Here is a 55947-nt window from a genome sequence, read left to right on the forward strand (position 1 = left end):
CGCCGCTCGCCCTGGTAGTGATCGCCCCGCGCGACGGCCTGGCCGCCTACGCCCCGGATCCCGCCACGGCCGAGGAGCTGGTCCGGATCGGGCAGCCCCATCTGTACGCCGGTGTCGTCGAGGCCACCGGCTTCGTGGGGCCGCTGGTGCTGCCGGGCGCGGCGGCCTGCGCGGAGTGCCTGATGCTCGGGTGCACCGAGCGGGAGCCCACCTGGCCGCTGGTGGTGGCACAGTGGAGGTCGGCACGGCGGTCGGCGGTGCCCGCCTGCGACGTGGCGCTGTCGACGGTGGTCGCGGGGGCCACCGCCTCCTGTGCGCTGAGCTTCCTGGACGGGGACGAGAGCTGTGTCACGGACTCGCGGCAGCACTGGGTGCTGCCGCGGCTGCGCGCCGAGTGCGAGCCGGTGCCGCCTCATCCGGAGTGTCCGTGCGGTGCGGCTTCCGGGCACGGCGGCCGCCCGCTCTCGGCGGACGGGGCCCGGCGGTCCACAATGGCCACATGACCGCTGTCCTCGGCGCTGCCACCTGGTCGTGCTGTCGGGAAGTTGGAGGGGCACATGTCGGATCTTCCGCGTAAGGCCGTCACCCGTACCGCCAAGCTGGCCGCGCTGCCGCTGGGGATGGCGGGGCGCGCGACCTGGGGCCTGGGCAAGCGGATCGGCGGGTACTCCGCGGACCTGGTCGGGCAGGAGTTGCAGCAGCGCACCGCCGAACAGCTGTTCAAGGTCCTCGGGGAGCTGAAGGGGGGTGCCATGAAGTTCGGCCAGGCGCTGTCGGTCTTCGAGTCGGCGCTCCCGGAGGAGGTGGCCGGCCCCTACCGCGCGGCGCTCACCAAGCTCCAGGAGGCGGCGCCGCCGATGCCGGTGGCGTCGGTGCACGCCGCACTGGCCGAGCGCATGGGCGAGGACTGGCGGGAGCTGTTCGAGGAGTTCGAGGACAAGCCCTCGGCGGCGGCCTCGATCGGGCAGGTCCACCGCGGTGTCTGGCACGACGGCCGCCCGGTGGCCGTGAAGGTGCAGTACCCCGGCGCCGGTGAGGCGCTGCTGTCGGACCTGAACCAGCTGGGGCGCTTCGTCAGGCTGCTGGGCCCGCTCGTTCCCGGCGTGGACATCAAGCCGCTGGTGTCGGAGATGCGCGACCGGCTCAGCGAGGAGCTGGACTACGAGCTGGAGGCGCGGGCACAGCGGGCGTACGCGGAGGAGTTCGCCGACGACCCGGACGTGCGGGTGCCGGACGTGGTGTACCAGTGCGACCAGGTACTGGTCACCGAGTGGCTGGAGGGTGTGCCGCTGGCCGATGTGATCAGGGACGGCAGCCGTGAGGAACGGGACCGGGCCGGGCAGTTGCTGGCGCGTTTCCTGTTCTCCGGCACGGCCCGCACCGGACTGCTGCACGCCGACCCGCATCCGGGGAACTTCCGGCTGCTGACCGGCGACGCGCCCGACGGGCCGCCCGAGCAGTGGCGGCTGGGGGTGATGGACTTCGGCACGGTCGACCGGCTGCCGGAGGGACTGCCGCCGACGATCGGCGTCGCGCTGCGGATGGCGCTCGACGGCGATGCGGAGGCGGTCCACGAGCTGCTGTGCGACGAGGGGTTCATCAAGCCGTCCGTCGAGCTGGATCCGGACGCGGTGCTGGAGTACCTCCTGCCGATCATCGAGCCGGCACAGGAGGAGGAGTTCGTCTTCTCCCGGGACTGGATGCGGGAGCAGGCCGCGCGGGTCGCCGATCCGCGCTCCCCCGCCTACCAGCTGGGCAAGCAGCTCAACCTGCCGCCTTCCTACCTGCTGATCCACCGGGTGACGCTCAGCACGATCGGTGTGCTGTGCCAGCTCGGCGCACAGGTGCGCATGCACGAGGAGATGGAGGCGTGGGTGCCCGGTTTCCTTCCGGAGGACGAGGAGGAGTACTCCGACGATGCCGGGGAGGGTGCGGAGGTGACTGAGACCTCCGCCTGAGGGCCGCGGGCGGGGCCCGCCGCGCCCGCCCGGAAGGACGCGGAGGCCGTGGCGTCACCGCCCCGGCTCCCGTCCTCTGTCGTCCTCTGCCGTCGTCTGCCGCCGTCCGCCGCTCCGGCTGCCCCTCCGGCCTCCACCAGCCTCCACCGGTCTCTTCTGTCCGGTCCGTCCGGTCTCGGCTCCGGCCCGGCAGGGCGGTCGGGCAGGAACGGCCGCCGGTCCCGGCGTCGGCCGGGACCGGCGAGTCGTCACTGCATGATGGCCAGGGCCAGAGCACGGCGGGCCCGCAGGGAGGCCCGCTCGGCACGGCGCTGCATACGGCGGGCGGTGATCACCCGGTGGCCGAGTTGTTCTGACTCGGCCTCCCGCATGCGTTCACGCATATGGGCACGGGCCATGGCTTCTGGGATGAGTTGCATGTCGCGGGTCCTGTTCTGGAGCAAGGCGGTGGCGCCGGGCTGTGTGCTCGCGTGGTTGTCGGTGTTGAGGGTCATCGCGGATTCCGGCTTCGGGAAGGGACGCATCGCGGGACCGTGCGTCGCGGGGTGATCGATCGTGCCGACGGTGTTCATGCCGTGACCGGGTTCTTGCGGGGGCGGCCACGCGGCCGCTTGCGGGGGACGACCACCCCCTGAACGAACAGCTCGCCGCCCCAGACACCCCAGGGCTCGCGGCGGTCCTTCGCACCGGCGAGGCAGGCCTCGCGCAGCGGGCAGGTCTGGCAGAGGGACTTGGCGTACTCCACGTCGGCCGGCGACTCGGCGAAGAAGACCTCCGGGTCGTAGCTGCGGCAGGGCACGGCCACACCGAGACGCTCGATGGCGTCGTCGAGCTCGGTGAGCGTGGTGAGCGGGGTCAAGGAGTCCTCCGTGGAATCGGACGTTCGGATCGGGTCGGGCTGTACGGACGGGGCGTGCGTCTGGATGTGCACGGCGGTGGATTCCTCGTCTGTGTGTCGTCTCTTCGACCCGGCTGGTGGCCGGGCCACTTGGGGAAAACAAAAGGGCCGCGGATCCCGGTGTGGGTTCCGCGGCCCTGGAAGGTGCCGACCTGATCGTGCCGATCAGGCTGGATCTCTCCAGGGTTCGAGCCCACGGAAGGCCCACATCGTGTGGTGCTTGGCCTGCTTCTGTCCGTTGCCGGCACCGTTGGCCGCGTCGGTAAAGGCATAGGCATCAGCCTGTGCCTCCGCCACTACCGCGGGTGCCTGGGTCGGTCGCTCGCCGGCCCGCTCGCGAATCGACAGGACCGCGAGGGAGACCGGACGCGCGGCGGCGAAGCCGAAGGCACGGGTGCCGGACAGACGGGTGCCGGACAGGCAGGAGGCGAGGACCTCGCGACCAGTCGGTTCCGTCGTGATCGTGGTGATCGTGGTGGTCATCGAAACTCGCCTCCTCTCGGCGCTTGAGGGATCGATCGGGTGTGTCGATCCGGACGTTCAGGGTTCAGTACAGCATGGATCCGATGGAGCCAGTAGGCCCCGCTCGTCCATGTCCGGAAGGCTATGAGGGTTTGGACGGCCCGCGCAAACTATTTTCCCGGCGGATTCGTAACAGCCTCTGTGACAGATTCCGGAATCTCTTCGTCCACTTGTTCGTCCGCCCGTTCGTCCGCCTGTTGGTCCGTTCGTTCGCCGGCGGCTTCCCCGGTGTCCGCACCGATCTCCTCGCCCGCGCACAGGGCCAGCACATCGGCGCCGAACCTCTGGAGTTTGCGCCCGCCCACGCCGGGGATCCGCGACAGCTCCGTCTCGTTGTCGGGCAGGGCCTCGGCGATCGCCATGAGCGTCTTGTCGGTGAAGACGCAGTAGGCGGGCTGACCGAGCTGCCGCGCCTGGGCCGAACGCCACTCGCGCAGCCGCTCGTACAGCTCCTCGTCGAGGTCGGAGGGGCAGCCCTCGCAGCGCATCAGCTTGATCTCGCCCGCGTCGGTGAGGGTGCGCCCGCACACCCGGCACCGCACCGGACCGCGCCGCCTGCGCGACCGTCCGCCGCCGCGCTCCACCCCGCCGGCGCCGCCGGGGCGGCCGCCCGGCGAGGAGCCGGGCCGCAGCCCCGCCAGGAACCGGCTCGGACGGCGACCGCCCCGGCCGCCCGGCGAGCGTGACAGCGCCCAGGACAGGGAGAGGTGGCGCCGGGCCCGGGTGACGCCCACGTAGAGCAGCCGGCGCTCCTCCTCGATCTGCTCGTCGGTCTTCGCGTAGCTGATCGGCAGTGTCCCGTCCGTCAGCCCGACCAGGAAGACCGCGTCCCACTCCAGGCCCTTGGCGGAGTGCAGTGAGGCGAGGGTGACGCCCTCGACGGTGGGGGCGTGCTGGGCGTTCGCCCGCTCGTCCAGTTCGGCCACGAGGTCGGCGAGCGTCGCCTGCGGCCGGGCCCGTGCGAAGTCCTCGGCCAGCCGCACCAGGGCGGCCAGGGACTCCCAGCGGTCGCGCACCGCCCCCGATCCGGCCGGGGGCTGCGGCGTCCAGCCGGTGCCGCCGAGCACCGCACGCACCTGGGAGGGGAGGTCCACGGTCTCGGCCAGCAGCGGGTCGTTGTCCCCGGCGCGTGCCGCGCCGCGCAGGGCGACACCGGCCTCACGCACCTCGGGCCGCTCGAAGAACCGCTCGGCGCCGCGCAGTTGGTAGGGCACTCCCGCATCCGCCAGGGCCTGTTCGTAGACCTCGGACTGGGCGTTGACGCGGTAGAGCACCGCGACCTCGCTCGCGGGGACGCCGGCGTCCATCAGCTCCCGGATACGGCGGGCCACCCCCTCGGCCTCGGCGGGCTCGTCCGGGTACTCGGTGTAGACGGGCTCGGGCCCGGTCTCGCGCTGGGAGACCAGCTCCAGCCGGTGCTCGGCGGCCCGGCCCCGGGCCTGGGCCAGCAGCCCGTTGGCCAGATGCACCACCTGCGGTGTGGAGCGGTAGTCGCGCACCAGCTTGACCACCGTGGCGCCGGGGTGCCGGGTACGGAAGTCGAGCAGGTGGTCGGGGGTGGCCCCGGTGAAGGAGTAGATCGTCTGGCTGGCGTCGCCGACGACGCAGATGCTCTCCCGGTCCCCGAGCCACAGTTCCAGCAGCCGCTGCTGCAGGGGGCTGACGTCCTGGTACTCGTCCACCACGAAGTGCTGGTACTGCCGCCGCACGGTGTCGGCGATGTCCGGCCGCTCCTGGAGGATGCCGACCATGAGCAGCAGCACGTCCTCGAAGTCGATGACCGACCGCTCGCGCTTGAGCTGCTCGTAGAGCCCGTAGATCCGGCTGATCTCGGCCGGGTCGCGCGGGGCCTCGCGCGAGGACTTCGCCATCGCGGCCGGGTAGTCCTCCGGGACGCTCTGGGTGACCTTGGCCCACTCGATCTCGCCCGTCACATCGCGCAGCTCGTTGCGGTCGAGCCGGATGCGGCAGCGCGCCGCGGCCTCGGCGACGAGCTGGACCTTGCGCTCCAGCAGACGCGGCAGCTCGCCGCCGATCGCCTTCGGCCAGAAGAACTGCAGCTGGCGCAGGGCGGCGGAGTGGAAGGTGCGGGCCTGTACACCGCCCGCGCCGAGCTGGCGCAGCCGCCCGCGCATCTCGCCCGCCGCGCGGTTGGTGAAGGTGACGGCCAGCACGCTCGCCGGCGGGAGCACCCCCGCCTGCACCCCGTACGCGATCCGGTGCGTGATCGCGCGGGTCTTGCCCGTACCGGCCCCCGCCAGCACGCACACCGGGCCGTGCAGTGCCGTCGCCACCTCGCGCTGCTCGGGATCGAGCCCTTCGAGCACCGCGTCGGGTGAGTCGGGGACGTGCGGGAAGAGGGAGGAGGGCGTTGCTGCTGTCACCCCGCCATGCTGCCAGGTCGGCCGAGGGGCCCGTAACCGTCGCCCACAGGCGGCGGGAACTCGTAGTAGGAACGCCCCGCGCCGACCCCGGTCCGGGCTCGCCCCTGACCAGGTCCGGGCTCGCTCCGGACCCGGTCCGGGCCGCCCGGAATGGGTCCGGGCCGCCGGGAATGGGTCCGGCCGGTTGAACGTTCCACCGATGCCAGTACGCCGACACGCCGAGACGAGGAGCACGAGAACCCATGGCGGGAACGGTCACGATGTACAGCACCACCTGGTGCGGCTACTGCCGTCGGCTCAAGGGCCAGATGGACCGCGAGGGAATCGCGTACACCGAGGTCAACATCGAGCACGACCCGGAGGCCGCGGCCTTCGTCGAGAAGGTCAACAACGGCAACCAGCTGGTCCCGACCGTGCTCTTCCCCGACGGCTCGGCGCTGCCCAACCCCTCGATCGCGACGGTGAAGGCCGTTCTGGGCACCTGACGCGCCGTCGCGCACGCGTGAGGCGCGGCCTTCCGGCGGGGCGTCCCCGCCGGAAGGCCGCGCCTCTCAGCGCGCCGAACCGGCCGGACGCGCCGCACGGGACGCCAGATCCAGCAGTTCGTCGACGGACCACTGGTCGTACACGTGCTCCCCGTACTTGCGGGCGACGACGCGGCCGTCGGTCGCCAGCAGGAAGTCGGCGGGCAGGCCCAGCCGGCCGCCGTGCGGCCTGGAGGACGGGCCGCGCTCCCGTCCGCGGGCCCGCTCACGCGCGCTGCGCGCGAGAGCGCGTGCGACCGGCCACCAGGCGCGCGGCGAGAGCAGGGACCGCGGTGCGGACTCCACGCCGAACTCGGCGTAGAGCCGCTTGCCGGGATCGGCGACGACGGCGAACGGAAGGTCCGCGGCGTGCTCGGCGAGCTCCTCGGGATGGGAGTGGAAGACCACGACCTCGCGGATGCCCGCCGCCTCGATCTCCTCATGCCGCCGCACCACCGACCGCAGGTGCAGATTGCACACCGGGCAGCCCGCGAACCGCCGGAACTGCAGGTGGATCAGCCGGGTGCCGTCCGGGACGGCGACCGGCGGTCCCAGCACGGGATCGAGACTGCGGGCGGAGACGGTCGAGCCGGGCCGAACCGGCTTGCGTGGGACGCGCATCGGGCACCCTCCCTGGGCATCGGCCGTAGGTGTACGGCGTACACCCAACAGCGTAGGCGTATAGCGTACGCTGTCAACCGCCATGCCCCGCCCGCGTTCCCTCACACCGACCCAGCTGGCCACGGCCGCCCTCGCCGTCATCGACCGCGACGGGCTCGCCGGGCTGTCGATGCGCGCGGTCGCCAAGGAGCTGGGCGTCAGCACGATGGCGCTCTACCGCTACGTCGAGGACCGCGGGGAACTGGAGGAACTCGTCGTGGAGCTGGTGCTCTGCGACGCCGGCGGCGAACCGCCGCCGGCTGGCCCGCCGTGGCGGGAGCGGATCGGGGTCATGGCCCGGAGGCTGTACGACGCGGTGGGCGCCCACCCGGCGGTCGTCCCCCTGACCCTCACCCACCAGTACACCTCTCCCGGGGTGCAGCGCTGGTCGGAGACGGTGCTGGCGGTCCTCGCCGGGGCGGGCTTCGACGGCGGGCGGCGGACCGTGGCGCTGCGCGGCCTGCTCTCCTACGTCATCGGGGCGATCCAGCTCGCCCACCTCGGCCCCCTGCCGGGCGGGAGCGCGGACGCCCGGCCGCCTCTGCCGGAGGGTGAGTTCCCGTATCTGGCCGAGGCCGTCCGGCACACCGGGGGCGCCGGGGGCCCGGACGCCGGGCGGGAGTTCGACGAGGGGCTCGACGCGCTGCTGCGCGGCCTGGCCCCCCGGGGCGGTTCCCGGAACGGCTCCTGAGGCTCCGGGCGGTCCGCGGAGGGGGCGGCGGCGGTCACAGGGGGACGGCCGCGGTCACAGCGGGCCCGGCAGCGGCTGCCCGTACCACAGCTCGATCAGCCGGGCCGCGATCGAGATGCCCGACGGCGGCAGCACCTCGCCGGAGGCGAACGCGGCGCGCAGTTCCTCGCGGGAGAACCAGCGGGCCTCCTCGATCTCCTCGCCGTCCACCCGGATCTCGGTGGAGGTGGCGTGCGCCACGAACCCCAGCATCAGGCTGGACGGGAAGGGCCACGGCTGGCTGGCGACGTACTCGACCCTGCCGATCGTGACGCCCGCCTCCTCGCCCGCCTCGCGGACGACCGCCTGCTCGATGGACTCACCCGGCTCCACGAAGCCCGCGAGCGTGGAGAAGCGGCCCTTGGGCCAGTGCACCTGGCGGCCCAGCAGCGCACGGCCCTCCGGGTCCGTCACCAGCATGATCACGGCCGGGTCGGTGCGCGGGTAGTGCTCGCCGCCGCAGGCCGGGCAGCGGCGGATGTGGCCGGCGGCGGCGATGACCGTGCGCTCGCCGCAGCGCGAGCAGAAACGGTGCATGCGCTGCCAGTTCTCCAGGGCCACGGCGTGCACCATCAGCTGGGCGTCGCGCTCGGAGAGCAGCGTGCCCGCCTCCCGCAGCCCGGCCGGCCGGGCCGCGTCGTCCATCCGGCCCGGCAGCGCGTCCTTCTGCAGCGCGAAGTAGCGCACGCCGTCCTCGTCGATGCCGAGGAAGTAGCGGTGCGCCTCGGTCAGCGGGGCGTCGAAGGAGGGCATGGTCACCAGCTCGGCGCCCCCGTCACCGGTGTCCTCGATCAGCACCTGCCCGCCGGAGACCACGAAGCAGCGGGTCGTCGGGTGGCTCCAGGCCGCCCCGAGCCAGGCCTCGTCCAGCCGGTGGTGGGAGGCCCGGTCTATGCCGCCGGTGGCGGTGAGCGTGACCGGAGGACGGTCGGTGGTGTGGTCGGGCCAGGTGATCACGGCTGCTACCAACTTCCCCTGCTGCGTGAGCGGTGGTTCGGGTGCGTACGACGGCCGCCGGACCATCCCGTGCAGTCCGGGTGCGGTGGAAGACCCGTTCCTCTCCGTCCGCGGCGGCGCCCGCGCACAGCCGTCCCCGCCGCTCCCCCGTGCCGGGGGGAGGGGGGCGCCGACCGTCCGCGGGGACGGCGGGCCGGCCTGCGGTGCGCGCGCGGACGGCGGTGTCCACGAGCGGCCGGGGTGGTGCTCATGCCCCGAGCCTATCCGGCCGTTCCGCCCGCCCCGGAATCGGTCGCCGCGTCCCGCCGGACGCCCGGCACCCCCCGGCCGCCCGGGATGTCCGAAGCGTCCCGGTCCGGGACGGCCGTGTCCTCCGTGCCGTGCAGCAGCAGCCTCTCCAGGCCGGCGCGGCCCGGCAGCCGTGCGGGCCGGACCAGTTCCCCGCTGCGGACGTGGAGGAAGGCGGCGCTCACGGCCTCGGGCGGCAGCCCGTGCCGCTCGGCCCAGGCGAGGCGGTAGACGGCGAGCTGGAGCGGGTCGGCCCGGCCGGAGTGCCCGGTCTTCCAGTCGATGATCTCGAAGCGGCCCTCCCCGTCGCGGTACACCGCGTCGATCCGGCCCCGGATCACCCGGCCCGCGAGCACCAGCCGGAAGGGCGCCTCGACGCGGTACGGGATGCGGTGCGCGTAGGGGGTGCGGCCGAAGGCCTCCTTGAGCGCGGCGAGGTCCTTCTCGTCGGCGATCCCGTCGTCGCCGGGATATGCCTCGCCCTCCTCCCCGCCCCCCGGCAGCTCCTCGGGGTCGTGCAGGGGCAGCTCCAATTCCTCGAAGCGGGATTCCACCCAGGCGTGGAAGCGGGCGCCCCGGCGGGCGGCGGCGGGCCGCGGCGGCCGCGGCATGGGCCGGGCCAGATCCCGCGCGAAGCCCTCGGGGTCGGCGGCCAGGCGTACGAGCTGGGTCGCGGAGAGCGCCGGAGGCAGCGGCACCTCCCGCGCTCCCGACCGGGCCCGGCGCAGCTCGGCGGTGAGCGCCTCCATGTCGCGGTCCCAGGAGGCGACGGTCCGCGCCTCCTCCGGCTCCGGCACCGGCGCCTCCTCCGGGGCAGGCCCCGCCGGGGCCGGTGCGGGCTCCTCCGCCGGCGCGGGCTCCGGGGCCGTACGGGGGCGGGGCAGTCTCCGCCCGTCCGACCGCTCGCCCGTCCGACCGTCCGACCGTCCGCCCGTCCGACCGTCCAGGTGGGCCATGACGCGCGCGGCGGCGGCGCGGCGGCGTGCCCAGGCCTCCTCGTCCAGCGGCAGGGGCCAGGCGCGCTCCTCGGCCGGCTCCTCCAGCGCCGGGTTCTCCTCGCCCTCGGCGGGCTCCCCGGCCCAGTGCTCGACCTCGCCGTGCCGCGGGTCGGCCTCGCAGTGCGCGCGCAGCGCCTCCAGGAAGGAGGAGGGGCCGCGCGGCTTCCTCTGGCTGGGTCCCCACCAGTGGCCCGAGCCCAGCAGCAGGGAGCGGGGGCGGGTGAAGGCGACGTAGCCCAGCCGCAGCTCCTCGGTGTGCTGGTGGTCCCTGACCGCCTCGTCGTAGACCCTGCGGTCCTTCGCCGTCCAGCCGGACAGCTCCGGCAGGGTCGCCGCGTCGCCGCGCAGCGCGGGCGGCAGCACCTTCGGCTGGGAGAGCCAGGACTCGCGGGCCTGCCCGCTGGGGAAGTTGCCGGCCACCAGCCCGGGAACGGCTACCACGTCCCACTCCAGGCCCTTGGACTTGTGCGCGGTGAGGACCTTGACGGTGTTCTCCGCACCGGGCAGCGAGCTGTCCAGCCCTTTCTCGTACTCGGCCGCGGCGCGCAGGAAGCCCAGGAAGGCCAGCAGGGTGGACTGCCCGTCCAGCGAGGCGAATCCGGCGGCGATGTCCAGGAAGGTGCCGAGGGTCTCCCGGCGGCGGGCGGCCAGCGCGTGCGGGGAGGCGGAGAGCTCGACCTCCAGGCCGGTGACGGACAGCACCCGGTGCAGCACGTCCATCAGCGGGTCGGCCAGCGAGGCCCGCAGATCGCGTATCTCCTTGGCCAGCCGGGCGAAGCGCACCCGGGCCTCGGCCGAGAACGGCAGCGGGTCGTCGTGGCCGCTGGTGCCCAGGAAGGTGTCGAGCGCGTCGGCGAGCGAGACCACCTCGGCCGGGTCGGTTCCCTCCACGGCCGCCGCCAGCCGCTCCTGGACGCCGGCCTCCCCGTCGCCGGTGCGCGGGCCGCCGGGCACCAGCAGCCGGGCGCGGCGGCCCAGCAGGGCGAGGTCGCGCGGGCCGATGCGCCAGCGCGGGCCGGTGAGCAGGCGCACCAGGGAGGCGTTGGCGGTCGGGTCCTGGAGGACCTCGCACATGGCGACCAGGTCGGCGATCTCCGGCAGATGCAGCAGGCCCGACAGGCCGACGACCTCGACCGGGACCCCGCGCTCCACCAGCGCGCCCTGGATCTGCGCGAAGTCGCCGGCGGTGCGGCACAGCACGGCGATTCCGCCCGGCTCGGTACCGGTGTTCACCAGGTGGGCGACGGAGTCGGCCAGCCACGCGATCTCCTCGGCGTGGGTGCGCAGCAGCGCGCAGCGCACCAGGCCGTCCAGCTCGGCGCCGGGTGCGGGGCGCAGCGCCTCCACGCCCGCGTGGCGGGCGCGCAGCGGCGCGGCCAGGGTGTTGGCCAGGTCCAGCAGCCGTCCGCCACTGCGCCGGTTCTCGCTCAGGGACTGGCGGCGGGCGGGAGTGCCGTCGGCGAGGGGGAAGTGCTCGGGGAAGTCGTCGAGGTTGGCCACGGACGCGCCGCGCCAGCCGTAGATGGCCTGGCAGGGGTCGCCGACGGCGGTGACGGCGTGGCCGGTGCTCCCCCCTGTCCTCGACGGGGCCGTCCCTGCCCCGAACAGGCCCGCCAGCATGACGCGTTGGGCCACGGAGGTGTCCTGGTACTCGTCCAGCAGCACCACGGCGTACTCCTCGCGCAGAATCCGCCCGACCTCGGGCACATCGCGTGCCAGGGACGCCGACAGGGCCATCTGGTCGCCGAAGTCGAGCAGTTCGCGCTCCCGCTTGCGCCTGCGGTACTCCTCGACGAGCTCCAGCAGTTCCAGGCGGCCCCGCGCGGTCTCGGGCACCTTCCGCAGGGCGGCGTTGGTGAGCCTCACCTCGCCGCTCTCCAGCAGGTCGAGCAACTCGCGGTCGTACGCGCGCAGCCGCTCCGGCTCCACCAGGTGCTCGGACAGCTCGCCGTCGAGGGCGAGGAGGTCGCGCACCAGCTCGCTGACGGACTTGGTCAGCGCCGTGAAGGGGCCGGGCGCGGTACGCAGCACCGAGGCGGCGAGCTGATAGCGGGTGGCGTCGGCCAGCAACCGGGCGGACGGCTCGATGCCCAGCCGCAGTCCGTGGTCGCCCAGCAGCTGCCCCGCGAAGGCGTGGTACGTGGAGATCCGCGGCTCGCCGGGCGGCTGTTCGGGGGCGGAGGGGTCGGGGGAGCCGGCGGGGTCGGGGTCGAGCACTCCCGCCCTGTGCAGCGCCCCACGCACCCGTTCGGCCAGCTCGCCCGCCGCCTTGTTGGTGAAGGTCAGGCCCAGCACGCGCTCGGGCGCGACCTGCCCGGTGCCCACCAGCCAGACCACCCGGGCGGCCATCACCGTCGTCTTGCCAGACCCGGCTCCGGCCACGATGACCTGCGGCGCGGGCGGAGCGGTGATGCACTCCATCTGCTCGGCGGTGAAGGGAATGCCGAGGAGCCGCCGGAGGTCGTCGGGATCGTTGAGCTGTGCGGGCACCCACCAGACGCTAGCGCGCCGCGCCGACAGCCGCGGCGCGGCGGTGGCGGGCGGGGGCCGCCGGCCGTGCGGCGCCCCCGTTCCGACGGGGCGTCAACCGCCCTCAGACCGACTCGTGTCGACCGGAGTCCTCGCGCATCTCGCCCAGGTCGAGGACCTCGTCCGGATCCGGCGCCTCGACCACGACCTCCTCCCCGTGGCCGGTGAAGTCCATCACACCCGGCTCGTCGCTCCCCTCGTTCTCCATCCGCAGCAGATAGGGCCGGTCGTCGTCGTTGGCGACATAGGCGGTGGTGGTCCCCTCGCCGTCCTCCTCCTGGACCAGCGGGATGACCTCCCGGCCGTCGAGGTCGACGGGCTCGCGCTTCCCGGTCTCCCCGGATCCGCCGGACTCCATGTCCTCCAGCAGCCCGTCGAGGTCGCAGAAGCCGCCCGGGCCGGCGCCGGACTTCCCGGTGTCCGTCCTCACCCAGCGATCCGAGAGCATCTCGACGGCCATGTCCTCCCCGGGGCCGCCGTCGCTCTGGTTCTCCCAGAAACCCTCGTCGCCCTTCATGTACATCCGCCCGTCGGCGGAGAGGACCTCGGCGGTGCCTTCGCCGATCGTCATGGTGCCGGTGCAGTCGCCGCCCCCGGCGAGTGCCAGGTCGATCGTCATCCTGCCGTCGCCGTCGTCCCCGGCCACCCAGCCGGTGATGCGCAGCGACTCGGCCCGCCTCATCGCCTCGGCGGACCGCTCCATGATCTTCCCGGCGGAGCTCCGCTCCAGCCTCGTCCCGCCGAATCCCCCGGCGAAGGGGGCGTCCCCCTCCTGACCCGGCTCCCCGGGGGCCGCCGGATCCGCCCTGCCGATACCCGCCGACAGGCCGCCCCCGGGCCCGGAGTCCGGTCCGCCCGTACCGCCCGGCCCCCCGGAGCAGCCCGTCAGTCCCGCGGCCATGGCGCAGACCAGTGCCGCCGCCAGATTCCCCCGTTTGTCCCCCACCGCTGTGCCGCCTCCGTTTCCGCGATGCCCTACCGGAACATGGGACCACACCGCACCGACAGCCGGTTCCCGGGCCGGGCTCCTCCGTCCCGGGCAGTGCTCGCCCGCGCGCTCACTCCACGATGTGGCGCCCCTCGGGCCGGGCGCTGCACGCCCCCCTGAACGAGCAGGTGTCGCAGTGCCGTCCGGGAGAGGGAGTGAACCGCTCGTCCAGGACCCGCCCGGCGGCGTCGGCCAGCAGCTCGCCGACCCACTCCCCGTCCCCCTCGTAGGAGGACAGGGCGGGCTGCCGCTGCACGGCCGGGAGTTCGTCGCCGCCCTCCCGCTTGGGAGCGCCGATCCTGAGCTGGACCAGTTCCGCGCCGCCCGGCTCCGGACGCCCGGTGAAGCCCTCGACCCCGTCGAGAGCGCCCTCCCGCACCGCGATCTGGTAGACGGCCAGTTGGGGATGGCGCTCGACCTCGGCCGCGGTCGGCTTGTTCCTGCCGGTCTTGAAGTCGACGACGTACGCCCGGCCGTCGGGCCCGCGCTCGACCCGGTCCATGGAGCCGCGCACGCGGACCCGGTGGCCGCCCGCCTCCAGCGTCACGTCGAAGTCGTGCTCGGTGGCGGCCGTCTCGCGCCCGAGGTCGCGCTCCATCACATGCCAGCGCAGGAAGCGCTCCAGGGCCGCGCGGGCGTTCTCCCTCTCCTGGCGCGACTTCCAGGGTGCGTCGAAGGCGAGCGAGTCCCACACCGAGTCCAGCCGCTCCAGCAGGACGGACAGGTCGGCGGGGGTGCCGCCGGAGGCGACCTCGTCGGCCAGGACGTGCACCACGTTGCCGAAGCCCTGGGCCGCGGTCGCGGGCGGCTCCGCCCTCACCTCGCGCCCCAGGAACCACTGGAGCGAGCAGGTGGTGGCCAGTTGGTGCAGCGCGCTGCCGGAGAGGGCGACCGGCCGGTCCCTGTCCCGCAGCGGCACCTCGCTTCGGGTCGGCTCGTACAGCCCCCACCAGCGGTGCGGATGGGCGGCGGGGACCAGGGGGACGCCGTCGTCGTCGCGCAGCGCGGCCAGCGCGGCCAGCCGTTCGGCGGCGGCCTCGCGCAGCGCGGGGGTGGCGGCGGGGTCGACGGTGGTGGCGCGCAACTCGGCGACCAGCGCGGACACCGACAGCGGGCGGCGCGGGCGGACGGCGGTGTCCTTCGGCTCGACGCCGAGTTCGGTCAGGAAGCGGGAGGGCTGGTCGCCGTCCTCGGCCGCCGCCTTCACCGCGGTGACGACCAGGCGGTCGGCCGCGCGGGTGGCCGCCACGTAGAACAGCCGGCGCTCCTCGGCCAGCATCGCGCCGGGGGTGAGCGGCTCGGCCAGCCCGTCGCGGCCTATCCGGTCGGGCTCCAGCAGGGAGCCGCGCCGCCGCAGGTCGGGCCAGAGCCCCTCCTGCACCCCGGCGACGACCACCAGCCGCCACTGCAGGCCCTTGGCCCGGTGCGCGGTCATCAGCCGCACCGCGTCGGGACGCAGCGCGCGGGGGGCGATGGTGTCGCCGGCGATGTCCTGGGCGTCCAGCTCCTCCAGGAAGTTGAGCGCGCCGCGCCCGCCGGCCCGCTCCTCGGCGCGGGCGGCGGCGGCGAACAGCGCGCAGACGGCGTCCAGGTCCCGGTCGGCGTTGCGGCCGGCGGCTCCGCCGCGCGCGGCCGCGCGCCGCAGCCGGGCGGGCCACCGGCCGTCCCGGTCACCGCCCAGGCCGTCGTTCCACAGCAGCCACAGCGCCTCCTCGGCCGTGGCGCCGCCGGCCAGCGCCTCGCGCGCCCCGCGCAGCAGCAGCCCCAGCTCTCGTGCGCCGCGCGCGTACGACGGGTCGTGCGCGACCAGCCGTTCGGGCTCGGACAGCGCCTCGGCCAGCAGCTCGTCCGAGGGACGGGGTACGGCGCGGCCCGCGGCGCGCTCCTCCTCGCGCAGGGCCCGGCCCAGACGGCGCAGGTCGGCGCCGTCCATGCCGCCCAGCGGGGAGGTCAGCAGGGTGAGCGCGGTCTCCACCCCGATCCAGGGCCCGTCCGCTCCGCCGCCCGCGCCGCCGTCCTCCCCCGCGGGCCGCCCGGTCCCGGCGGCGTCCGCGACGGCGGCCCGCGCCGCCACCCGCAGCGCGGCCAGCAGGGGCACCACCGCCGGTTCCCGGCTCAGCGGCACATCGTCGCCGTCGGTCTCCACCGGGACGCCCGCGGCCGACAGCGCCCGCCGCACCGCGGGGATGGTGCGGTGGCCGGCACGCACCAGCACCGCCATCTCCCGCCACGGCACCCCCTCCTCCAGGCGGGCGCGGCGCAGCAGGTCGGCGATGTTGTCCAGCTCGGCCCCGGGGGTCGGATAGGTGTACACCTCCACCCGGCCGCCCTCCCGGGCCGCCGACAGCCCCCGGTGGGCGCGTACGGCCTCGGCCGGAAGCCGGGTGAGCGGCATGCGGTGGGTGATCCGCCGGGTGGCCTCCAGCACCACCGAGGCCGAGCGGCGGCCGGTGCGCAGCACCGCCACCGGGGCCGGGGCCCCGTCGCGCCGCCGGAAGACGCCGGGGAAGTCGAGGATGCCGTTGACGTCCGAGCCGCGGAAGGCGTAGATCGCCTGGTCGGGGTCGCCGAAGGCGACCAGGGTGCGGCCCTGGCCGGCCAGCGCGCGCAGCAGCCGCACCTGCGCCGGGTCGGTGTCCTGGTACTCGTCGACGTACACCGCGTCGTAGCGCGCGGCGAGATCCGCCCCCACCTCCTCCCGTTCGGCGAGCAGCACCGCGCGGTGGACCAGTTCGGCGTAGTCGAGCACGCCCTGGAGGTCCAGCACATCGAGGTACTCGGCCAGGAAGGCCGCGGCGGCCCGCCAGTCGGGGCGGCCGGCGCGGCGGGCGAAGGCGTCCAGCGCCTCCGGTCCCAGCCCCAGCTCGCGGCTGCGGGCGAGGACGGCCCGCAGTTCGTCGGCGAAACCGCGGGTGGTCAGGCAGGCGCGCAGCTCCTCGGGCCAGCGGGCCCGCTCCCGGCCGGTGTCCTCCAGCTCCGCCTGGCCGGCCAGCAGTTCACGGATGCGCAGGTCCTGCTCGGGGCCGGACAGCAGCCGCAGCGGTTCGGCGAACAGATCGGCGTCCTGGTGGGCGCGGACCAGGGCATAGCAGTAGGAGTGGAAGGTCGTGATCTGCGGGGTCCGCGGCGCCGGTCCGGGCAGGCGGGCCGCCATCCGGTCCCGCAGTTCGACCGCCGCCCTGCGGCCGAAGGTCAGTACGAGGATCCGCTCCGGATCGCCCCCGCGCCGCACGCGCTCGGCGACGGACTCCACCAGGGTGGTGGTCTTGCCGGTGCCGGGCCCGGCCAGGACGAGCAGCGGTCCGCCGCGGTGGTCAACCACCGAGCGCTGGGCTGCGTCCAAGGCAGGGAGGCTCGCCGGACCGGGCGGGGTACGCACCAACCGGTACGTATCGGACTTGGGGGAGGAACTCACGTGGATCGCCGGTCCTGGTCGCTGTGCTGGATGGTGCAGACGGTACGCCAGGGGACAGTCGCGGCGCACGGCGTCGCACCCCCGCCCGCACCCCGTTCGGACGGCTCACCGCGTGCACGGCGACGTGTACGGCGGGGCCATGGCGGAAGCTGGTACGTGTGAGGAGTCCCACAGCCGGGCGGTCAGGAACGCCGGGCGGACCGCTCGCCGGCGCCGTCCCCGTCCCCGCTTCCGCCCGCTTCCCCGTCCCACCGGGCCCGGCGCATGTCGACGCGCACCGCCGCGGCGGCATGGCCGGCCGTGCCGCCCCGGCCCCCGCGCAGCGGGGTGCCCTCCTGGCGGTAGTGGGCCAGCGCCCGGCCCTCGTGGCAGGGCGGCGGCGTCCCGTCGGCCCGCACCACGCGCCACCACGGCACCGTGCCGCCGTAGAGGGACATCACCCGGCCCACCTGCCGCGGGCCTCCCTCCTCCAGCCACTCGGCCACGTCGCCGTACGTCATCACCCGGCCGGGCGGGATGCGCTCCACCACGGCCAGCACCCTCTCCGCGTAGTCCGGCAGCTCGCCGGCGGGCCCGGTCATGGCGGCCATGGTGCCCCATACGGCCGCCGGACCGCACCGGCGGCGGCACGCGGGCCCGCACGACACGCGCAAACACGGCTTTCCGCGGAGAAAAGCGACCTCCCTGACCGGCCCGCCGCCTCCTCGTGCCACCATCGTCCCGGCGGTGACAGGTGATACGAGAGCGAAAAGGGACCGGAGAGCGGTCCGAGGACCAGGGCGGGCCCCCTCCGCGGGAGGAGCCCCGTTCCGCTCACTCCTCCCCGCACACCGGCCCGCACACCGGCGGCCCCGGCCCGAAGCCCGCGCGAGGGGACACCGGCGGAACCGGCAGGGCCGTCGGGGAGACGGGCCAGGAGCACGTCGAGGGCGACGAGCCGATCCTCCCCGCCCGGGTGCACCGCCCCTCCGACCTGATGCGGCTGCTGCTCGGAGTCCTCGGCATCGCCGTCGTCCTGATCGTCGCCGCCTTCGCGCACGGCACCACCGCGGGCCTGGAGCAGGACATCGGCAAGGGGGCGGGCCAGGCCCCTCCCCTGCTGATCAGCTTCGCCGGCTTCGCCTCCAGCGTCGCCGTGCTCATCGTGCCGGTGGCCTTCGCACTGGAGCGGCTGATCAAACGCGACGGGCTGCGGATCGCCGACGGCGTCCTCGCCGCCGTCCTGGCGCACGGGGCGTCGCTCGCCACCGACCTGTGGGTCGCCGAGCAGGCCCCCGGCTCCATCCGGAACGCGCTGACCAGCCCGGCCCCGGAGGGCGGGCTCACCGACCCGGTGCACGGCTATCTGGCCCCCGTCATCGCCTATATGACGGCCGTCGGCATGGCCCGCCGGCCGCGCTGGCGGGTGCTGCTGTGGGCGGTGCTGCTGCTGGACGCCTTCGCGGTGCTGGTCGGCGGATACACCACGCCGTTCTCGATCCTGGTCACCGTGCTGATCGGCTGGACCGTCGCCTACGGCACGCTCTACGCCGTCGGCTCCCCCAACGTCCGCCCCACCGGCCAGAACCTGCTGGCCGGACTGCGGCGGGTGGGCTTCAGGCCGGTGAGGGCGCTGCGGCTGGACCCCGCCGGCCCCGTGGATCCGGAGCGGACCGAGCAGAGCGACCGGGCCCGGCGCTATCTGGTCACCCTGGAGGAGGGCCCGCCGCTCGACGTCACCGTCGTGGACCGCGAGCAGCAGGCGCACGGCTACTTCTACCGCGCCTGGCGCCGCCTCGCGCTGCGCGGCATCACCCAGCGCCGCAGCCTCCAGTCGCTGCGCCAGGCGCTGGAGCAGGAGGCCCTGCTGGCGTACGCGGCCATAGCCGCCGGGGCCAACGCACCGAAGCTGATCGCCACCTCCGAGCTGGGCCCCGACGCCGTCATGCTCGTCTACGAGCACGTCGAGGGACACAGTCTGGGCTCCCTGCCCGACGAGGAGGTCACCGACGAGCTGATGCGCGCGGTCTGGCGGCAGGTGCGCGCGCTTCAGTCGCGGCGGATCGCCCACCGCAGGCTGGAGGACGACGCGCTGATGGTGGCCCCCTCCGGCGAGGTGTTCCTCACCGACCTCAGCGCCGGTGAGATCGCGGCCGGCGATCTGGTGCTGCGGATGGACGTGGCGCAGTTGCTGACCACCTTCGGCCTGCGCGTCGGCGCCGAGCGCTCGGTCGCGGCGGCGGTGGAGGTGCTCGGTCCGGACGCGGTGGCCGACAGCCTTCCGCTGCTCCAGCCGATCGCGCTCAGCCGCGGCACCCGCGCCACCCTGCGCAGACTGGCCAAGGAGCGGGCACAGCGCGAGCGGGAGGCGGCCATCGAGGCGTCCCGCCACAGCCGCGAGACGCGCCACGCCCAGGGGCACGCGCCCGCCGGCGACCGCAAGTCGCTCCGGGCGGAGAAGCACGCCGAGAAGCAGGCCGTCATGGAGGCCCTGGAGGAGGCGCGCGAGGAGGACCTGCTGGCGCAGATCCGCGGGCAGGTGCTGCTGGTCCGGCCGCAGGCCCCGATACAGCCGGCCCGGCTGGAGCGCGTCAGGCCGCGCACCCTGGTCAGCTTCATCGCCGGGGCCTTCGCCGCGTACTTCCTGCTCTCCCAGCTCACCCATGTGAGCTTCCGGCAGGTCGTCGTCGAGGCGAACTGGGGCTGGGTGGCCGCCTCGCTGCTGTTCTCCGCCCTGACGTACTTCGCGGCGGCGATGAGCCTGCTCGGTTTCGTGCCCGAGAAGGTCCCCTTCCTGCGCACGGTGGTCGCCCAGGTGGCGGGCTCCTTCGTCAAGCTGGTGGCGCCGGCGGCGGTCGGCGGCGTCGCGCTCAACACCCGCTTCCTGCAGCGCGCCGGGGTCCGGCCCGGCCACGCGGTCGCCAGCGTCGGCGCCTCCCAGCTGTTCGGCCTGGGCAGCCACGTCCTGCTGCTGCTGGTCTTCGGCTATCTGACGGGCACGGAGCGCACTCCGACCCTCTCCCCGTCCCGCACGGTGATCGCCGGGCTGCTGACGGTGGCGGTGCTGTCCCTGATCGTGACGGCGGTCCCGGCGCTGCGGAAGTTCGTGGTGGAGCGGGTGCGGGCGCTGTTCGCCGGCGTCGTCCCGCGGATGCTGGACGTCGTCCAGCGCCCGCAGAAGCTGCTCAGCGGCATCGGCGGCATGCTGCTGCTGACGGTGTCGTTCGTGCTGTGCCTGGACGCGTCGGTGCGCGCCTTCGGCGGTGAGCTGAGCTACGCGAGCATCGCGGTGGTCTTCCTGGCGGGCAACGCGCTGGGCTCGGCGGCGCCCACCCCGGGCGGTCTGGGCGCGGTGGAGGCGGCTCTGATCGCGGGTCTGATCGCGTTCGGGCTGCCGCAGGAGATCGCCACCCCGGCGGTCCTGCTCTTCCGCCTGATGACCTTCTGGCTGCCGGTCCTGCCCGGCTGGCTCTCCTTCACCCACCTCACGCGCCGGGAGTCCCTCTGACCGCCTGAGCCGGCGCGGGCGCACCGCCTCCCGTCTCCCGCCGGCCTCGCGGCTGCGAGGTCCGGAGCCCGGTCCGCCTTGCATGTGCGAGCCGATACGCCATAACGTCGTGCGCATGCGTTCCTACTCCATGGGCCGGGCGGCCCGGCTGCTCGGTGTCAGCCCCGACACGGTGCGCCGCTGGGCGGACGCCGGACGGCTGCCCACCAGCCGGGACGAGGGCGGCAGGCGGCTGGTGGCGGGCGAGGACCTGGCCGCCTTCGCCGTCGCCCTCGCGTCGGAGGGGCCCGGTGGCTCCGGGGGCTCCGGGGGCTCCGAGCGGGACGACGACGGGCCGCACACCAGCGTCCGCAACTCCTTCCCCGGAATCGTCACCGCCGTCCGCCTCGGCGACGTCGCGGCCCAGGTGGAGATCCAGGCGGGTCCCCACCGGCTGGTCTCCCTGCTGACCCGGGAGGCCGTGGAGGAACTGGGGCTGGCGGTCGGCATGGAGGCCGTGGCCCGGGTGAAGTCCACCAACGTGCACATCGACCGGGCGTGAGGCGGACCGGCATGCCCGACACGACCGGTACGCGCGCCCCCCGCGCGCCCCGGCGGCCCTCCCGCCGCCCGCGCGTGGTCGGCGGGGCGGCCGCCCTGCTGCCGGCCGCCCTGCTGGTGCTGGCCGCGCTGACGGCGGCCTGCGGGGGCGGGGCTCTCGGCCGCACCGGCGAGGGCGGCCGGACGGCCACCGTGACGGTCCTGGCCGCCTCCTCCCTCACCGAGGTCCTCACCGAGGCGGGCGCCGCCTACGAGGAGAAGCACCCCGGCGTACGGCTGCGCCTGTCCTTCGCCGGCTCCCAGGAGCTGGCCGCGCAGATCCGCCAGGGCGCGCCCGCCGATCTGGTCGTCACCGCCGACACCGCGACGATGGGGTCCCTGCGGGACTTCACCGGCCCGTCCACCGTGATCGCCCGCAACCGGCTGGTCATCGCCACCGCCCCCGGCAACCCCCTGGGCATCGGCGCCCCGGGCGACCTCGCCCGCGAGGGGGTGAAGACCGTGCTCGCCGCCCCCGAGGTACCCGCCGGGCGGTACGGGCAGCGGCTGCTGGAGCGGCACGGCGTCACCGTCCACCCGGTCTCCCGGGAGCCGAGCGTGCGGGCCGTGCTGAGCAAGGTGGAGCTGGGCGAGGCGGACGCCGGGCTGGTGTACGCCACCGACGCCGCCGCCTCCGCCGGCCGCGTCGAGGCCGTGCCCGTCCCCGGCGGCGGAGGCGGCGTGCGCTACCCCGCCGCGCCGCTGAAGGACGCCGCCCACCCCGGGCAGGCCTCGAACGTCATCGCCTGGCTGGGCTCCGGACCGGCCCGCGGCCTGCTGCGGGAGGCCGGTTTCCTGCTGCCGTGAACCACCGCACCGAACCCCGCGCCCGGCCGTCACGCGTACGCGGCCGCACACCCGCCGCGCGCACCCGCACACCCGCCGCGCTCGGCGGGCCTGCCGCGCTGGCGGCGGCCTTCCTGGCCGTACCCCTGGCCGGAGTGGTGGCCCACACGCCCTGGCGGGACCTGACCGGGCAGCTCACCTCACCCGGCGTGCTCCGGGCACTGGGGCTGTCCCTGCTGGTCTCCGTCCTCGCCCTGCTGCTCTCCCTCGTCCTGGGGGTGCCGCTGGCATGGCTGCTGGCCCGCGCCGACTTCCCGGGCAAGGCCCTGGTGCGCTCCCTGGTACTGCTGCCGATGGTGCTGCCGCCGACCGTGGCGGGCGTCGCCCTGCTGCGCGGCTTCGGCCGCGGCGGTCTGCTGGGCGGACCGCTGGAGGCGGTGGGGGTGACGCTGCCGTTCTCCACCGCGGGCGCGGTGGTCGCCGCGGCCTTCGTGGCGATGCCGTTCCTGGTCATCGGGCTGGAGGGAGCGCTGGCCGGGATCGACCCGCGCTACGAGGAGGCCGCCGCCACCATGGGCGCGACCCTTCCCCAGACCCTGCGGTACGTCACCCTGCCGATGGTGACGCCCTCCCTGGCGGCGGGCGCCGCGCTGTGCTGGGCGCGGGCGCTGGGCGAGTTCGGCGCGACGATCACCTTCGCGGGCAATCTGCCGGGGGTCACCCAGACCCTGCCGCTCCAGGTCTATCTGCTCCTCCAGCAGGACCCGGCCGCCGCGACCTCGGTCTCGCTGCTGCTGCTCGCCGTGGCGGCGGCCGTCCTGGTCGCGCTGCGCGGACGCTGGCTGGGCCACTCGCGCTGACGCGCGGAAGCGGCCCCGGGGACGGTGTCGTCCCCGGGGCCGCTCCGGTGCTCGCCTTCGCGCCCGCTCGCGGACGCGGATCGGGCGCGGATCAGCAGACCGTCAGTAGACCGGCTTCTCCGGCTCGATCTGGGTGACCCAGCCGACGACGCCGCCGCCGACGTGGACGGCGTCGGAGAAGCCCGCGTTCTTCAGGACCGCGAGGACTTCCGCACTGCGGACACCCGTCTTGCAGTGCAGGACGATCCGCTTGTCCTGCGACAGCTCGCCCAGCGCGTTGCCCATCAGGAACTCGTTCTTCGGGATCAGACGCGCGCCCGGGATGGAGACGATCTCGTACTCGTTGGGCTCGCGGACATCGATGATGTCGATGTTCTCGCCCTCGTCGATCCACTCCTTGAGCTGCTGCGGGGTGATGGTCGAGCCCATCGCGGCCTGCTGGGCCTCGTCGGAGACCACACCGCAGAACGCCTCGTAGTCGATCAGCTCGGTGACCGTCGGGTTCTTGCCGCACACCGCGCACTCGGGGTCCTTGCGGACCTTGACCTGGCGGTAGGTCATCTCCAGGGCGTCGTAGATCATCAGACGGCCGAGCAGCGGCTCGCCGATGCCCGCCAGGAGCTTGATCGCCTCGGTGGTCTGGACCGAGCCGACGGACGCGCACAGCACGCCCAGCACACCGCCCTCGGCGCAGCTGGGGACCATGCCCGGCGGCGGGGGCTCGGGGTACAGGCAGCGGTAGCACGGCCCGTGCTCGGCCCAGAAGACCGACGCCTGGCCGTCGAAGCGGTAGATCGAGCCCCACACGTACGGCTTCTTCAGCAGCACGCAGGCGTCGTTGACCAGGTAGCGGGTGGCGAAGTTGTCGGTGCCGTCCACGATCAGGTCGTAGTCGGCGAAGATCTCCATCACATTGGAGGAGTCCAGCCGCTCGGTGTGGAGGTTGACCTTCACGTACGGGTTGATCCCGAGCACCGTGTCCCGCGCGGACTCGGCCTTGGGACGGCCGATGTCCGCCTGGCTGTGGATGACCTGACGCTGGAGGTTGGACTCGTCGACCTCGTCGAACTCGATGATGCCGAGCGTGCCCACGCCCGCGGCGGCCAGGTACATCAGGGTGGGCGAGCCGAGGCCGCCCGCGCCCACGCAGAGCACCTTGGCGTTCTTCAGACGCTTCTGCCCGTCCATCCCGACATCCGGGATGATCAGGTGGCGGGAGTATCTGCGGACCTCGTCGACGGTGAGCTCGGAGGCCGGTTCGACCAGGGGTGGCAGCGACACGGAGACCTCAACAGGGTTGGTCGGTGGACGGTTGTTCCTTCCGTAACACTGCCACGCCCGATCTCATTCCGAGACACCCGGTCCGAGGCGCGAGACGATTTCGTCCCAGTAACCGGGCATGGCCTCCCAGGGGTCCACGGCCTCGCCCCGGCGCCCGCGGCGGGTGCGGTCGGTGAACCAGACGGTGCCCGCCCCCTGCCAGCGCGCGATGCGCACCGCCTCCTCCAGATGGGTGCGTGGCACCCCGTGCACCAGGTGGCAGAAGCGTTCCGGCGAGTGGTCCGCCGTCCACTCGGCCACCTGCGACCAGCGGTAGTCCGCCCACGGCCCGGAGAACGTCACGAGCTGGTCGCCCGCCTCCGCGTAGCCGGGGAAGGGGTGGGTGCCGTGCCCGAGGACGATGTGGGCGTCCCCGCCCAGGGCGCGCAGCGCGGCCGTCACCCGGCTCACCTCCGGCAGGGCGGCGCGGTCGCCCGGACAGCGGTCCAGGTAGAAGCCGTCCACCCCGTACCAGTCGAGGAAACGGTGCGCGTCGTGGACCAGCGGGCCGAAGTCGCGGGTGCCGTGCCGCAGGTCCAGATGGCCCAGCACCCGCACCCCGGCCTCGCGCAGCCCGGCGACGGCCGCCGCGCAGTACGGGTCGGAGCGCTCCCCCGGCCCGCGCGCCACGTTGAGCACCGCCCAGTGCACCGGTGCGCCCGGTCTGGTCAGCTCGGCCCACTCCACGGGCGCCACCATCGGGTGCGCGTAGCCGGGCACCCCGACGCCGAGGCGGCCGGGCACTCCGGCGGCCGGTCTGCGCCGGCCGGAACTGGTCAGATACGGCATGCCGCCTCCATCCAGATGTCCGCGAGCGACTCCTCCAGTCCGATCCGGGGCCGCCACCCGAGCCGGTCGCGCGCGCTGCGCACGTCCGCCTGCTGCCAGGGGCCGCAGCCGTCGGGGTACGGGGGCGCCTGCGGGCCGCCGCCGGCCGGGTGCTGCTCGTCCATCTCGTGCACCGCTCCGGTGTGGCCGGCCACCCGGCTCAGCACGGAGACCACCTCGCGCAGCCGCACCGCACGGCCGGAGCCGATGTTGACCACGCCCTGGGCGGCCGACAGGGCGGCGGCGTGCACCGCCCTGGCCACGTCCCGCACGTCCACGAAGTCGCGCTGGACGGACAGCCCGGCCAGTCTGAGCTCGCCCTCGCCCTGCTGCATCACCCGGCGCATCGCCTCGGCCAGCCGCCCCAGCGGCGAACCGGTGGGGGTACCGGGGCCGACCGGGGAGAAGACGCGCAGCACGATGGCGTCCAGCCCGGAGCCCAGCACCAGCTCGCTGGCGGCGAGCTTGCTGACGCCGTACGGGCTGCCGGGCCGCGGCACCGCGTCCTCCCCGGTGGAGGAACCGGCCGGAGAGGGCCCGTACTCGGCGGCACAGCCCAGATGGACCAGCCGGGCCCCGCAGCCGCTGCGGCGCAGCGACTCGCAGACGGTGGCGGTGGCCACGGTGTTGTGCCGGATCAGGTCCCGCGCGCCGCCGCGGGTGGCGCCGGCGCAGTTGACGACGACGCCGGGGTGGACGGCGTCCAGGAAGCGGGTGAGCGCTCCGGGGCTGCCGGTGGACAGGTCGAAGCGGACGTCGGCGTCGTCGCCCCGGCCCAGCGCGGTGAGCTGGACGGCGGGGTCGGCGAGCAGGCGCTCGGCCACATGGCGGCCGAGGTATCCGTTCGCACCGATCAACAGCACTCTCATCGGACGTCCTCCCGCGCTGCTGCGGTGACGCCGGTGGCGCGCGAAACGGTCATCGGGTGTGCTCCTTGGTCGATGGTGCGCGGCGCGCGAGGGTTGTGTGCGCCGGCGGAGACGGTCGAGGGGCGGGAGGGGCCGGACGCCGGGTCACGTCTCCTCCCGGTGGTGGGCGGACGCGCCGGTGAGGCGGGAGGCGGCGAACACCGACAGGACCAGGGCCGCGCCGGCGCAGGCCGCGGCGGGTACGGCCGCCGGCCCCCAGGCGGTGGCCAGCGCCTCCACGGGGCGGCCCGGGAGCGCCAGGCGCAGATACCCGGAGGCCGCCGCCGCGGCGAGCGCGGCGGCCTCCAGCGCACAGGCGGCGACGACGCCTCCCGCGGCGGCGGCCGGGAAGCCGTGGGCGGACAGCAGCAGGGCGACGAACAGCAGGGTGCCCAGCGCGGCCGCCTCGGCGATCCGCGCACCCTCCGGTCCGGTCGCGACGGCGGTCACGGCGCTGATCACACCGCCGGACGGGCCCCCGGACGGACTGCCGAAGGGGCCGCCGTCCGCCACCGCGTGCGCGACGGCCAGCACCGCGAGCAGGGCGACCACGAACAGTGCGACGGCCGCGGCGAGCAGCGGACGCGTCCGGGCCGCGAACTCCTCCAGGCCGCGGCTGGCGCCCAGCCGCCGCCTCGCCCGCGCGGCGAACCAGCGCGCGCACCACACGGCGGGCGCGACGGCCAGCGCCAGGCCCAGCGGCACGCACCACTCGCCCGGGAAGGCGTCCGCGAAGACGTCGGCCGCGGGCGGGTGTCCGTCCAGCGCCCAGGTCAGGGGGAGACCGCCGGCCAGCGCGTGTCCGGCCAGCAGGCAGCCGCTCAGCACGGTGGTCCGGTTCAGGGCCGTACCGCGCAGGCACAGCCGCACGGACAGCAGGACGAGCAGGACTCCGGCCGCGCCGGCGGCGGTACGGGCGGGCGCCGGGAGGCCCGCGGAGAGGGCGTACGCCCCCGGTGCCGCCGCGCACAGCCCGCCGGGCAGCAGGGGGAGCAGCGCGGCTCCCGCCGAGCGCGCCCGTCCGGCTCCCCGGCCGTGCCGGGGGGTCCGGGCGGCGGGCGCCCCGCACCCGGGGCCTCCGGCGCCGGGTCCGTCCGCCCCGTGAGCCGCGTCCGTTTCACGGGCTCCGCCGTCTTCGCGGACTCCGCCGGGCTCGTCGGCGCGGAGGGCGCGGGCGTACAGCTCCTCGGAGAGCGAGAACACGTCCCGGTGCCGGTAGCGCGCCGCGGTGCGGTCGGTGATCCCGTGCGCCTCCAGAGCCGCGGCGATCTCCAGCGGGTCCACGGCCCGTGCGCACAGCTCCCGGTGGCGGTGCAGCAGCGAGCGCACGGGGTCGGCGGGCCGGTGCGGGTACGGATACGGCGGGGCGCTCACCGGCCTCCCCTCCCCTGCCCGGCGGGCACGTCCGCCGCGGCCGTACGGGCCCAGCTCGGGGCGCGGACCGGGCGTCCGCCGAGGCGGGCGGCCGCCGCCGGGGAGGCGGGCGCGGCGGGCGCGGTCCAGTGGCCGGGGAGGCCGGCCTCGGGCGGCCGGGCGAACGGCAGCGCGGCGACGGCCGGTCCGGCGGGCAGCGGGCGCTGTGAGAGCAGTTCCAGATAGACGCCGCGGAACGCCGCTACGTTCTGCTCGGCGGTGAACAGCTCCTGTGCCCGGGCCCGTGCCGCGGCGCCCAGCCGGGCGCGGCGGGCCGGGTCGCGCAGCAGGGCCGTGCAGGCGTCCGCCAGGGCGCGGGGGTTGCGCGGCGGCACCACCAGCCCCGTGCCGCCGATGGCCTCGCACACCGCGCCGACGTCCGTGGAGACCGTGGCCCGGCCGGCGAACATCGCCTCGACCAGGGAGACCGGGAAGCCCTCCACCACGCTGGAGAGCACCGCGACGTCGGCGGCGGCGTAGGCGTCGGCGAGGCGGGGCAGCGCGGGGTCGCCGATCCGCGCGAAGCAGACCGGGTTCTCCCCGACGCTGAGGGGGCCGGCGGCCTCGTCGGGGAAGAGTTGCGCGGCCAGCGCCCGGCAGTGCGCCAGGTACCGGGCCGGCTCCGGATCCCCTTCCGGGGCCGGGCCGCCGGACCGCTCCGCGATCAGCAGCCGGGTGCCGGGCACGGCCCTGCGGACCTCGGCGAAGGCGTGCAGCAGGCCGACCAGGTCCCTGTCGGGACCGGTCCGTCCGACCCATACCAGCACCGGGTCCGGCCGCCTCCGCCCCGCGTCCTCCTCGATCCCGGTCAGCTCCGACGCGTCCATGCCCGGGTAGACCGTGCGCAGCCTCCCGCGGTCCGCCCCGCACCTCTCCTGCCAGCGCCGGGCGTGGGTGTTGCCGCAGGTGACGATCTCGGCGCGGCGGTACGCCTCGCGCGCCAGGTTCCCGTGGAGGGAGGCGAGCAGGGCGCGCACCGGTGCGCTCACGGCGTCCGGCGCGACGGCGTGCGCGGCGCTGGCGAGGTAGTGCTCGCGCAGCCGCACACCGTACTCGGTCACCAGCAGGGGGGTGCCGAAGAGACGCCGGGCCAGCAGACCGGGGAGTGCGGCGGGGCCGGCGCCCACCGCGTGGCAGACGTCCGCGGCCGCGAGCCCGGAAGTCTCCCCGGCCCCGTACCAGTCCAGCGACAGGGGCCGCAGCGCCCTCTCCACCTGCTCGGCGACCGTGAGCAGGTCGACCGGTGTCGCGGAGCGCGCGGCCCGCGGTGCGCCGGGGGTGCGGCAGGCCCCTTCCAGCAGCCGGACCGCCTGCTCGGAGCGGAGTGCCGCGGCGAGCCCGCCGTGCTCCCGGGCCAGGTCGGCCAGCCCGTGGAGGCCGTCGGCGAAACGGTCCGCCTCGGCGGCGGCCCCTCCGCCCCCGCCCGCCGTGTCCCGCGCTCCCGCGCCGCCCGCCCCGGCGCAGACCGCGCGGGCCAGGTCCGCGAAGTGCTCGCCGAAGCGGCGCCCGAGGCGCCGCCCGTATCCGCTCCCCCGTCCCCCGTCCCCGGGGACGGGGCCCCACAGCGGGGCGGTGCGCACCCTTCGGACGTTGTCCGGCAGCGCGGGCCAGGCGCCCTCCCCGTGCCGCTCGTCGCTGCCGAGCGCGTGGACCTCGAAGTCGTGGCCGTCCAGGCCGCGCACCAGCCGGTCGCACCACGCGTACGAGTCACCGCGCGGATGGGGATAACCACCCTCCGTGAGCAGTGCGATGCGCACCTGTCCACCCCCGTTCCTCCTCCAGGCCACCGGCCGTCGCCGTGGCGTCGCGGGAAGACGTTATGCGCGAGGTGGGGCGGTGCGGCGGACGGTTGTCCGTCACACCACCGGAAGGGGTGAACTACCGTGACTTTCGGCGCGATTGAACGTTCGGTCGCCTACCGCGGACCGAGGGGGCCGTCAGGCGTCGGGGAAAGGCCAGGCGTTGGGCCGGCAGGTCGCCCCGCCCACCGTCAGGTACTTCGTCTGCTGCATCATCACCGGCGCCAGGGCGCCTTCCCTCGGGCAGTTCACATGGCCCTTGCCGAGCCGGTGGCCCACCTCGTGGTTGATGAGCATCTCCCGGTACTCCCGGATCCGGTCCGGGCCGAAGGTCTCCGCGCCGCGCGCCCACCGGTAGGCGTTGATCATGATGCGCTCGGTCGAGGCCGAGTCGCACGAGACGTTGTCGACCGTGGTGTCCAGGCCCGATCTGGCGCACCACTGCGCGGTGGTGGAGGGGGAGGCGAGCGTGATCACGAAGACCGGGTCGCCGCCTCCGGGCTTCCCGGCCCCTCCGGACCTCTCGGACTTCCCCGAGACCCGCTCGAAGGTGCGGGCGCCCCCGTGGCTCCAGCTCCGCTCGTCGTTGAGGGTGCGGTGGACGGCCTCGGCGAACAGCTCCCCGTCCAGCGGCAGCCCGTCCTCGACGTCGACCCGGTAGCGGACGACCTCCCCCTTGCCGGGCGCCTCGTCCCGTCCGGCGACGGCGGCGAGCCGGCCCGAGCCCTCGAAGTCCGGGGCCAGGTCGAACAGTCGCCCCATCCGCTCGCCGTAGGAGGCCTGCTTCCCGGACGGGGCCTTCCCCTCGTCCGTTCCGCCCGAGGGGGTGGGGCGCATCTCGAACCGGGAGGCGTCCGGATCTCCCTCGCGCCGGGCCTCGCCGCCGGCCCGCAACTGCCGGTCCATGCCGCTTCGGTCGTCGGCGACCTGTCCGGCCACCACGACGGCCAGCACGGTGGTCACGGCCGCGGCCGCGACGCCGGTGAAGGCCCGGCCGCGCCCGCCGCGCCCGCCGTGTGCGGCACGCCCGCCCCGACCGCCACCGTCACCGCCGTCACCGTCCGGCTCGTCCGGCTCGTCCGTATCCGTATCCGTATCCGTACGGAGGACGCTTCCCGGCCGTTCGGCCTCCGCGGCGGGCTCCGGCCCGGACCCGTCCGCGCGTGGTACGCCCGGCGAGCCGTAGACGCCCTCTTCGAACGCCTCGACGTACTCGCGCCGCGGCATCCGCCCCGTCCCGTACACCGTCTCCCGCGGCGGTCCGGCGGGCCCGTGCCCGGGGCCCGGGGCGGGTGGCCGCCGCGGCGGCGCCCCCCGGCCACCGCCCGGCTCGCGCTGCTCGGGGTGGCCGCCGCGGACCGGGGGCATGCCGTGCGGGCCGGCGGGGCGTCCTTCGGACGGCGGGTGCGGCGGGGCCGGTGCCGGACGGGGAAGCGGGGTCTCCTCCGGGGCCGCCGGCCGGGCCGCGGGCCGCTGTCCGGTGGCCATGACCGTCGGCTTTCCGCTGCCCGGCCGGCCCCGGCGACTGTGACGTCCCACGACTCGTCAACCCCTGCCCGTATCGGTTTCTCCCAGCAGTTCCCTGAAGGCGCCCCCCACCGCCTCCGGGTATTCCATCATCGCGACGTGCCCGGCGTCGGGAAGCACCAGCAGCCGCGATTCGCGGAACGCGGCGGCGGCCCTGCGCGCCATGCGGAAGGAGACCAGCAGATCCCGCCCGCCGTACACCAGCAGCGTCGGCGCCAGCACCCGCTCGGCCTGGCGCCACAGCGCGTGCTGGCCGCCGAGGGTGTAGGCGTTCACCAGACCGCGCGCGGACCGGGAGAGCGAGTCCCAGAAGTACGGCAGCGCCAGGCGGCGCTCGTACTCCGCCACGGCCGCCTCGAACTCCTCCCGCGACACCGCCGCCGGATCTCCGTAGCACAGCGCCAGGAGTTCCCGGGTGCGCCGCTCGACCGTCCAGTGGCGGGTCATCCGCCCGAAGAGTCCGGTGGCCCCGGGAACCGCCAGCAGGGCGGTGGGCACCGCGGTGCGCTGCGGACGCAGCTCGGGCAGGGCGGGCGAGACGAGGGTGAGGGTGCGCACCAGGTCCGGCCGGACCGCCGCGACCCGGGTGGCGGCCGCGCCGCCCAGGGAGTTGCCGAACAGGTGCACCGGCCCTCGCCCGGAGGCGTCGAGGTAGCGGATGACGGCGCGCGCGTGCCCGGAGACCGAGTAGTCGCCGTCGTCGGGCGGCGGCGAGTGGCCGAAGCCCGGCAGGTCGACCGCCTCGCCGTCGACCTCGTCGGCCAGTTCCCGCATCAGCGCGGACCAGTTGAGGGAGGACCCGCCCAGACCGTGGACGTACAGCGCGGCGGGCAGTCCCGCGCGCCGGCCCGGCCGCCCGCGTACCGACAGGGTCAGACCGGGCAGTGACACGGATCTGTGCGTCTCGCCCTCCCCGGCGCGCGACCGGCCCGAAGGGGGGACCTCGAACGGGGCCGCCGCCCGCGGCTGCTCGGTCGATGACATGAGGCAATGTTACGAGACGATCACTGCCGCTCTCACGTGTTCGGAGTCACACCTTCCCGGTCTGCCGGAATTCTCCTCCGCTGGGCTCGTGTGGAACCCCTTCGGGCTGGAAAGAGGATCGTCATGTCTGTTGACCCCACCGATCCCGACACCTTCGACCGGTTCGACGACGAGGACGAGAGGCCCGCGGCCGACCGGTTCGGAGTCGAGGCTCCCGAGGCGGACGCGGCCGAACAGCACGCGGAGGTCCTGCCCCGCGAGGACGCCCGGCTGCCGGCCGCCGGCTCGCCGGAGGTGAACCCCGCGGACGCCGCCGAGCAGGCACGCGTCGTCGAACTGGACGAGGACGATTACCGCTAAACCGCGACATCGTGCGTTCGGGACACGGAATTCTGTGCCCGCCGGACGCACAGAAGGTTTACCCAAAAGTACGATGGCGGACGCAGCGCACCCCGCGCGCGGAAGTACCGACGACCTCTCTCCGGATTCCCCGGGCCCCCGGACCCCCGGGGCTCGGTCCGGGCCCTGCCCGGGAGGCGTTCCAGGGAGACCCCAGGAGGCGAGCGTGACAGCCATCGAGCAGACCGAGGCACGCCCGCGTGGCACACGGCTGCCACGCCGGGCCCGACGCAACCAGTTGCTCGGTGCGGCGCAGGAGGTGTTCGTCGCCCAGGGCTACCACGCCGCGGCCATGGACGACATCGCCGAGCGCGCGGGCGTCAGCAAGCCGGTGCTCTACCAGCACTTCCCCGGCAAGCTCGACCTGTACCTGGCCCTGCTCGACCAGCACTGCGAGGCGCTGGTCCAGTCGGTGCGCGCGGCCCTGGCCTCGACCTCGGACAACAAGCACCGGGTCGCGGCGACGATGGACGCCTACTTCGCGTACGTGGAGGACGAGGGCGGGGCCTTCCGTCTCGTCTTCGAGTCCGACCTGACCAACGAGCCCGCGGTGCGCGACCGGGTGGACAAGGTGAGCCTGGACTGCGCCGAGGCGGTCAGCGAGGTGATCTCCGAGGACACCGATCTGCCGCCGGACCAGGCGATGCTGCTGGCCGTCGGGCTGTGCGGCATGGCGCAGATCACCGCCCGGTACTGGCTCAGCGCCGGACAGAAGGTCCCGCGCGACACCGCCACCAGGCTCATCTCCTCGCTGTCCTGGCGGGGTATCGCGGGCTTCCCGATGCACGGCTGATCCACGGCCGCCCACGGCGCGCGGCCGCCCGGTGTTCGCTGTCGGCGTGCGTTCGCGAGCGGCCCACCGCCCCCGCGAGGACTAGTGTTGCTGGCATGACGGCGCGGCCTGCCCGCGCACCCCGCCCCGGCTCAGCCAGGGAGAATCACCAACCGTTCGGAAGGGACATAGCCGTGGAGGTCAAGATCGGCGTGCAGCACGCGCCCCGCGAGATCGTTCTGGAGAGCGGGCAGACGGCCGAGGAGATCGAGCGCACCGTCGCCGAGGCGCTGACCGGCAAGTCGCAGCTGCTCAGCCTGGTGGACGAGCACGGTCGCCGGGTGGTCGTCCCGGCCGACCGGCTGGCCTACGTGGACATCGGCGAGCCCAGCGGCCGCAAGGTGGGCTTCGGGGCTCTGTAGAGAGCGCGGGTCCCGCGGGGTTTCGGCAGGGCCTTGCGAGGCCTGCCGAAACCCCGCGGGACCGCGGAATCCGGGGAGGAGACCGGCCGTGAGGCCGGTGACAGCGGCTTGCGGAGAGCCGGGCGGGAATCCCGCCCGGCCCTTTCGGTGCTTTCCGTTTCGTCCTCGGCGCACCCTGGGTAGGACCGAGTAACCCGATGCGCACCCCACCGGCCCGCAGGAGGACCCAATGCTCTGGGAAGTGCTCGGCTCGGCGCTCGTCGGTCTCGCCGTCGCCCTCGTCGCAGGCCGCCGTTTCGCGGACCGGTTCCGCGACCGGTCCCTGGTTCTGGTCACCGGGCCCGCGGCCGCCTTCTGCGGCGGCGTGATCACGCGTGTGGTGCTGGGCCCCGGGTACGCGCTTCCCACCCTCGTGGTCGCCGCCCTGGTCGCGGCGGCTCTGCTGTCCCTGCTGGTCCGACCCCGCCGCGGCGGTCCGGCGGCCGGCCGGCCCCACGTGGGCGCGGCCTGAGGCGGTGCGGCCCGGGCGGGCCCCGCCGCGCCGGGCGGCGGGGCGCACTCGTCAGGCCGCCAGCCCCAGCGCGGCCATGCGCTTGGTGTGGGCCTCGGTGATCCGTGAGAACATCCGGCCCACCTCGGCCAGGTCGAATCCCGCGGTGACCCCGCCGACCAGCATCATCGACAGCGCGTCGCGCTCGGCGACCACCCGCTGGGCCTGCGACAGCGCCTCGCCCATCAGGCGGCGGGCCCACAGGGCGAGCCGGCCGCCGACCCGGGGATCGGCCTCGATGGCCCCGCGCACCTTCTCCACCGCGAAGCCCGAGTGCCCGGTGTCGTCCAGCACACCCAGCACCAGGGCCCGGGTGTCGGAGTCGAGGTGGGCGGCGACCTCCCGGTAGAAGTCGGAGGCGATCGAGTCGCCGACGTACGCCTTGATCAGGCCCTCCAGCCAGTCCGACGGCGCGGTCTGGCGGTGGAACTCGTCCAGCGCGGCGGCGAACGGCTCCATCGCCGCCGCGGGGTCCTCGCCGATCTCCGCGAGCCGGCCGCGCAACCGCTCGAAGTGCTGGAACTCCGCCGAAGCCATGGAGGCCAGCTCCGCCTTGTCCACAAGGGTCGGGGCCAGTTTGGCGTCCTCCGCGAGCCGTTCGAACGCGGCCAGCTCCCCGTAGGCCAGTGCGCCCAGCAGGTCCACGACCGCCGCCCGGTACTGGGGGTCGGCCGAGGCCGCGGCCCAGTCCTGGACGGCGGTCCCCTCGGTGTCCTCGGTTCCTGTGGCCCTCTCGGCGTTCCCGGTTCCCCCGGGGCTCCCGGTTCCCTCGGGGCCGGCGGGGGATGTGTCAGACGTCTCCATGCCGGGCACAATAGCCCGCCGCCAGGCCGTCCGACCTGCCCGGGAGGCATCCGGCGCGGTCCGGCGCCGCCTTGGCGGCGGCCCGTTCCCGGAGATCGGCCGGGCGCGGATGCGGGATCAGGGGGTACAGTGATATTGGGCCCGCTTCCTGACAGCGGGTTCTGCGCATACTGTGTTATCCGGGCTCCGGGGACGTCCTCCGGGCCCGCAACGGATGCCCGGTCGGTGGCCCGATCGGCTCCGACACGACCGCCCTCCACGTGGGCCGTATGCGGAGCGACGGCTGTGGACACACGCAGCCGGGCGTTCCGCGCGGGCCGCGGTGAGGGGCCCGCTCGCGCGGTACGAGCGCTTGAGCGAGAGCCCGTGGTCCCGCGCCGCGAGGCCGCCCGACAGGCAGCCGGCGTCCGGTGCGGTACGACCCACCCCGCTCCCCCGGGGTGCGCCCTCGCTCCCCCGTCCCGCGTCTCACGGAAGAGGCAAGCATCCTGACCACCACATTCCGAGAGCTCGGGATCCTTCCCGAGACCGCCGAGGCCCTGGAAGCCGTCGGCATCATGTCCCCGTTCCCCATCCAGGAGATGACCCTCCCGGTCGCACTGTCCGGCTCGGACGTCATCGGCCAGGCCAAGACCGGCACCGGCAAGACCCTCGGCTTCGGTCTGCCGCTCCTGGAGTCCGTCGTCGTCCCCGCCGACGTCGACGCCGGCCGGGCCGCACAGGACCAGCTGACCGACGCCCCGCAGGCGCTCGTGGTCGTCCCCACCCGCGAGCTGTGCCAGCAGGTCACCAACGACCTCCTGACCGCGGGCAAGGTCCGCAACGTCCGGGTGCTGGCGATCTACGGCGGCCGCGCCTACGAGCCCCAGGTCGAGGCGCTGAAGAAGGGCGTCGACGTGGTCGTCGGCACCCCGGGCCGTCTCCTCGACCTGGCCGGCCAGCGCAAGCTGAGCCTGGCGCACATCCGCACGCTGGTGCTGGACGAGGCCGACGAAATGCTCGACCTCGGCTTCCTGCCGGACGTCGAGAAGATCATCCAGCAGCTGCCCGTCAAGCGGCAGACGATGCTGTTCTCCGCGACCATGCCGGGGCAGGTCATCTCCCTGGCCCGGCGCTACATGTCGCAGCCCACCCACATCCGCGCCACCGCGCCGGACGACGAGGGCGCGACGGTGGCCAACACCGCGCAGTACGTCTTCCGGGCGCACTCGCTGGACAAGGTGGAGATGGTCTCCCGGATCCTGCAGGCCGACGGCCGCGGACTGGCGATGATCTTCTGCCGCACCAAGCGGACGGCGGCCGATGTGGCCGACCAGCTCTCCCGCCGCGGTTTCGCCGCGGGCGCGGTGCACGGCGACCTCGGCCAGGGGGCGCGCGAGCAGGCGCTGCGCGCCTTCCGCAACGGCAAGATCGACGTGCTCGTCTGCACCGACGTCGCCGCCCGCGGCATCGACGTCGAGGGTGTCACGCACGTGGTCAACTACCAGACGCCGGAGGACGAGAAGACCTATCTGCACCGCATCGGCCGCACCGGCCGCGCGGGCAACACGGGTACGGCCGTCACCCTCGTCGACTGGGACGACATCCCGCGCTGGCAGCTGATCAACAAGGCGCTGAACCTGGACTTCAACGATCCGCCGGAGACGTACTCCACCTCCTCGCACCTGTACGAGGCGCTGGGCATCCCCGAGGGCACCAAGGGGATACTGCCGCGCGCCGAGCGCACCCGTGCCGGGCTCGCGGCCGAGGAGGTCGAGGACCTGGGCGAGACCGGGGGACGCGGCAGGGGCCGCGGCCGCGGGGCCTCGGCCACCGCCACCGCCACCGACACCGCCACCGCCACCGCCACCGAGGAGCGCGCGCCGCGCACCCGTACCCCGCGCCGGCGCCGCCGCACCCGCGGCGGCCAGACCGTGGAGCACCCCGGTGCCGGCACCGCCCCGGAGCCGGCGGGTCCGGCCGGTGGGGCGGAGGACTCCGGGACGTCGGCCGACGCCTCCGGTGAGGCGCGCAGGCCGCGCCGCCGCCGTACCCGCGCCGGAGCCGGCACCGCCTCCCAGACGGGCCGGGCCGAGCACTCCGCGCACGCCGAGGCCCCGGCCGCGCAGGCCGGCGAGGGCGCGTCCGCGGACGGGCCGGGAGACGCCTCGGGCGAGGCACGCAGGCCGCGCCGCCGCCGTCGCACCCGCGGCGGAGTCGGCACCCGCCCGGCGGCCACGGAGACCGCCCCGGAGAGCTGACGGCACGCGGCCGACGCACACCGCCGCCGCACACCCGTGATCACGAAGACGCCCGCCCCCGGCCGCACCCGCGGCCGGGGGCGGGCGCCGTCATGGGGGCGGGCGTACTCATGGGCGCGGGCGTACTCATGGGCGCGGGCGGAGGGCCGCTAGCCTCGCCCTCATGAGCAAGCCGCCGACCCTGACCCTGCCGCCCGGCGCCCGGGCGTACCGCCTTCGGACCGCGCGCGGCGGCTTCGCCGTGCACGACGCGGGTGAGCCGCGCGCCGGTACGGCCCTGCTGGTGCCCGGGTTCACCGGCAGCAAGGAGGACTTCATCGCCCTGCTCGCCCCGCTGGCCCGCGCGGGCTTCCGCGTGGTGGCCGTGGACGGCCGCGGGCAGTACGAGACCGAGGGGCCGCGCGAGCTCGACGCGTACGCCCAGGACGAGCTGGCCCTGGACGTACTGGCCCAGGCGGAGGCGCTCGGCGGGGGCGGCGGGGGCGTCCATCTGCTGGGACACTCCCTGGGCGGGCTGATCGCCCGCGCCGCCGTGCTGCGGGACGCGGCCCCCTTCCGCTCACTGACGATCATGAGTTCCGGGCCCGCCGCCATCACGCGTCTCCAGCAGGAGCGCACCAGGATGCTGATCGAGGCGCTGGCGGTGCTGGACATGGAGTCGGTGTGGCGGGCCATGCGCGACCTGGACCCGCCGGAGGCCGCGGACGAGTCCACCGGCACGGCCGTGGCCGAGTTCCTGCACCGCCGCTGGCTGGCCACCGTCCCCGAACAGCTCGTCGCCACCGGCCGCCAGCTGCTGACCGAGCCGGACCGGGTCGGGGAGCTGGCGGCCGTGCCACTGCCCAAGCACGTGCTGTCGGGCGAGGTGGACTACGCCTGGCCGGTTCCGCTGATGGACGAGATGGCGCGGCGGCTGGACGCCCGGCGCACGGTGGTGGCGGGCGCCGAGCACTCGCCGGGGGCCGAGCGTCCGGGGGAGACGGCCGAGGCGCTGGCCGCCTTCTGGCACGACTGCGGGGACGGTGCGGGGGACGGGGCCGGGACCGGTTCCGTCTAGCCGCCGCCCTGGATGAACCGCGTGACACCGTTGGCGATCTGCTGGACCGCGATCGCCGACAGCAGCATGCCCGACAGCCGGGTCACCAGGACCACGCCGCCGTCCTTGATGACGCGGATGATCAGCAGCGAGTACCGCATCACCAGCCACAGCACGATGTGCAGCGCGGCGATGGCCGTCCACACCGCGGCGTGGTCGGCCGGCCCGTCCGCCCGCTGCACGGCCAGGATGACGGAGACGATCGCGCCGGGCCCGGCCAGCAGGGGCATGCCCAGCGGCACCAGCGCGGCGTTGACGTCCTTGGTCTGCGTGGGCTCCTCCGCCCTGCCGGTGAGCAGGTCCAGGGCGACCAGCAGCAGCAGGAGACCGCCCGCGACCATCAGCGCGGGGATCGACACGTGCAGGTAGTCCAGGATCTGCTGCCCCAGCAGGCCGAAGACGGCGATCACCCCGAAGGCGACGGCGGTGGCCTGCAGCGCCATCCTGCGCTGGACCTTGACCGGGCGTCCGGAGGAGAGGGCGAGGAAGATCGGGATGATGCCGGGCGGGTCCATGATCACGAAAAGTGTGACAAAGACGGATCCGAAGAGGGCGACGTCGAACACGGTGCTGCCTTGCGTGATGTGCGCGGTGCGCGCGGTGGGGATCTGAGGGCGGTTCAGGCGGAGACGGGCGCCGCGCCTGATCCGCGGGCGGCGATCTCGGCGTAGACGTCGGGGGCGGTGGTGTACTCCCCGAGCCGGCAGGTCTTGCGGCTGCCGTGGTAGTCGCTGGACCCGGTGGCCAGCAGGCCGAGGTCGCGGGCCATGCCGCGCAGCCGCTCGCGGGCCGCGGCGTCGTGGTCCATGTGGTCCGCCTCGATGCCGTCGAGTCCGGCGGCGGCCAGTTCCGCGACGGCGCTCTCCGGCACGCACTGCCCGCGTTTGACGGCCAGGGGGTGCGCGAAGACCGCGACTCCTCCGGCGCCCTTGATCAGCCGGATCGCCTCGAAGGGGTCCAGTTCGTGCTTGCCGACGTAGGCGCGGCCGTCGTCGGCGATCCACTCGGCCGTGAAGGCGTCGGAGACGGTCTCGACGACGCCCAGCTCCACCATCGCGCTCGCGATGTGCGGGCGGCCCACCGAGCCGTCCCCGGCGATCTCGGCGACCCGCTCCCAGGTGATCGGCACGCCCAGCTCGCGGAGTGCGGCCACCATGCCCTTCGCCCTCGGCACCCGGTCGTCGCGGACGAGTTCGCGCTCGCGGGCCAGCTCGGGCTCGGCCGGGTCGAACAGGTAGGCCAGCATGTGCAGGCTCACACCGTCCAGGCGGCAGGAGAGCTCCGCGCCGGGGACGAGGGTGAGGCCCGCGGGGAGGGCGGCGATCGCCTCGCCGTACCCGGCGACCGTGTCGTGATCGGTCAGCGCCACCACGTCCAGTCCGGCGGCCGCGGCGTTCCGCACCAGCTCGGCGGGGGTGTCGGTGCCGTCCGAAGCGGTGGAGTGGGTGTGCAGGTCTATGCGCACGGTACGTAGCTCCCACGGCGGACGGCTGAGGCGGACACTCCAGAGTAGAACAGACGCGTGCCCGGTCCGTCCCGCGCCCGGCCGGCCGCCGGAGCACGGGCTCCCGGAGCACGACCGCCGGTCAGCCCCCGGGACGTGTGAGCAACTGGGGGGAGAGCGCCCCGCACGGCACCAGCTCCACCTCGGCCCCCGCCTCCCGCAGATCCGTGAGCACCAGCTCGTCGTACATCAGCATCCCGGACTGCTCGGGCCAGACGATCGCCCACAGCCACAGGCCGCGCGCCTCCCCCGCGAACACCGCGCGGTCCTCGGGGGCTTCGTCCACCAGCCACAGCGGGGTGGGCCGTCCGGCCGCCAGGACCTTCGCGTGCGGGGGCCGGTCCACGTCGATCAGCGGGCCGGGGTCGGGGCCGGGGACTCCGGCGTAGCGCGCCCCGAGCCCGACGCCCAGCTCCTCGGCGATCAGCAGCAGTTCGCCGGGGCCGCCGAGCGGGCCGGGGCCGGAGCAGGCCACTGCCGTGGCGCGGCCGCCGCCGCGGTCGTCGCCCGCGTAGGCGATCCCGGTGAACAGCCAGCCGACCGGCAGCGGCCAGGGCATCCACACCGGGACCTGGGCTCTGTGGAGGACCACGCCGAGCGCCTCGACGCTCGGTGGGAGGACCGGCTGCAGCGGGTGGACCGCGCCGTGCACGTCGCACTGCCAGGAGTCGGTGAAGAGACCGGGCGCCCTGACACGGCCGCCGCACTTCGGGCAACTGGGTTCGCCCCTCATGGGCCCCACGGTCCTCCCCGGGAAGCCACGCGTCAAGGACGGTCACCCGTACGGATCGGCCGCGTCCCTCCGGCCGGACTCAGTCCGTCAGGGGCACGGACGCCCGCCGTGGATCGCGCAGGTCCGTGCCGCGGGCCAGCCAGCGCTCCTGGAGCTCCGCCGCGCCGTGCACCCGCTTCCAGGCCGCCTCGTTGGGCGTCATCGGCAGCAGGGGGAGGAAGCGCACCGGGTCCATCGGCGGATCGAGCTCCAGGTCCTCCACCAGCCCTCCGGGCTCGGCGACCAGCACGGAGGTGAAGGAGGCGCCCGGCCACAGCGGCTCGCCCACGTCCAGCGAGGCGCCGGGGGCCACGACCACGCCCTCGACCTGGGGGGAGGCGGCGAGCACGGCGAGCGGGCGCAGCACCTTGTCGGTGTCGGCCGCCCCGGCGCGCACCGTCAGCACCAGCTCGGCGCGGGGCCCCCGTTCGGGGTCGGCGAGTACGTCGGAGGGGTCGGCCATGGGGGCCGCCGACATCCCCAGGGTGGCGTAGCGCACCAGGCCGTTCCCGCCGCCGGGGCCCTCCCCGGCGTCCGGGAAGCGCAGCACCTCGATCCGGTCGGCGCCCAGGAAGGTCACCGCCGCCCGTGCGTCGGGCTCCCCCAGGGCGCTGCGCAGCCGGGCCTCGACCAGTTCCAGAACGTGTGCCATACGGCGAGCATAGATCGTGTATTGATCAGGCAAAGAGGGTACGCGTCGGCCCCGGAACGGGATGGACGGACGTCCATGAGTGCTACCGTTGACCGCTGGTCAAGGCGTGTACACAGATTTCCCCCAGCGGGGACCGGCCGGAGGAGGTGGGGCTGCGATGGATCCGAGTCGACCGTGCAGTACCAGCCGCTCTTCCGTACGGCAGCCACGTCCCCTTGCCTGAGGGCCTTCCTCCCCCACCGCCGGGCGGTGAAACCTTGGAAGTCCCCTCCTTTTCCTCCTGCGGACCGGCTTCGCGGAAGAGCGCGTGAGTCCCCCTGCTCGACCGACGTTCTCAGCGAACGCCGCCTGTGCGTACGGTCCCGCGTGGTGCCCGCTTTGCAGACCTCCGGCCCGTGGACTTCTTGTCCCTCGGCCCCGTAGGCCCCCATTCCGGGCAGCGCTGCGCCCGTTCACCGGCGGCTCGGCACGCGAAGGAGCCCAGCATGTCGATGATCCGTGACCTGCGCGCCGCGGTCCGCCCCGCCCTGCGCCGGGGCGGCCGCTCCCCCTACCCCTACGCCCACGACGGCTCCGCCGTCGACACCACCGCGACCAGCGCGGTGGTGGACTGCGCCGTCTACCGGGACGGCCGCCGCGAGTCGCGGCACATGACCCCGGCCGAGGCCCTGCGCTCCCTGCGCCACCGCGAGCCGGGGGAAGCTCAGGGACAGCAGGGGCGGCAGGACGGTCCGGGCGGCGGGGCGTTCGTGTGGATCGGCCTGCACGAGCCCACCGAGCGGGAGTTCTCCGGCATCGCCCGCGAGTTCGGCCTGCACCCGCTCGCCGTGGAGGACGCGGTGCACGCGCACCAGCGGCCGAAGCTGGAGCGGTACGACGACTCCCTGTTCACCGTCTTCAAGACGATCCACTACGTCGAGCACGCCGAACTCACCGACTCCAGCGAGGTGGTGGAGACCGGCGAGGTGATGTGCTTCACCGGCCGGGACTACATCATCACCGTCCGGCACGGCGGCCAGGGCTCGCTGCGCACCCTTCGCCACCGGCTGGAGGACGACCCCGGGCTGCTGGCCAGGGGCCCCTCGGCCGTACTGCACTCCATCGCCGACCAGGTGGTGGACGGCTATCTGGCGGTCGCCGACGCGGTGCAGGACGACATCGACGAGGTGGAGATCCAGGTCTTCTCCGAGAGCGCGGGCAAGGGCCGCCGGGGCCGCGACGCGGGGCGGATCTACCAGCTCAAGCGGGAGGTGCTGGAGTTCAAGCGGGCGGTCTCGCCGCTGCTGCGGCCGATGCAGCTGCTGAGCGAGCGGCCGATGCGGCTGGTCGACCCCGACATCCAGAAGTACTTCCGCGATGTGGCGGACCATCTGACCCGGGTCAACGAGCAGGTGCTCTCCTTCGACGACCTGCTCAACTCCATCCTCCAGGCGAACCTGGCCCAGGCGACGGTCGCGCAGAACGAGGACATGCGGAAGATCACCTCGTGGGCGGCGATCTTCGCCGTCCCGACGATGATCGCCGGGATCTACGGCATGAACTTCGACTACATGCCGGAACTCCAGTGGCGTTACGGCTACCCGGCCGTCATGACCGTGATCGTCGGGATCTGCTACGCCATCCACCGCGGCTTCAAGCGCAACGGCTGGCTGTAGGGCCCGCCGGGCCCGCCGGGCCCGCCGGTCGTGGAAGGCCGAAAACGGGAGGACGGGAGGACGGGAGGACGGGAGGACGGGAGGGCGGGAGCGGACGGCGCGTCAGGTCCGCGCGGCGCGCGCGGATCCGGCGTTGCCCCGGACCACCAGGGCCAGACCGAGCAGGATCACCGCCAGCGCCCCGTAGACGGCCGCCGGCGGGTTCTGTCCCAGCCAGAGCGCCGCGATCAGCGCCGCGCCCGGTGTCTCCAGCAGGATCGCGGTGGAGGTGACCGACGGCCCGAGCCCGCGCACCACCCGGTTGAGCAGCGAGTGGCCCAGCAGCTGCGCGGTGGCGGTGAGGACGGCGAGCTTGATCCAGGTCTCGCCGCTGTAGCCGTCGAGGTCGGCACCGAAGACCAGGCAGGCGGCCAGCAGCAGTACGGAGGTGGTGGTGTAGCAGACGTAGGTGTACGCGGTCGTGGAGACCGTGCGGCGCACCTCCGCCCCCAGCAGGACGTACCCGGCCGCCGCCATGCCGCCGCCCAGTGCCAGGGCGTCGCCCGCCAGCGCCCGCGGCGAGAGCGACAGGTCGACCCCTGTGAGGATCACCACTCCGGCGAAGGCGACCGCGGTGCCCGCCCAGACCAGGGCGGGCGAGCTGCGGCCGCGCAGCCGCAGCAGCAGGGTGGTCCAGATCGGGGTGGTGGTGACCAGCGCGGTCGAGGAGGCGACCGAGGTCATGTGGAGGCTGGGCAGCCACAGCGCGAAGTGCAGCGCGAGCAGCGCCCCGGCGGCGGCGGCCAGCAGCACGTTGCGGCGTCCCATGGCGCGCAGCCCGGCCCGGTGGCGGACGAGGGCCAGCGGGGTGAGGACGCCGACCGCCATGGCGTTGCGCCAGAAGGCGATGGCCAGGGCCGGGGCGGCGGTGGCCGCGATCAGGGGCGCGGACAGGGAGATGCCGGACACGGCGACCGCCAGCAGGAACAGGTCCAGGCCGGTGCCCGGGCCTCCCGCCACGGCTCCGGCCGCCTGTAGGGGCGCGGCGGTACGGGTCCTGACGGCGCGCACGGGGCTCCTCTCCGGGGCTGCTGGGATCCGAACCGGGCTCTGGAGCCCGGGCTCGGGGGGTGAGAACGGGTCGGGGCGCTCGGTGGGCCGCGCCGCCGGCCACCAGCGTAAGGCGCGTGAACATGCCGCGGTACTGACCGTCCGGCTGCCGGAATCCCGCCCCGGGCCCACGGCGCGCACGGTGCGGGTGCCGGGCGCGGCGGTAGGGTCGTCCCATGGCCGATCCGTCCGTTCCCGCCGGCTCCCGGACGCCCCGGGCGCCCCTGTCCATGTCCGACCGGGCGCTGATCGAGGAGTCGGCGAAGAAGTCCGCGCTGGTGTGGGTGCGCGGCCCCCGGGGGCCGCGGCGCGCGCTGTGGCACGTCTGGCACGACGGTGCCGTGCATCTGGTGGGCGACGGCCCCGCGGAGCAGCCGCTGGAGCCCCTGGGGCTCGCCGACGGCGCCACCGCCACGGTCTCGGTGCGCAGCAAGGACAAGGGCGGGCTGCTGGCCGTCTGGCCGGCCCGGGTGGTGGAGCTGCCGCCGGGCGGCGAACAGTGGCGGGAGGCGGTGGCCGGGCTGGCGGGCAAGCGGCTCAACGCACCGGACGCCACGACGATCGCCGAGCGCTGGGCCCGCGAGTGCCGGGTGCTGCGGCTGGAACCGGCGGGGCCGCTCGTGGAAGGGCCCGGCTCGATGCCGGAGGATCTGCGGGCCGCCGTCCCGCCGCCGACGCCGGCGACCACGCGCCGCCCGGCCCCGGCCGGGCTGCCGAAGCTGCTGCGCCGCGGCCGGCCGGGGAGGAAGGGCCGGTAGGACACCGGGGAAGAACGCCGGGGGAAGGAGCCGGGCGGGAGGAGCCGGGACGTCACTCGGCCGCCGAGATCTTCTTGCCGTAGTCGACGATCTGGTCCTTCTCCGGGGCGCGCAGGGTGAACTCCTTGTCCCACTCCAGCATCTGGACCACGCCCGCGTCGCCGCCGCGCTCCAGCCGCAGCGGGTAGGGCGTGCCGATCAGCGAGACGCTGAGTATCCCGCCGTCGCCCTCGGCGGCCCGCACCTCGACCGTCCGTACGCCGTCGACCTCGCCGTGGTCCCCGACCCCGCGCTCGCCGTTCAGGGTGAGCAGCCCGTCGAGCAGCACGTCCTTGTCCGTGAATCCGCTGAGCTGCTTGTAGGCGGGGTCGCCGGGGGGCACCTTGACGTACTTGCCCTCCAGCTTGCGGGCCGCCGCGAGATCGGCCTCGTCCGGCTTCTCGCCGTCCTTGCCCTGGTCCGCCCAGAAGTCGGCGTTCGCCTTGAGGTAGAGGTCCTCGCCGGCCCGCAGCAGCTCGAAGCGGGGGCCGCCCCTGGCCGAGACCTCGCCCAGGCCGCCGTCGTCCTTCAGCCGCATGTCCAGCCGGTAGGTGCGGCCCTTGCTGACCACATTGCCCGACAGCCGTACGGACTGCGCCGCCCGGGCGGCCTTGCCCGCCCTCTGTTCGATCTCGGCGGCCGGGAGCCTGCCGACCCCGTTGGTCCCCTCGTTCGGGTCCTTCGAACCGCACCCCGTGAGCAGGGTCAGCAGGACCGCGCAGACCGCCCCCACCGACACGGCCGTACTCCGGGCGCGAACACCGTGGACCCACGCAGTCACGTCAGCTCTTCCTCCTGATGCCGGGGCAGGACGACGGCACCCTACCGGGGGCCCCGGACCGGGTCGCGGGCGACCGTGCGACCGGTGCCCTCGCACGGGGCCGACGACGGGGCGCGTTAGCCTTGAAGCCGCATTCGGATCACGTCCCACATGCGGACACTCGGCCACACGCGGGTACACGGGCACACACGGCAGGAACGGCGTGCGCGGCGGACGGGGCGACCCGCCGCGCGCGGCGGACACGAGTGGGAAGCGGAGGATGGACCATGGTGCTGGGTGCCCAGCGGGTCTTCGTCTCGCACCTCTCCGGCGTGGCCGTCTTCGACCCCGTCGGGGACCAGGTCGGCCGGGTGCGGGACGTGGTGGCGATGCTGCGCGTCGGCGGGCGTCCGCCGCGCGTGCTCGGACTGGTCGTCGAGGTCGTCAGCCGGCGGCGCGTCTTCCTTCCCATGACCCGGGTGACCGGCGTCGCGTCGGGACAGGTGATCACCACCGGCGTGGTCAACATGCGGCGCTTCGAGCAGCGGCCCACCGAGACGCTGGTCCTGGGCGAACTGCTGGACCGCCAGGTGACGCTGGTCGAGACGGGCGAGAAGGTCACCGTGCTCGACGTCGGCCTCACCCAGGTCCCCGGGCGCCGCGACTGGCTGATCGACAAGGTCTTCGTGCGCCGCGGCGGCGGTGGCGGGCTGCGCCGGCGGCGGTCGGGCGAGACGCTGACCGTGGAGTGGTCGGCGGTGACCGGCCTGTCGCTGGAGGAGGAGGGCCAGGGCGCGGCCAACCTGCTGGCCACCTTCGAGCAGCTGCGCCCGGCCGACCTGGCCAACGTCCTGCACCATCTGTCGCCCAAGCGCCGGGCGGAGGTCGCCGCCGCGCTGGACGACGACCGGCTGGCGGACGTGCTGGAGGAGCTGCCCGACGACGACCAGGTGGAGATCCTCGGCAAGCTCAAGGAGGAGCGCGCCGCGGACGTGCTGGAGGCGATGGACCCCGACGACGCCGCCGACCTGCTGTCCGAGCTGCCGGAAGGCGACATGAACCGGCTGCTGGAGCTGATGGAGCCGCAGGACGCGGCCCCGGTGAGGCGGTTGCTGACGTACGAGGAGCGCACCGCGGGCGGCATGATGACCACCGAGCCGATCGTGCTGCGGCCCGACGCCACGGTCGCCGACGCGCTGGCCCGGGTACGCGTGCAGGACCTCTCGGCGCCGCTGGCCGCCCAGGTGTACGTGTGCCGGCCGCCGGAGGAGACCCCGACGGGCAAGTACCTGGGGCTGGTGCACTTCCAGCGGCTGCTGCGCGAGCCGCCCGGCACCCTGGTCGGCTCGGTCGTGGACACCGATCTGCGGCCGCTGCCGCCGGACACCCCGCTGCCCACGCTGACCAGCTATCTGGCCGCGTACAACATCGTGTCGGTGCCGGTGGTGGACGAGAGCGGATCGCTGCTGGGCGCCGTCACCGTCGACGACGTACTGGACCACCTGCTGCCCGACGACTGGCGGGAGGCCGCCGCCCGGGAGATGTTCGCAGTGCACGAGCCGACGGAGAGCCGACAGGACGGCCGGGGGACCGCCGATGGGTGACAGGGAACGGGACGAGCGCATGGCGCGCAGGGAACGCGAGCGGAGCCTTCCGCCGGCCACCGGGCGCGCGGCCCGCGCCAGGCTGGACCAGCCGATGGTGCCGCGCCGCAGCCCGCTGCCGGAGTACGACCCGGAGGCGTTCGGGCGGCTGTCGGAGCGGATCGCCCGCTTCCTGGGGACCGGGCGGTTCATCGTCTGGATGACGTTCACCATCGTGGTGTGGGTCATCTGGAACATCGTGGCCCCGCCGGATCTGCGCTTCGACGAGTACCCGTTCATCTTCCTGACCCTGGCCCTGTCCCTCCAGGCCTCCTACGCGGCACCGCTGATCCTGCTGGCGCAGAACCGGCAGGACGACCGGGACCGGGTGAACCTGGAGCAGGACCGCAAGCGCACCGAGCGCTCGATGGCCGACACCGAGTACCTCACCCGGGAGATCGCCGCGCTGCGGATGGGCATGGGCGAGGTCGCCACCCGGGACTGGATCCGCTCCGAGCTCCAGGACCTGCTCAAGGAGCTGGAGCAGCGCGGCGCCCTGGAGCCGCCGCCCGACCGCGATCGGTGATCCGGCCCCGGGCGGGCGCCCTTGGCGGTGACCCGCGTCTCATCCGCCGTCTTCGGCGCCGGCGTCGGCGCGCCGTACCATCGGGGCATGGCTACTGACACGTCCGCGGCATCCAGCCCCGCCCCCACCGAGGACGCGGTCCGCGCCGCGCTCGCGACCGTCGACGACCCCGAGATCCACCGTCCGATCACCGACCTGGGCATGGTGAAGTCGGTGGAGATCGGCGACGACGGCTCGGTCGCGGTCACGGTCTATCTGACGGTGTCCGGCTGCCCGATGCGCGAGACGATCACCGAGAACGTGACCCGGGCGGTCCGCGGTGTGGCGGGCGTCACGGACGTGACGGTCTCCCTGGACGTGATGAGCGACGAGCAGCGCCGCGAGCTGGCGGCCACGCTCCGCGGCGGGCAGGCCGAGCGGGAGATCCCGTTCGCCAGGCCCGGCTCCCTGACCCGCGTCTACGCGATCGCCTCCGGCAAGGGCGGTGTCGGCAAGTCCTCGGTGACGGTCAACCTGGCGGCGGCGATGGCGGCCGACGGTCTGAAGGTGGGCGTCGTGGACGCCGACATCTACGGCCACTCGGTGCCGCGCATGCTGGGCGCCGACGGCCGCCCCACCCAGGTCGAGAACATGATCATGCCGCCCTCCGCCAACGGCGTGAAGGTGATCTCGATCGGCATGTTCACCCCGGGCAACGCCCCGGTGGTGTGGCGCGGACCGATGCTGCACCGCGCGCTCCAGCAGTTCCTGGCCGACGTCTACTGGGGCGACCTGGACGTGCTGCTGCTGGACCTGCCGCCGGGCACGGGCGACATCGCCATCTCGGTGGCGCAGCTCGTCCCCAACGCCGAGATCCTGGTGGTGACCACCCCGCAGCAGGCGGCCGCCGAGGTGGCCGAACGCGCCGGGTCCATCGCGGTGCAGACCCACCAGAAGATCGTGGGCGTGGTCGAGAACATGTCCGGGCTGCCCTGCCCGCACTGCGACGAGATGGTGGACGTCTTCGGCACCGGCGGCGGCCAGCGCGTCGCCGACGGGCTGAGCCGGACCACCGGCACCACCGTGCCCGTGCTCGGCTCCATCCCGATCGACGTACGGCTGCGCGAGGGCGGCGACGAGGGCAGGCCGGTGGTGCTGACCGACCCGGACTCCCCCGCGGGCTCCGCGATCCGCTCGGTCGCGGGCAAGCTGGGCGGGCGCCAGCGCGGGCTGGCGGGCATGTCGCTGGGGATCACCCCGCGCAACAAGTTCTGAGGCCCTCCCGCGCGCTTCCCCCGTACGCCCGCGCGGCCGGGCGTACGGGCGGCCGGGCGTACGGGCGGCCGGGCGTACGGGCGGCCGGGCGTTCAGCGCTCGTACTCGCCGAGGTCCTTGATCACCGAGAAGCCCAGCCCGTAGGCGCTCATCCCCCGCCCGTAGGCTCCGATGTGCACGCCCTCGTGCGCGGGGCCGGCCAGCACCCAGCCGTACTCCGACTCCCGGTAGCGGAAGTCGGTGGGGACACCGTCGACCGGCAGCGAGAGGGTGGACCAGGCGGAGCCGTCCAGGTCGTCGGCCAGTTCCCAGGCGATCGCCGTCTGCTGGTCCAGCCAGCTCTGTCTGAGTCCGCGCTCCATCCGGGCGGGCCAGGTGCATGACAGCAGTCCCGACCCGGCCAGCCAGGCGGCCGACGAGACCGAGGTGGCCTCCAGAACCCCCGTGCCGTCCGGGCTGCTGCGCACCGGGCGGTCGGCGACCGTCACGACGACGGCGAAGCGCAGGCCCTCCGGACCCGGCTCGGCCCGGAAGGAGGGCTCGTCCCCGTGACCGGTCGAGCCGTGCTCGACCGTGCCGTCGGCGGCGGCTCCCACCCGCATCAGCCAGCGCGGGCCGGTGAAGGCCTCGTCGAGGCCGTACCAGGGGAAGCCGGCCATCAGATAGCCGTCGATCACCCGGTCCGCCCCGGACGCGGGTACGTCTCTCGGCCCTACCCGGCCCGTCGTCTCCATCTGTGCGACGCCTCCTCGTGTGCCCCGTGTCGTGGGAGGCCCGCCCCCCTCGGGCGGCCCGACCCCGGACACAGGGAGGATAGCCACCCCCGTGCGCCGAACCGGGCAGGACCGGCTGCGGAGTACGGGAGGTGGCCCTCCCGGTTCACCGGCGGGATGGCCTCAGGTGGCGTCGGCGTCGTACGGCGGAGGGTCGTTCCTGGGTGCCGTGCCGTCCTTGCGCAGGTCGACCGCGGAACCGCCCGGAGCGGGCGCGGCCGGGTCGCCCGGGGCGGGCGCGGACGAGCCGCCCGAGGTGACCTCCCTGCCGTTGACCGCGTCCGTGACCTCGGCGAGCTCCTGGCGCAGGTCGAAACCGTTGCGGATCTCCTTCAGCCCCAGGTCCTCGTTCTCCAGCAGGTGCTTGCGCGCGAAGTTCCTGGGATTGAGGTCCTCGAAGTCGAAGTCCTTGAACTCCGGTCCCAGTTCCCTGCGGATGTCGTCCCGGGCACTGTCGGAGAACTCCCGGACCTTGCGGATGAACCGCGCGGTGTCCTGGATCACCTTCGGCAGCTTCTCCGGACCGAAGACGAGGATCGCGAGGATGACGAGAGCGATCAGCTCGAGGGGTCCTATGTCGAAGAACACCGTTCAGCTCCCTCATGTGCGTCCACGACCCGTGCGGCCACAGTCACGGTACCCGGCGCGGGGGCGGGGCGGGAGTCGGCGGGGCGAACAACGGCCGTCGTGGCGGCAGGCGTGACGGGTCTCACGGGCCGCCCGCCGAACCGAGGACCACCTCCACCGAGCGCCGGCCGCCACCGCGCTCGACCGTGAGTTCCAGCCGGTCGCCGGGGCGCCGGGCGCGGATCCTGACGATCAGTTCCTCACCGCTGCGCACCCGGACGCCGTCCACCTCGGTGATCACGTCGCCCTCCTCGATGCCGGCCGCGTCGGCGGGCCCTCCCGGCACGACCGCCGTGCCCTCGCGCCCGGCGGGCAGGCCGACCCGGGCGCCCTCCGCGGAATGTCCCATGTCGATGGTGACGCCGATCACGGGATGGGTGGCGCGGCCGGTGTTGATCAGTTCCTCGGCCACCCGCCTGGCCTGGTTGACGGGGATGGCGAAGCCCAGGCCGATGCTGCCGCCGGTGTCCGTCCGGGGCAGGTCGCCGCCCGCGGAGCGGATCGCGCTGTTGACGCCGATCACCCGGCCCCCGGCGTCCATCAGCGGGCCGCCGGAGTTGCCGGGGTTGATCGGGGCGTCGGTCTGCAGCGCCTCCACGTAGCTGATGTCGCTGCCCCCGCCCTCCTCCTCGCCGCCCGCGGTGACGGGGCGCTCCGTGGCGCTGACGATCCCGGTGGTGACCGTGCCCGCCAGGCCGTACGGCGCTCCGATCGCCACGACCGGGTCGCCCACCCGCACGGAGTCGGAGTTGCCCAGCGGCAGCGGGCTGAGGCCGCTGACCCCCTCCACCTTCAGCACGGCGAGGTCGTAGCCGCTGTCGGTGCCGATGATCTCGGCGGTGGTGGTCTCGCCGCCGTGGAAGACCACCCTGATGCCGCCGCCGTCCCCGTCCCCGTTCCCGTTCCCGTTCCCGGCGGACTCCACCACATGGTGGTTGGTGAGGAGGTGGCCGCGGCCGTCCAGGACGAAGCCGGTTCCGGTGCCCAGCTCTCCGGGCTCCCCGGCGCCGCGCACCTGGATGGTCACCACACCCGGCAAGGCCCGCCCGGCGATGCCGGCCACGCTGTCCGGGGCGCGGCCGGTGTCCTGTGCCGGGGTCTGGGAGAGTTGGATGGTGCCGATGTCGCCTTGGCGCTGCGCGTACGCCCCGATGCCGCCGCCCACCGTCCCGGCGACCAGTGCCAGCAGGACGGCCCCGGCGACGGCGGTGGCCGGCCGGCCCCGGTGCCGCGGGGAGGCTTCCGGGTGCGGCGGGTGAGCGGTGTGCGGGGCTGCCGGGTGCGGCGCCGCGGCGGACGGCGGCGCCCAGGGGTCGTAGCGCGCGAAGACCCCCGGCGAAGCGGCGTGCTCGGGGACGGCCTCGGGGGCGGGCCCGGGGGCCTGCGCCTGGGGCGGCAGCGTGGTGCCCCGGGCCGGTGTCGCCGTGGGCCGCTGGACGGGCGGGGCCGGCGCCCAGGGGCCGGGGCCGCCGTAGGGCGGGGTGCCGTACGGGTCCTCCCCGTGCAGTGGCGCCGGCGCGCCCTGGACCGTACGGGCGTCTTTCGCCACCGGACGCGGGGCCCGGGCCCCGCGTGGACGGCTCCACCACGTCGGCCGCTGTCCGGCGGCCTTCCCCTCGTCCATGTTCTCCCCAGCATCGGCCCGCGTCGCGCTCCGCGCGGACTCGCACCACATCCCCACGATTCAACCAGTTCCGCCTGCGTCGGCGAAGCCGGACCGGCCGGGGCCCACGGGGTTTCCCCCGCAAGGGCCGCCGGGGCGCGGCGGCACTCCGGCGGCCCGGCGGGCGGCGGACTCACGAGAACTTGTCAGGAGCATGGACAGGCCGTACACGGGCCCGCGCGGACGGGCGGTCCGCGCGGGCCCGGAGCCGGTCAGCGGCCCGGCGGGAGCGTGGGCGCCGGGGTGGCGCCCACCGGAGCGGTGGCCGTGGCCGTGGGAGCCGCGGCCGTGGGAGCGGCTCCCATGGGCGTCGCCGCTATGAGCGGCTGCCTGACGGACTCGTACTGCTCCGGCGGCTCCTCGCCGGACGGCGCCTGGTACTGCGTGGGATGTATCAGCGGCGGGTGCAGGGTGGGCAGCACATCGATCACCGGCACCGCCGTCAGCCCGTGGGGCCGGGGGGCGTAGGCGGCCTCCAGCGGTGACACCGACAGCACGGGCGGCCGCGTCGGCGCCACGGCCGGTCCGCTCGGTGTACCGGCCGGTCCCTTCCCCGCTCGCTGTCCCGGTCTGCCGCCGCTCCGCTCGCTGCCGCGCTCCGGCCCGACGGCCGCCGTGCGCGGCGAGCGGGCGCTCGTACCGCCTTCCCCGCCCGCGGCGACCGTGGAGCCGCCGGTGGCCGCGGAGGTGAGCGCGCCGCCGATGGCGAAGGCCGCCAGCGAGACCGCGCCCGCCGCCGCGAAGGCGAAGCGGCGGCCGCGCGAGGACGGCCGGTCCGTCTCATGGACCCGGTGGATGCGGAATCCGCGGTCGGAGGTGAGCACGCCGCCGGCCGGCAGGTACTCGAAGTCCCAGGGGGACGAGGAGGAGTCCGGCGGCCCGCCCCGGCCCCGCCCGGGGTCGTCGCCCAGGCCTCCGGGCAGCCCCTGGAGCCTGGCGAGCAGCCCCTCCGAGGGCGGCGGGGGCGCGGCGTCCGCGAAGACGCTCTTCAGCCTGCGCTGTGCGTCGGCCTCCGCCTTGCAGGTGTGGCAGGTGGCCAGGTGCGCCAGGACGCGCTCGCGCGTCTCGTGCCCCAGCTCGCCGTCCACCAGGGCCGCCAGCCGGTCGCCCAGGTGCTGCTCGGCCGGGGTCGGCTCCGGATCGGGTACGCCGTCGTGTGTGCCGCTCACGCGGTGCCGCCCTCCCCTCCCACGGCACCGGGGAGCGCCCCGGCCAGGGCGCGCTGCTCGGCGCGTGCCCGGGGGGACCGGTGCTTGAGGGCCTTGCGCAGGTGGGAGCGACCGCGGTGGATGCGGCTGCGGACCGTGCCGAGCTTCACATCGAGCGTCGCGGCGATCTCCTCGTACGACAGCCCCTCGATGTCGCAGAGCACCACCGCCGCCCGGAACTCCGGGGCGAGGGTGTCCAGCGCCTGCTGGACGTCGGCGTCGAAGTGGGTGTCGTTGAAGTGCTGCTGCGGCGAGGGCTCACGGCTGGGCAGCCGCTCGGCCGCGTCGTCGCCGAGGGCGTCGAAGCGGATGCGCTGCTTGCGCCGCACCATGTCCAGGAAGAGGTTCGTGGTGATGCGGTGCAGCCAGCCCTCGAAGGTGCCGGGAGTGTAGGTGGACAGCGAGCGGAAGACCCGGACGAAGACCTCCTGGGTCAGGTCCTCGGCGTCGTGCTGGTTCCCGGTGAGGCGGTAGGCGAGGCGGTAGACCCGTGCGCTGTGGGTGCTGACGATCTCCTCCCAGGTGGGAGGCGTCCACGCCGGAGCGTCCGCGTCGGTTGCGAAGGTCGCGGTGGTCACGGAGTCGGCGGCGCGGCGGTGGTCAGCGGTGTCGTTCACGGATTTCGGCTCGCCGGACGACCTGAGGAAGCGCCTGAGCACTTTCCGGTCACCGGCCGCAGCCGCACCTCCCCTGTCGGCTCTGGTGGTGTCCAGTGGAGTCCCTACCATAGCCACCTCGCCCGTTAGCTCCGGATAAGTTTCTTTGACCCTCTTGCGGCCGTGTGCCATGTACGTTCCCCGCCGCTCGCCGCACGGTCTCTGCCCAACCAACGCGCGGTCCCATCTGCGGGTTCCCGGCGCCAACGGATACAGTCACGGATGCGGGCACCACGGGGACAGGAGAGGGCGATTACCGGCAACCGGCAGACGAGCTGGGCGTTCGCCGACGCGTACGGCGCGGAGAACGTCCAGCACGCCGAGCGCTCCGAGCACTCGGCGGCGCTGCGCTGGGCCCGCGACCGGGCCCGGGAGGCGGGCCTGCGCACGGTGTCGGACGGCACGGGCGCCGCGCTGCGGCTGCTGGCCGCGGCCGTGGACGCCAAGGCGGTGGCCGAGATCGGCACCGGCACCGGGGTGTCGGGCATCCACCTGCTGCACGGCATGCGGCCCGACGGCGTGCTGACGACCGTGGACACCGAGCCGGAGTGCCAGCAGATCGCCCGCCAGGCGTTCCGCGCCGCGGGCTTCGCGGCCAACCGCGCCCGCTTCATCCCCGGCCGCGCCCTGGACGTCCTGCCCCGGCTCGCCGACGGCGGTTACGACCTGGTCTTCTGCGACGGCGACCGGATGGAGTGCCTGGAGTACCTGGGCGAATCGTTGCGCCTGCTGCGCCCGGGCGGGCTGGTCTGCTTCGAGGGCGTCTTCGCCGACGGCCGCACCGTCGACTCCTCGTCACAGCCCGCGGAGGTCCTCAGACTGCGCGAGCTGCTGCGCACCGTCCGGGACAGCACCTCGCTGCTGCCCTCGCTGCTGCCGGTGGGCGACGGCCTGCTGTGCGCGGTCAAGCGCCACCGCTGACCACGGGCCGGCCGACAGCACACCGCCGCCCCCGGGCCGTGCTCTCCCGGGGGCGGCGGTGGTGGTGCGAAGGCGGTGTGGCGCCGGAGGTCTTCGATCGCTCCTCAGCCGCAGGCCTTCTTCAGAGCTTCGCCGAGTGCATCCGCCTCGTCAGGGGTGAGCTCGACGACGAGTCGTCCACCGCCTTCGAGCGGAACGCGCATGATGATGCCCCGCCCCTCCTTGGTCACCTCGAGCGGGCCATCGCCCGTCCGCGGCTTCATGGCCGCCATGCTCGTTCCCCTTCCTGAAACCAGCTGATCTCAGCCGGGCAACCCAGGTGTCGCCGGCGTCGAACACATTGCTTCCCGGCCATTATCCCGCATCGCACGACCTCGTGACCAACATCGGTCCGTATCCCTTGCACAACACCCTCGCGCAAAACCACCCAATTCGGGGATCAGACTGCAATACTGCGCCCTTTCTCCCCCCGGAGAGCACCGCGGCCGTTTGACGCAGGTCACACGCGGCTCGTGTACGGACCCGTACCGGCCCCCGCCGTTCCTTGCCATGCTGGCCCCCATGTCAGACAACGTCGTCTACGAAGTGTCCGGAGGGCTGGCGACCGTCACCCTCAACCGCCCCGACGCCATGAACGCGCTCGACACCGCGCTCAAGGAGGCGCTGCGGGACGCTCTGCGGGAGGCGGCCGGCGACCCGGCCGTACGCGCGGTGCTGCTGACCGGCAACGGGCGGGCCTTCTGCGTCGGGCAGGACCTCAAGGAGCACGTCGAGGAGCTGCGGCGCAGCGGCGGCGGCGCGCTGGACACCGTGCGGGAGCACTACAACCCGATCACCCTGGCGATCGCCTCCATGCCCAAGCCGGTGGTGGCGGGCGTCAACGGCGTCGCGGCCGGCGCCGGGGCGGGGTTCGCCTTCGCCGCCGACTACCGGGTGGTCGCCGACACCGCCTCCTTCAACACCTCCTTCGCCGGGGTGGCGCTCACCGCCGACTCCGGGGTGTCCTGGACCCTGCCGCGCCTGGTCGGCCCGGGCCGCGCCGCCGAACTGCTGCTCTTCCCGCGCAGCGTGAAGGCGCGGGAGGCCCTGGAGCTGGGCATCGCCAACCGGGTCGTCCCGGCCGACCGGCTGGCGGCCGAGGCCGAGGACGCGGCGCGGCGGCTCGCCGAGGGGCCGACGGTCGCGTACGCCGCGCTCAAGGAGTCCCTCGCCCACGGCTCCTCGCACTCACTGGCCGAGACGCTGGAGAAGGAGGCCGAACTGCAGGCCCGGGCCGGCGCCTCGGAGGACCACAAGGCCGCGGTGGAGGCGTTCGTCGCCAAGGAGAAGCCCGTCTACCGCGGCCGCTGACGCCCCGTCGGAGAGCGTCCCGCGCCCGGGGTCACCGCGCACGGAACACCGGGCGCGGGACGCCGTGCTCAGCCGGCGGGGCGCGGGGCGCGGGCGCAGCAGTCCGACAGGTGGTCGTCGACCAGGCCGCACGCCTGCATCAGGGCGTAGGCCGTGGTGGGACCGGTGAAGCGGAAGCCGCGCTTCTTCAGCTCTTTGGACAGCGCCGTGGACTCCGGTGTGATCGCGGGCACCTCGGCGAGCGTGCGCGGCGCTCGGCGGCCTGCCGGGTCGGGGGCGTGGGACCACACCAGGGCGTCCAGTTCGCCCGGCTCCCACCGGGCGGCGACCCTGGCGTTGGCGATGGTCGCGTCGATCTTGGCACGGTTGCGGATGATGCCCGGATCGGCGAGCAGCCGTTCCCGGTCGGCGTCGGTGAACTCCGCCACCCGCGCGATCCGGAAGCCCGCGAACGCCGCCCGGAAACCCTCCC

Annotated in this window: 52 protein-coding genes (2 of these 52 running past the window's edge); 21 read left to right on the forward strand and 31 right to left on the reverse strand. The window is 74.6% G+C overall.

The genetic code is table 11. The features are described 5' to 3' along the window. Together BM237_RS04000 and BM237_RS04005 are read left to right on the forward strand one after the other, a co-directional pair. Nucleotides 1–503, forward strand: the 3' end of a protein-coding gene (locus tag BM237_RS04000; protein ID WP_093847835.1) for a ThiF family adenylyltransferase. It extends 604 nt beyond the left edge of the window; the window shows 503 of its 1107 coding nt (coding positions 605–1107); the start codon falls outside the window, past its left edge; its stop codon occupies nucleotides 501–503. A gap of 54 nt (nucleotides 504–557) precedes the next feature. After that, entirely contained in the window at nucleotides 558–1958 is a 1401-nt protein-coding gene (locus BM237_RS04005; protein WP_093847837.1) for an ABC1 kinase family protein, read from the forward strand. 248 nt (nucleotides 1959–2206) lie between these two features. Here the strand turns inward: BM237_RS04005 and BM237_RS04010 are convergent, their stop codons facing one another. The 4 genes from BM237_RS04010 to BM237_RS04025 form a co-directional block, all read right to left on the reverse strand. Then, on the reverse strand, nucleotides 2207–2530 hold the full coding sequence (locus tag BM237_RS04010) for a putative WhiB-interacting protein (RefSeq protein WP_093847839.1): 324 nt from the start codon (nucleotides 2528–2530) through the stop codon (nucleotides 2207–2209). After that, nucleotides 2527–2889: a WhiB family transcriptional regulator gene (locus BM237_RS04015; RefSeq protein WP_093661313.1), complete on the reverse strand. Its 363-nt coding sequence runs from the start codon at nucleotides 2887–2889 to the stop codon at nucleotides 2527–2529. Before BM237_RS04015 ends, BM237_RS04010 begins: the two co-directional genes overlap by 4 nt. Nucleotides 2890–3021: 132 nt before the next feature. Then, entirely contained in the window at nucleotides 3022–3339 is a 318-nt protein-coding gene (locus tag BM237_RS04020) for a hypothetical protein (RefSeq protein WP_093847841.1), read from the reverse strand. Between the two features lie 149 nt (nucleotides 3340–3488). Further along, complete coding sequence (locus BM237_RS04025; protein WP_093847843.1) at nucleotides 3489–5762, reverse strand: ATP-dependent DNA helicase UvrD2; 2274 nt, start codon at nucleotides 5760–5762, stop codon at nucleotides 3489–3491. Between the two features lie 242 nt (nucleotides 5763–6004). On the opposite strand from BM237_RS04025, the gene BM237_RS04030 reads away from it, so the two are divergent. Continuing rightward, nucleotides 6005–6247 carry a mycoredoxin gene (locus BM237_RS04030; RefSeq protein ID WP_093847845.1) on the forward strand — a complete coding sequence of 81 codons (243 nt, stop codon included), beginning with the start codon at nucleotides 6005–6007 and terminating at the stop codon, nucleotides 6245–6247. Between the two features lie 66 nt (nucleotides 6248–6313). Here BM237_RS04030 and BM237_RS04035 read toward each other — a convergent pair whose 3' ends face one another. After that, on the reverse strand, nucleotides 6314–6907 hold the full coding sequence (locus tag BM237_RS04035) for a peroxiredoxin-like family protein (RefSeq protein ID WP_093847847.1): 594 nt from the start codon (nucleotides 6905–6907) through the stop codon (nucleotides 6314–6316). 82 nt (nucleotides 6908–6989) lie between these two features. Between BM237_RS04035 and BM237_RS04040 the strand changes: the two genes are divergently transcribed. Next, complete coding sequence (locus BM237_RS04040; RefSeq protein WP_093847849.1) at nucleotides 6990–7637, forward strand: TetR/AcrR family transcriptional regulator; 648 nt, start codon at nucleotides 6990–6992, stop codon at nucleotides 7635–7637. Between the two features lie 54 nt (nucleotides 7638–7691). Here BM237_RS04040 and nudC read toward each other — a convergent pair whose 3' ends face one another. From nudC to BM237_RS04065, 5 genes are all read right to left on the reverse strand, one after another. After that, entirely contained in the window at nucleotides 7692–8633 is a 942-nt protein-coding gene (gene nudC, locus BM237_RS04045) for an NAD(+) diphosphatase (protein WP_175540876.1), read from the reverse strand. A gap of 260 nt (nucleotides 8634–8893) precedes the next feature. Further along, nucleotides 8894–12409 carry an ATP-dependent DNA helicase gene (locus BM237_RS04050; protein WP_093847851.1) on the reverse strand — a complete coding sequence of 1172 codons (3516 nt, stop codon included), beginning with the start codon at nucleotides 12407–12409 and terminating at the stop codon, nucleotides 8894–8896. 103 nt (nucleotides 12410–12512) lie between these two features. Then, entirely contained in the window at nucleotides 12513–13394 is an 882-nt protein-coding gene (locus tag BM237_RS04055) for a hypothetical protein (protein WP_093847853.1), read from the reverse strand. 112 nt (nucleotides 13395–13506) lie between these two features. Next, complete coding sequence (locus tag BM237_RS04060) at nucleotides 13507–16779, reverse strand: ATP-dependent helicase (RefSeq protein ID WP_245793388.1); 3273 nt, start codon at nucleotides 16777–16779, stop codon at nucleotides 13507–13509. A gap of 254 nt (nucleotides 16780–17033) precedes the next feature. Beyond that, nucleotides 17034–17432: an MGMT family protein gene (locus tag BM237_RS04065; RefSeq protein ID WP_425443641.1), complete on the reverse strand. Its 399-nt coding sequence runs from the start codon at nucleotides 17430–17432 to the stop codon at nucleotides 17034–17036. A gap of 395 nt (nucleotides 17433–17827) precedes the next feature. Here BM237_RS04065 and BM237_RS04070 point away from each other — a divergent pair, with 395 nt between their 5' ends. From BM237_RS04070 to BM237_RS04085, 4 genes are all read left to right on the forward strand, one after another. Next, nucleotides 17828–20338, forward strand: coding sequence for a lysylphosphatidylglycerol synthase transmembrane domain-containing protein (locus BM237_RS04070; protein ID WP_093848122.1), 2511 nt, complete (start codon nucleotides 17828–17830; stop codon nucleotides 20336–20338). 115 nt (nucleotides 20339–20453) lie between these two features. Then, nucleotides 20454–20879, forward strand: a complete 426-nt coding sequence (locus tag BM237_RS04075) for a TOBE domain-containing protein (protein ID WP_093847859.1) — start codon at nucleotides 20454–20456, stop codon at nucleotides 20877–20879. An 11-nt stretch (nucleotides 20880–20890) separates the two neighbouring features. Next, nucleotides 20891–21724 (forward strand): molybdate ABC transporter substrate-binding protein, encoded by an 834-nt coding sequence (modA, locus tag BM237_RS04080; RefSeq protein ID WP_093847861.1) that lies wholly within the window; start codon nucleotides 20891–20893, stop codon nucleotides 21722–21724. Further along, nucleotides 21721–22563 carry an ABC transporter permease gene (locus BM237_RS04085; RefSeq protein WP_093847863.1) on the forward strand — a complete coding sequence of 281 codons (843 nt, stop codon included), beginning with the start codon at nucleotides 21721–21723 and terminating at the stop codon, nucleotides 22561–22563. The genes modA and BM237_RS04085 overlap by 4 nt, the downstream gene beginning before the upstream one ends. 102 nt (nucleotides 22564–22665) lie before the next feature. Here the strand turns inward: BM237_RS04085 and moeZ are convergent, their stop codons facing one another. The 7 genes from moeZ to BM237_RS04120 all read right to left on the reverse strand — a co-directional run bounded on the left by moeZ (nucleotide 22666) and on the right by BM237_RS04120 (nucleotide 31342). Then, nucleotides 22666–23844 carry an adenylyltransferase/sulfurtransferase MoeZ gene (moeZ, locus tag BM237_RS04090; RefSeq protein ID WP_093847865.1) on the reverse strand — a complete coding sequence of 393 codons (1179 nt, stop codon included), beginning with the start codon at nucleotides 23842–23844 and terminating at the stop codon, nucleotides 22666–22668. Nucleotides 23845–23907: 63 nt separating this feature from the next. Further along, nucleotides 23908–24672: a spherulation-specific family 4 protein gene (locus BM237_RS04095; protein ID WP_093847867.1), complete on the reverse strand. Its 765-nt coding sequence runs from the start codon at nucleotides 24670–24672 to the stop codon at nucleotides 23908–23910. Continuing rightward, nucleotides 24660–25580, reverse strand: coding sequence for an NAD-dependent epimerase/dehydratase family protein (locus BM237_RS04100; RefSeq protein ID WP_093847869.1), 921 nt, complete (start codon nucleotides 25578–25580; stop codon nucleotides 24660–24662). The genes BM237_RS04095 and BM237_RS04100 overlap by 13 nt, the downstream gene beginning before the upstream one ends. 144 nt (nucleotides 25581–25724) lie before the next feature. Further along, complete coding sequence (locus BM237_RS04105; protein WP_093847871.1) at nucleotides 25725–26993, reverse strand: hypothetical protein; 1269 nt, start codon at nucleotides 26991–26993, stop codon at nucleotides 25725–25727. Then, the gene (locus BM237_RS04110) at nucleotides 26990–28789 is read right to left on the reverse strand and encodes a DUF3492 domain-containing protein (protein WP_093847872.1); all 1800 of its coding nucleotides are present in this window, start codon (nucleotides 28787–28789) and stop codon (nucleotides 26990–26992) included. The genes BM237_RS04105 and BM237_RS04110 overlap by 4 nt, the downstream gene beginning before the upstream one ends. Nucleotides 28790–28969: 180 nt before the next feature. Then, nucleotides 28970–30058: a DUF3152 domain-containing protein gene (locus BM237_RS04115; protein ID WP_245793389.1), complete on the reverse strand. Its 1089-nt coding sequence runs from the start codon at nucleotides 30056–30058 to the stop codon at nucleotides 28970–28972. A gap of 318 nt (nucleotides 30059–30376) precedes the next feature. After that, nucleotides 30377–31342, reverse strand: a complete 966-nt coding sequence (locus BM237_RS04120; RefSeq protein WP_093847877.1) for an alpha/beta fold hydrolase — start codon at nucleotides 31340–31342, stop codon at nucleotides 30377–30379. A gap of 123 nt (nucleotides 31343–31465) precedes the next feature. Between BM237_RS04120 and BM237_RS04125 the strand changes: the two genes are divergently transcribed. From BM237_RS04125 to BM237_RS04140, 4 genes are all read left to right on the forward strand, one after another. Beyond that, nucleotides 31466–31702, forward strand: a complete 237-nt coding sequence (locus BM237_RS04125; protein ID WP_093847879.1) for an Rv3202a family protein — start codon at nucleotides 31466–31468, stop codon at nucleotides 31700–31702. 205 nt (nucleotides 31703–31907) lie between these two features. Beyond that, complete coding sequence (locus tag BM237_RS04130) at nucleotides 31908–32534, forward strand: TetR/AcrR family transcriptional regulator (protein WP_093847881.1); 627 nt, start codon at nucleotides 31908–31910, stop codon at nucleotides 32532–32534. A 173-nt stretch (nucleotides 32535–32707) separates the two neighbouring features. Further along, nucleotides 32708–32935 (forward strand): DUF3107 domain-containing protein, encoded by a 228-nt coding sequence (locus BM237_RS04135; RefSeq protein WP_093661275.1) that lies wholly within the window; start codon nucleotides 32708–32710, stop codon nucleotides 32933–32935. Nucleotides 32936–33164: 229 nt separating this feature from the next. Further along, the gene (locus BM237_RS04140; RefSeq protein ID WP_093847883.1) at nucleotides 33165–33446 is read left to right on the forward strand and encodes a hypothetical protein; all 282 of its coding nucleotides are present in this window, start codon (nucleotides 33165–33167) and stop codon (nucleotides 33444–33446) included. A gap of 51 nt (nucleotides 33447–33497) precedes the next feature. Here BM237_RS04140 and BM237_RS04145 read toward each other — a convergent pair whose 3' ends face one another. Next, the gene (locus tag BM237_RS04145; RefSeq protein ID WP_093847885.1) at nucleotides 33498–34289 is read right to left on the reverse strand and encodes a ferritin-like fold-containing protein; all 792 of its coding nucleotides are present in this window, start codon (nucleotides 34287–34289) and stop codon (nucleotides 33498–33500) included. Between the two features lie 557 nt (nucleotides 34290–34846). On the opposite strand from BM237_RS04145, the gene BM237_RS04150 reads away from it, so the two are divergent. Together BM237_RS04150 and BM237_RS04155 are read left to right on the forward strand one after the other, a co-directional pair. Then, nucleotides 34847–36529, forward strand: a complete 1683-nt coding sequence (locus BM237_RS04150; protein ID WP_245793390.1) for a DEAD/DEAH box helicase — start codon at nucleotides 34847–34849, stop codon at nucleotides 36527–36529. 163 nt (nucleotides 36530–36692) lie between these two features. Beyond that, nucleotides 36693–37586, forward strand: a complete 894-nt coding sequence (locus BM237_RS04155; RefSeq protein ID WP_093847889.1) for an alpha/beta fold hydrolase — start codon at nucleotides 36693–36695, stop codon at nucleotides 37584–37586. Here the strand turns inward: BM237_RS04155 and BM237_RS04160 are convergent. The 4 genes from BM237_RS04160 to BM237_RS04175 form a co-directional block, all read right to left on the reverse strand. Beyond that, nucleotides 37583–38191 (reverse strand): MarC family protein, encoded by a 609-nt coding sequence (locus BM237_RS04160; protein WP_093847891.1) that lies wholly within the window; start codon nucleotides 38189–38191, stop codon nucleotides 37583–37585. The genes BM237_RS04155 and BM237_RS04160 overlap by 4 nt on opposite strands. Nucleotides 38192–38244: 53 nt before the next feature. After that, nucleotides 38245–39090, reverse strand: coding sequence for a PHP domain-containing protein (locus tag BM237_RS04165; protein WP_093847893.1), 846 nt, complete (start codon nucleotides 39088–39090; stop codon nucleotides 38245–38247). A 121-nt stretch (nucleotides 39091–39211) separates the two neighbouring features. After that, nucleotides 39212–39862 (reverse strand): DUF6758 family protein, encoded by a 651-nt coding sequence (locus BM237_RS04170; protein ID WP_093847895.1) that lies wholly within the window; start codon nucleotides 39860–39862, stop codon nucleotides 39212–39214. Nucleotides 39863–39941: 79 nt separating this feature from the next. After that, nucleotides 39942–40553: a suppressor of fused domain protein gene (locus BM237_RS04175; protein ID WP_093847897.1), complete on the reverse strand. Its 612-nt coding sequence runs from the start codon at nucleotides 40551–40553 to the stop codon at nucleotides 39942–39944. Nucleotides 40554–41038: 485 nt separating this feature from the next. Between BM237_RS04175 and BM237_RS04180 the strand changes: the two genes are divergently transcribed. Beyond that, complete coding sequence (locus BM237_RS04180) at nucleotides 41039–42208, forward strand: magnesium and cobalt transport protein CorA (RefSeq protein WP_093847899.1); 1170 nt, start codon at nucleotides 41039–41041, stop codon at nucleotides 42206–42208. A 102-nt stretch (nucleotides 42209–42310) separates the two neighbouring features. Here the strand turns inward: BM237_RS04180 and BM237_RS04185 are convergent, their stop codons facing one another. Next, the gene (locus BM237_RS04185) at nucleotides 42311–43258 is read right to left on the reverse strand and encodes a DMT family transporter (protein ID WP_093847901.1); all 948 of its coding nucleotides are present in this window, start codon (nucleotides 43256–43258) and stop codon (nucleotides 42311–42313) included. Nucleotides 43259–43473: 215 nt separating this feature from the next. On the opposite strand from BM237_RS04185, the gene BM237_RS04190 reads away from it, so the two are divergent. Next, nucleotides 43474–44055, forward strand: a complete 582-nt coding sequence (locus tag BM237_RS04190; RefSeq protein WP_245793391.1) for a hypothetical protein — start codon at nucleotides 43474–43476, stop codon at nucleotides 44053–44055. A 52-nt stretch (nucleotides 44056–44107) separates the two neighbouring features. Here the strand turns inward: BM237_RS04190 and BM237_RS04195 are convergent, their stop codons facing one another. Continuing rightward, a complete protein-coding gene (locus BM237_RS04195) occupies nucleotides 44108–44875 on the reverse strand; it encodes a hypothetical protein (RefSeq protein WP_175540877.1) in 768 nt (255 codons plus the stop codon). A gap of 266 nt (nucleotides 44876–45141) precedes the next feature. Here BM237_RS04195 and BM237_RS04200 point away from each other — a divergent pair, with 266 nt between their 5' ends. From BM237_RS04200 to BM237_RS04210, 3 genes are all read left to right on the forward strand, one after another. Next, nucleotides 45142–46458, forward strand: a complete 1317-nt coding sequence (locus tag BM237_RS04200) for a magnesium transporter MgtE N-terminal domain-containing protein (protein WP_093847903.1) — start codon at nucleotides 45142–45144, stop codon at nucleotides 46456–46458. Continuing rightward, nucleotides 46451–47023 (forward strand): DUF1003 domain-containing protein, encoded by a 573-nt coding sequence (locus BM237_RS04205; RefSeq protein WP_425443642.1) that lies wholly within the window; start codon nucleotides 46451–46453, stop codon nucleotides 47021–47023. Before BM237_RS04200 ends, BM237_RS04205 begins: the two co-directional genes overlap by 8 nt. Nucleotides 47024–47110: 87 nt before the next feature. After that, on the forward strand, nucleotides 47111–48277 hold the full coding sequence (locus tag BM237_RS04210; protein WP_093848130.1) for an Mrp/NBP35 family ATP-binding protein: 1167 nt from the start codon (nucleotides 47111–47113) through the stop codon (nucleotides 48275–48277). A 92-nt stretch (nucleotides 48278–48369) separates the two neighbouring features. Here the strand turns inward: BM237_RS04210 and BM237_RS04215 are convergent, their stop codons facing one another. From BM237_RS04215 to sigE, 5 genes are all read right to left on the reverse strand, one after another. After that, complete coding sequence (locus tag BM237_RS04215; protein ID WP_093847905.1) at nucleotides 48370–49011, reverse strand: hypothetical protein; 642 nt, start codon at nucleotides 49009–49011, stop codon at nucleotides 48370–48372. A gap of 162 nt (nucleotides 49012–49173) precedes the next feature. Continuing rightward, a complete protein-coding gene (locus BM237_RS04220) occupies nucleotides 49174–49638 on the reverse strand; it encodes a sec-independent translocase (protein ID WP_093847907.1) in 465 nt (154 codons plus the stop codon). 121 nt (nucleotides 49639–49759) lie between these two features. Further along, nucleotides 49760–51301, reverse strand: a complete 1542-nt coding sequence (locus tag BM237_RS04225; protein ID WP_093847909.1) for a S1C family serine protease — start codon at nucleotides 51299–51301, stop codon at nucleotides 49760–49762. A 251-nt stretch (nucleotides 51302–51552) separates the two neighbouring features. Next, the gene (locus BM237_RS04230) at nucleotides 51553–52509 is read right to left on the reverse strand and encodes an anti-sigma factor family protein (RefSeq protein ID WP_093847911.1); all 957 of its coding nucleotides are present in this window, start codon (nucleotides 52507–52509) and stop codon (nucleotides 51553–51555) included. Next, nucleotides 52506–53276 (reverse strand): RNA polymerase sigma factor SigE, encoded by a 771-nt coding sequence (sigE, locus tag BM237_RS04235; RefSeq protein WP_093847913.1) that lies wholly within the window; start codon nucleotides 53274–53276, stop codon nucleotides 52506–52508. Before sigE ends, BM237_RS04230 begins: the two co-directional genes overlap by 4 nt. Nucleotides 53277–53426: 150 nt before the next feature. Between sigE and BM237_RS04240 the strand changes: the two genes are divergently transcribed. Then, the gene (locus BM237_RS04240; RefSeq protein ID WP_093847915.1) at nucleotides 53427–54125 is read left to right on the forward strand and encodes an O-methyltransferase; all 699 of its coding nucleotides are present in this window, start codon (nucleotides 53427–53429) and stop codon (nucleotides 54123–54125) included. 104 nt (nucleotides 54126–54229) lie between these two features. Here the strand turns inward: BM237_RS04240 and BM237_RS04245 are convergent, their stop codons facing one another. Next, nucleotides 54230–54397 carry a DUF3117 domain-containing protein gene (locus tag BM237_RS04245; RefSeq protein ID WP_014137929.1) on the reverse strand — a complete coding sequence of 56 codons (168 nt, stop codon included), beginning with the start codon at nucleotides 54395–54397 and terminating at the stop codon, nucleotides 54230–54232. 289 nt (nucleotides 54398–54686) lie between these two features. Between BM237_RS04245 and chcB the strand changes: the two genes are divergently transcribed. After that, entirely contained in the window at nucleotides 54687–55475 is a 789-nt protein-coding gene (gene chcB, locus BM237_RS04250) for a 2-cyclohexenylcarbonyl CoA isomerase (RefSeq protein WP_093848132.1), read from the forward strand. 68 nt (nucleotides 55476–55543) lie between these two features. On the opposite strand, the gene BM237_RS04255 is transcribed toward chcB, so the two are convergent. Continuing rightward, nucleotides 55544–55947 carry the 3' portion of a DNA-3-methyladenine glycosylase I gene (locus BM237_RS04255; RefSeq protein ID WP_093847917.1) on the reverse strand. Its footprint extends 196 nt past the window's final position, so the window shows 404 of its 600 coding nt (coding positions 197–600); the start codon falls outside the window, past its right edge; it ends in the stop codon at nucleotides 55544–55546.

Origin of the sequence: Streptomyces mangrovi, assembly GCF_900114215.1 — a bacterium.
Lineage (GTDB): Bacteria > Actinomycetota > Actinomycetes > Streptomycetales > Streptomycetaceae > Streptomyces > Streptomyces barkulensis.

Excerpts from the sequence above, each read along its gene's own strand:
- BM237_RS04005 (WP_093847837.1), top strand. The coding sequence starts at position 558 with ATGTCGGATCTTCCGCGTAAGGCCGTCACCCGTACCGCCAAGCTGGCC.
- BM237_RS04010 (WP_093847839.1), bottom strand. The coding sequence starts at position 2,530 with ATGAACACCGTCGGCACGATCGATCACCCCGCGACGCACGGTCCCGCG.
- BM237_RS04020 (WP_093847841.1), bottom strand. The coding sequence starts at position 3,339 with ATGACCACCACGATCACCACGATCACGACGGAACCGACTGGTCGCGAG.
- BM237_RS04030 (WP_093847845.1), top strand. The coding sequence starts at position 6,005 with ATGGCGGGAACGGTCACGATGTACAGCACCACCTGGTGCGGCTACTGC.
- BM237_RS04035 (WP_093847847.1), bottom strand. The coding sequence starts at position 6,907 with ATGCGCGTCCCACGCAAGCCGGTTCGGCCCGGCTCGACCGTCTCCGCC.
- BM237_RS04040 (WP_093847849.1), top strand. The coding sequence starts at position 6,990 with ATGCCCCGCCCGCGTTCCCTCACACCGACCCAGCTGGCCACGGCCGCC.
- BM237_RS04065 (WP_425443641.1), bottom strand. The coding sequence starts at position 17,432 with ATGACCGGGCCCGCCGGCGAGCTGCCGGACTACGCGGAGAGGGTGCTG.
- BM237_RS04070 (WP_093848122.1), top strand. The coding sequence starts at position 17,828 with ATGCGGCTGCTGCTCGGAGTCCTCGGCATCGCCGTCGTCCTGATCGTC.
- BM237_RS04075 (WP_093847859.1), top strand. The coding sequence starts at position 20,454 with ATGCGTTCCTACTCCATGGGCCGGGCGGCCCGGCTGCTCGGTGTCAGC.
- modA (WP_093847861.1), top strand. The coding sequence starts at position 20,891 with ATGCCCGACACGACCGGTACGCGCGCCCCCCGCGCGCCCCGGCGGCCC.
- BM237_RS04095 (WP_093847867.1), bottom strand. The coding sequence starts at position 24,672 with ATGCCGTATCTGACCAGTTCCGGCCGGCGCAGACCGGCCGCCGGAGTG.
- BM237_RS04100 (WP_093847869.1), bottom strand. The coding sequence starts at position 25,580 with ATGAGAGTGCTGTTGATCGGTGCGAACGGATACCTCGGCCGCCATGTG.
- BM237_RS04115 (WP_245793389.1), bottom strand. The coding sequence starts at position 30,058 with ATGCCGCGGCGCGAGTACGTCGAGGCGTTCGAAGAGGGCGTCTACGGC.
- BM237_RS04120 (WP_093847877.1), bottom strand. The coding sequence starts at position 31,342 with ATGTCATCGACCGAGCAGCCGCGGGCGGCGGCCCCGTTCGAGGTCCCC.
- BM237_RS04125 (WP_093847879.1), top strand. The coding sequence starts at position 31,466 with ATGTCTGTTGACCCCACCGATCCCGACACCTTCGACCGGTTCGACGAC.
- BM237_RS04140 (WP_093847883.1), top strand. The coding sequence starts at position 33,165 with ATGCTCTGGGAAGTGCTCGGCTCGGCGCTCGTCGGTCTCGCCGTCGCC.
- BM237_RS04145 (WP_093847885.1), bottom strand. The coding sequence starts at position 34,289 with ATGGAGACGTCTGACACATCCCCCGCCGGCCCCGAGGGAACCGGGAGC.
- BM237_RS04150 (WP_245793390.1), top strand. The coding sequence starts at position 34,847 with ATGTCCCCGTTCCCCATCCAGGAGATGACCCTCCCGGTCGCACTGTCC.
- BM237_RS04155 (WP_093847889.1), top strand. The coding sequence starts at position 36,693 with ATGAGCAAGCCGCCGACCCTGACCCTGCCGCCCGGCGCCCGGGCGTAC.
- BM237_RS04170 (WP_093847895.1), bottom strand. The coding sequence starts at position 39,862 with ATGAGGGGCGAACCCAGTTGCCCGAAGTGCGGCGGCCGTGTCAGGGCG.
- BM237_RS04175 (WP_093847897.1), bottom strand. The coding sequence starts at position 40,553 with ATGGCACACGTTCTGGAACTGGTCGAGGCCCGGCTGCGCAGCGCCCTG.
- BM237_RS04180 (WP_093847899.1), top strand. The coding sequence starts at position 41,039 with ATGTCGATGATCCGTGACCTGCGCGCCGCGGTCCGCCCCGCCCTGCGC.
- BM237_RS04190 (WP_245793391.1), top strand. The coding sequence starts at position 43,474 with ATGGCCGATCCGTCCGTTCCCGCCGGCTCCCGGACGCCCCGGGCGCCC.
- BM237_RS04200 (WP_093847903.1), top strand. The coding sequence starts at position 45,142 with ATGGTGCTGGGTGCCCAGCGGGTCTTCGTCTCGCACCTCTCCGGCGTG.
- BM237_RS04205 (WP_425443642.1), top strand. The coding sequence starts at position 46,451 with ATGGGTGACAGGGAACGGGACGAGCGCATGGCGCGCAGGGAACGCGAG.
- BM237_RS04210 (WP_093848130.1), top strand. The coding sequence starts at position 47,111 with ATGGCTACTGACACGTCCGCGGCATCCAGCCCCGCCCCCACCGAGGAC.
- BM237_RS04215 (WP_093847905.1), bottom strand. The coding sequence starts at position 49,011 with ATGGAGACGACGGGCCGGGTAGGGCCGAGAGACGTACCCGCGTCCGGG.
- BM237_RS04225 (WP_093847909.1), bottom strand. The coding sequence starts at position 51,301 with ATGGACGAGGGGAAGGCCGCCGGACAGCGGCCGACGTGGTGGAGCCGT.
- sigE (WP_093847913.1), bottom strand. The coding sequence starts at position 53,276 with ATGGTAGGGACTCCACTGGACACCACCAGAGCCGACAGGGGAGGTGCG.
- BM237_RS04240 (WP_093847915.1), top strand. The coding sequence starts at position 53,427 with ATGCGGGCACCACGGGGACAGGAGAGGGCGATTACCGGCAACCGGCAG.
- BM237_RS04245 (WP_014137929.1), bottom strand. The coding sequence starts at position 54,397 with ATGGCGGCCATGAAGCCGCGGACGGGCGATGGCCCGCTCGAGGTGACC.
- chcB (WP_093848132.1), top strand. The coding sequence starts at position 54,687 with ATGTCAGACAACGTCGTCTACGAAGTGTCCGGAGGGCTGGCGACCGTC.